The organism is Pseudomonas sp. QC2 (genome assembly GCF_002859085.1).
Classification (GTDB): domain Bacteria; phylum Pseudomonadota; class Gammaproteobacteria; order Pseudomonadales; family Pseudomonadaceae; genus Aquipseudomonas; species Aquipseudomonas petroselini.
The window spans coordinates 226,799-284,469 of the sequence record NZ_PKKS01000024.1 but is presented as its reverse complement, the minus strand read 5'-3'; the positions used below and the strand labels follow the sequence as shown (position 1 = coordinate 284,469).

Here is a 57,671-nt window from a genome sequence, read left to right as displayed (position 1 = left end):
CCGCCGCGTGGCCCTCGAACAGGAACTGCGCAGCAGCGAATACCACTACCGCGGCCTGGTGGAGAGCCTGTCCGCCATTGCCTGGGAAGCCAGCGTCACCGATTTCACCTACAGCTACGTGTCGCCGCACGCCGAGGAACTGCTCGGCTATCCGCGCGCCCACTGGCTGATCCCAGGGTTCTGGCGCAACATCATCCACCCCGCCGACCTGCTCCGCGCCGAAGCCTACTGCTACCGCGAAACCCGTGCTAACCGCGACCACAGCATTGATTACCGGGTGATCACCGCCGACGGCCGTTGCTTGTGGGTGCGTGACATAGTCAGCCTGATCGAGCACGGCCATGAGCCTGTGCTGCGCGGCTTGATGATCGACATCAGCGAAGCCAAACGCACCGAAGAGGCGCTGCAGCTTTCCGAACAGAAGTTTGCCTCGGTGTTCCAACAGTGCCCGGACATTCTGGTGATCGCGCGACTGTCCGATGGCTGCCTGCTGGAGGTCAACAAAGCGTTCGAGGATCAAGTAGGCCTGAAGGCCGAAGACGTGATCGGCAAAACGGCCACCGCGCTGAACATTTGGGGGATTCCAGGCATCGGCCCGGACCTGTTGAAACGGGTGCAGACCACCAGCATCCGCAACTTGGAAATGCCCTTTCTGCGCAACAACGGCCAGGCCTTTACCGGCCTTATCTCCGCCGAACCGTTTCAACTCGACACCACTGAGGCCATCGTGGTGGTGGTGCGCGACATCACCCAGCTCAAGGAAACCCAGCAACAACTGCAAACCTCCGAAGAGAAATTCGCCAAGGCCTTCCATGCCTCTCCCGACGGTTTGCTGTTGAGCCGACAGCGCGATGGCCTGCTGCTTGAAGTCAACGACGGTTTCAGTCGCATCACCGGTTTCAACAGCGCGGCCTCCTTGGACCAATCAACCTTGGACCTGGGCATCTGGGTCGACCTCAACGAGCGCAAACACATGCTGGAACTGATGGCGCGCGATGGCTTTGTGCGGGACTTCATCTGCCATATACGCCGCAACGATGGGCAGATTCGCCTGTGCGAGCTGTCCAGCCGCCCACTGCCCATCGGCGATGACGACTGCATGCTGACGATTGCGAGGGACATCACCGAACGCCAGCTGATGCAGGAAAAACTGCAACAGGCCGCCACCGTGTTCGAGAGCACGGCCGAAGGCGTATTGATCACCGACACCCGACAGAACATCAGCGCCGTCAACCGTGCCTTCAGCGAGATTACCGGCTACAGCGAGGCCGAAGCCCTCGGCCAGACCCCGCGCCTGCTCGCCTCTGGCCTGCATGACAGCGCCTTCTACGCCGCCATGTGGCACCAGTTGACCGCACAGGGTCACTGGCAGGGCGAGATTTCCAACCGACGCAAAAACGGCGAGCTGTACCCCAGCTGGCTGACGATCAGTGCGGTACGCAACCGCGAACAGCTGATCACGCACTTCGTTGCGGTATTTGCCGACATCTCCAGCCTCAAGCTGGCCCAGGCCCGCCTCGACTACCAGGCGCACCACGATCCATTGACCGGCCTGCCCAACCGTACGCTGTTCGAAAGCCGACTGCAGGCCGCCCTCAACGGGCATCAGGAAACCGGCAAACAGGGCGCCGTCCTGTTTCTCGACCTGGACCGCTTCAAACACATCAACGACAGCCTCGGCCACCCGATAGGCGACCTGCTGCTCAAAGACATTGCCGTGCGCCTCAAGGAACAATTGCGCGACATCGATACCGTCGCTCGCCTGGGCGGGGATGAATTCATCATCCTGCTCCCCGGCCTCCAGCACGCCAGCGACGCCCAGCACCTGGCCAATAAACTGCTGGCCTGCTTCACTCCCCCCTTCCAGGCGGGTGAGCACGAGTTCTTTATCAGCGCCAGTATCGGCACCAGCCTATACCCCGAGGACGGCACCGACGTCGCCACCCTGGTCAAAAATGCCGACGCCGCGATGTACCGTTCCAAGGCTAAGGGCCGCAACCGGGTCGAAAGCTACACCCGCGACCTCACCGCCCAAGCCAACGAGCGCGTGGCCCTGGAACATGAACTGCGCCGCGCCATAGAGCGCGACGAATTGAGCCTGTACTACCAGCCAAAACTGAGCCTGGCCACCCAGCAATTGATCGGCGCCGAAGCCCTGATCCGCTGGCACCATCCCACCTTCGGCGATGTCCCCCCCGAGCACTTCATCGCCTTGGCCGAAGAAAACGGCACAATCCTGCAGATTGGCGATTGGGTACTGGAACAGGCCTGCCGACAACTGCACGCCTGGCAAGGCACATTCGATGATTTCGGCCCACTGTCGGTCAACCTCGCCGGCGCGCAACTGCGCCATCCCGGCTTGCTGGGCCGCATCGAACAGCTGCTGCGCGACTACGGCCTTGACCCAGGCCGCCTGCAGCTGGAGATCACCGAAAACTTCATCATGAGCCAGGCCGAAGAAGCGCTGGAGGTCCTGCACCAACTCAAACACTTGGGCGTACAACTGGCGATTGATGATTTCGGCACCGGCTACTCATCCCTCAGCTACCTCAAGCGCCTGCCGCTGGATTTCCTCAAGATCGACCAATCTTTCGTACGCGGCTTACCCGACGATCCCCACGACGCCGCCATCGTGCGCGCCATCATCGCCCTGGGCCACAGCATGCAATTCACCATCATCGCCGAAGGCGTGGAGAACCCCGCACAGCAAGCCTTCCTGGCCGCCGAGGGCTGCGAACAGATGCAGGGCTACATCGTCAGCCTGCCGTTACCACCGGCGCTTTTTGCCACGACGTTTCTTCGTATGAGCATTGGGGATTTTTCGGATGGCACAGCGGGTAAACCATCGTTATAATCCGCGGCCTACTGAGGGCCTATAGCTCAGTTGGTTAGAGCAGGGGACTCATAATCCCTTGGTCGTAGGTTCGAGTCCTACTGGGCCCACCATCTTGAAAGCCGCGCATTGCGCGGCTTTTGTGTGTCTGGAAGCCTGTAATATGCTTCCCGCCACCGCCCACACTCTGGAGCCCACCTTGCCCGCCCTAGACGAAATCGATCGCCAACTCATAGCCGCCCTGCAGCTCAACGCCCGCGAAAGCGTGGCCATGCTCGCCCGGCAGTTGGGCATCGCGCGCACTACCGTGACGTCGCGCCTGGCACGCCTGGAGAAAACCCAGGTGATCACCGGTTATGGCGTGCGCCTCGGGCAACGTGTGGTCGACGGTGGCTTGCAGGCTTACGTCGGCATCACCGTGCAGGCGCGCTCGGGCAAGGACGTGCTGCGCAGGCTGAGTGCTATGGCCCAAGTGCAACAGTTATGCGCGGTGAGTGGCGAGTTCGATTACGTCGCGTGGCTGCGCACCGATTCGCCTGAACAGCTGGACCAATTGCTGGACCAGATCGGCAGCGTCGACGGGGTGGAGAAAACCACCACCTCAATCATCCTCAGTAACAAATTGGATCGCGGACAACCAATCTGATCACCACGCTCGTCATTCTGACTAAAAACAGATCAATTCGACGACACTTTGCGTCTTATTAACGAACGGTACACGCCCTAAACTGGCTGCCATCTTTTCCTATACTCAGCGGGTCACATCCGCCGATGTCGCCAGTAAGGTCAGCCATGAGCATTCCGTCCAGCACCCTCAGCAAGACCAATCGCCATCCCGCCGACGGCAAAAAACCCATCACCATCTTTGGTCCGGACTTTCCGTTTGCCTTCGATGACTGGATTGAACACCCAGCAGGCCTGGGCAGCATCCCCGTCGCCAATCATGGCGCCGAAGTGGCGATCGTCGGCGCCGGGATTGCCGGCCTGGTGGCTGCTTATGAGTTGATGAAACTGGGCCTCAAGCCAGTGGTGTACGAAGCCTCGAAAATGGGCGGTCGTTTGCGCTCCCAGGCTTTTGAGGGCGCCGAAGGCATCATCGCCGAGTTGGGTGGCATGCGCTTCCCGGTGTCGTCCACCGCCTTCTACCATTATGTGGACAAGCTCGGCCTGGAGACCAAACCCTTCCCCAACCCGCTGACCCCGGCGTCCGGCAGCACCGTGATCGACCTCGAAGGCCAGACTCACTACGCACAGAAACTCTCCGATTTGCCGGTCCTGTTCCAGGAAGTGGCTGACGCCTGGGCGGACGCCCTGGAAGCCGGCTCGCAGTTCGGCGATATCCAGCAAGCCATCCGCGACCGTAACGTACCGCGCCTCAAAGAACTGTGGAACACGTTGGTGCCGTTGTGGGACGACCGCACCTTCTACGACTTCGTCGCCACCTCCGAGGCATTTGCCAAATTGTCCTTCCATCACCGTGAAGTGTTTGGCCAGGTCGGGTTCGGCACGGGCGGCTGGGACTCGGATTTCCCCAACTCAATGCTGGAAATCTTCCGCGTGGTGATGACCAACTGCGACGACCACCAACACCTGGTGGTCGGCGGCGTTGCCCAAGTGCCGATGGGCATCTGGCGCCATGTACCGGAGCAGTGCGCCCACTGGCCGGCCGGCACCAGCCTCAGTTCGCTGCACCGTGGCGCACCGCGCGCCGGGGTCAAGCGCATTGCCCACGCGGCCGACGGCCGTTTCGCGGTGACCGACAACTACGGCGACACCCGCGAATATGCCGCCGTGCTCACCACCTGCCAGAGCTGGCTGCTGACCACCCAGATCGAGTGCGACGAAACCTTGTTCTCACAAAAGATGTGGATGGCCCTGGACCGCACGCGTTACATGCAGTCATCAAAAACCTTTGTGATGGTCGATCGCCCGTTCTGGAAGGACAAAGACCCGGAAACCGGCCGCGACCTGATGAGCATGACCCTGACCGATCGCCTCACCCGTGGCACTTACCTGTTCGACAATGGCGACGACAAGCCTGGCGTGATCTGTCTGTCGTACTCGTGGATGAGTGACGCGCTGAAAATGCTCCCGCAGCCCATCGACAAACGCGTGAAGCTGGCCCTCGACGCCCTGAACAAGATCTACCCGAAGGTCGATATCAAGGCGCGCATCATCGGTGACCCGATCACCGTGTCCTGGGAAGCCGACCCGCACTTCCTCGGGGCTTTCAAAGGCGCGTTGCCCGGCCACTATCGCTACAACCAGCGGATGTATGCGCACTTCATGCAGAAGGACATGCCCGCCGAACAACGTGGGATCTTTATCGCCGGTGATGATGTGTCCTGGACCCCAGCCTGGGTGGAAGGCGCGGTGCAAACCTCGCTGAACGCGGTGTGGGGCATCATGACTCACTTCGGCGGCAGCACCCACCCCGAGAACCCAGGGCCGGGTGATGTATTCGATGAAATCGGGCCAATCGCCCTGGCCGATTAAGGAGTTGAGCATGCGCGTCGCCCTGTACCAATGCCCACCGTTGCCGCTGGATGTGGCCGGCAACCTCAAGCGCCTGCACCAGTTGGCCCACGAGGCGTCCGACGCCGACGTGCTGGTGCTGCCGGAGATGTTTCTGAGCGGCTACAACATCGGCGCCGAGGCCGTTGGCGCCTTGGCCGAGGCACAGGACGGACCGTCGGCGCAGGCGATTGGCGAACTGGCCAAAAGCGCCGGGCTGGCGATTCTGTACGGTTACCCGGAGCGCGCCGAGGACGGCCAGATCTACAACGCCGTGCAGCTGATTGACGCCCACGGCCAGCGCCTGTGCAACTACCGTAAGACTCACCTGTTTGGTGACCTGGACCATTCGATGTTCAGCGCCGGCGACGATGATTTCCCGCTGGTGGAGCTCAACGGTTGGAAGCTTGGCTTCCTGATCTGCTATGACCTGGAGTTCCCGGAAAACACCCGACGCCTGGCCCTCGCAGGCGCCGAACTGATCCTGGTGCCCACCGCCAATATGGTGCCGTTCGACTTTGTCGCCGATGTCACGGTGCGGGCACGGGCCTTTGAAAACCAATGTTATGTGGCCTACGCCAACTACTGTGGGCACGAAGGCGAGATCCAGTACTGCGGGCAAAGCAGCATCGCCGCGCCGAATGGCCTGCGCATCGCCCAGGCGGGCCTGGATGAAGCGCTGATCGTCGGTGAGCTGGATCGCCAGTCGATCCTCGACGCCCGTGCTGCCAATCACTACCTGCAAGATCGTCGCCCCGAGTTATACGGTGCACTGCACAAGCCCTGATCCAGCCGGTTTGTGAGCGGTTTGTTAACATGGGCACATTCTACGTTTCGGAAGTGCCCATGCCTGCGCCGGCCCACCCTCATCACCTTCACCTGACCCTGGCCAACGGCTTGCGGGTAGCCTTGCAACATGCGCCGCGCTTGAAGCGTTGTGCCGCCGTTCTGCGGGTGGCGGCCGGCAGCCATGACGTGCCGCTGGCGTGGCCGGGGCTGGCACATTTCCTCGAACACCTGCTGTTCCTCGGTACCGAGCGTTTTCCCACGAGCGAAGGGTTGATGGCCTACGTGCAACGGCATGGCGGCCAGGTCAATGCCAGCACCCGCGAGCGCACCACGGAGTTCTTCTTTGAACTGCCGGTCGCGACGTTTTCCGGTGGGCTGGAGCGGTTGGTGGACATGCTGACCCACCCGCGCCTGACGCTGGAGGATCAACTGCGCGAGCGCGAAGTGCTGCACGCCGAGTTTGTCGCCTGGTCTCAGGATGCCAAGGCGCAGCAGCAGATCGCGTTACTGGAGGGGCTGGCGGCTGACCACCCGCTGCGGGGTTTTCATGCGGGCAATCGCGACAGCTTGCCGGTGGAACGTGAGGCGTTTCAGCAGGCATTGCGGGAATTCCACGCACAGTTCTATCAGAGCGGCCAGATGACCTTGAGCCTGGCAGGTCCACAACCGCTGGAAGCGCTGGAAGGCTTGGCACAGCAGTTCAGCGAGCAACTGACCTCAGGCCCTCTTCGCCCACACTCCGCGCCACCGGCATTGATGCAGGGGCAAGCGCAGCGCTATCAGCACATCGCCAATGATCACCTGCACCACGTCATCACCTGTAACGCTCCGCGTGAAGCACTGGAATTCCTCTGCACCTGGCTCAACGCCTCGGCACCCGGCGGGTTGCTGGCGCAACTGAAAACTCAAGGGCTGGCCAGCGCACTGCAGGCGTCGGTGCTGTATCACTTCGCCGGGCAAGCCGTGTTGGATATCGACGTTACGCTCAGTAGTCCTGTTGAATCGGCGACTCAAATCGAGGCGTTGCTGCACGACTGGTTGAGCTTTTTCGCACACAGCGACTGGACAGCCTTGCGGGAAGAGTTCGCCTTGCTGGCCGCTCGCCAACAACAGACCCAAGGCGCCCTGGCACTGGCGCGACACGACAGCGAGGCACTCTCGGAACAGGCTGTCATTGCCCTCAGGATCATGCTCGAGTCACTGCACCTGCCACCCGCCGCGCACACGTGGCAACTGCCGCCGAACAATCCGTTCCTGCGTCCACCGGTCAAGGAAGAACGCGCCGGCCTGATTCGCGGCCAGACCAGCGCCCACCGAGGGTTGCGCACCTTTGCCCAGGATCGCTCCCGAGGACGTCGTGATGTATCGGCGCTGGTCTTCAGCCAGGCACTGACGGGTGACAATGATGAAGGCGCTCTGTATCTGCAATGGCAGTCTGCCCCGTCTGGCTTGGAAAGCGCAGTACAGTCGTTGCGTGAAAATGCCGGGCAGGCGGGTGTCGACTTGTCGTTCGAAAGCCTGGGCAATGACGGGCTGGTGAAGATGGTCGGGCTGCAGGAGCCCATCCCAGCCGTGCTGGAGGTGTTGGCGCAACGCCTGGGCGAACCGCAGGCTGCCCCAACCGTCTCGCCGCCCATGATTGCCATCCGAGCCTTGCTAAAGGCGCTGCCCGCTTGCTGCAGCGCGAACACCTCCGACTCGACATCGTGGCAAGGCCTGGGGCTGGGCTTCTCCGCAGCGAATGAAGCCGCGATCAAAACAGCGGTGACCCGTTTGCCAGGGCAGCCGGCGAACCTCAACCCCGTACTCCCCTCCCTCAGCGGCCAACGTATCTGGCACGCGGTGGAAACCGACTCAACCGAAGCCGCCCTGCTGCTGTTTTGCCCGACACCGAGCGCGTCGCTGGAGGACGAAGCCGCATGGCGACTGCTCAGCCATCTGCTCCAGGCGCCGTTTTATCAGCGCCTGCGCGTAGAGCTGCAAATCGGCTACGCCGTATTCAGCGGCATCCGACAGATAAACGGCCAGACCGGCCTGCTATTCGGCGTGCAATCCCCCAGCGTCTCCCTGGAAGGCATCGCTGATCACCTGAACACCTTCCTGAAACAACTGCCGGCGCTGATCAACAGCAACGACGACCTGGGCAGCCTGGTCCTGGCGCAGCAGTTCTCAGCGCAGACGCTGCCCAACGCCCAAGCCGCCGAACTGCTGTGGCATGCGCATCTGGCGGGCCATCCACCGGGCTACCTGGAACACCTTCAGACCCACATCCAAACCTCTACCCGAGAAGCACTGCAGCGCGCCGCCCAGCAATTGAACGACGCTGCCGGCGGCTGGCACTGCGTGGCCAATGGCCCGCGCATCAGTGATGACTGGCAAGCGGCTGACTGATCATTGCCGCCCCTGCAAAAAGCTTTTTCCGCCAAGACAGCGCTAACTTGAAAAGAATTGAGTAACATTCCTACGCACAAAGCTGAACATCTCCGACTGGAGGTGGACTATATGTATTGCTTGGTAGTGAACGTCCCATCCCTTCGTAGGAGTAAGAATATGACCTGGTCCAAACCTGCTTACACTGATCTGCGCATCGGTTTCGAAGTCACCATGTACTTCGCCAGCCGTTAATCCGCTGGGTAATACAACGCCTCGGTTCGCCCGGGGCGTTTTTGTTTTGAGCTTGATGGAGCTGCCATGTTTGTCCAGATTCTAGGTTCCGCCGCCGGCGGTGGTTTCCCGCAGTGGAACTGCAACTGCGTGAACTGCGCAGGTTTTCGTGATGGCAGCCTGCGGGCCCAGGCGCGTACCCAGTCGTCCATCGCGATCTCCGACGATGGCGTGAACTGGGTGCTGTGCAACGCTTCGCCGGATATCCGCGCGCAACTGCAAGGTTTTGCACCGATGCAACCCGGTCGCGCCCTGCGTGATACCGGCATCAGCGCGATCATCCTGATGGACAGCCAGATCGACCACACCACCGGCCTGCTGAGCCTGCGCGAAGGCTGCCCACACCAGGTGTGGTGCACCGACATGGTCCATGAAGACCTGAGCACCGGCTTCCCGCTGTTCACCATGCTCACCCACTGGAACGGCGGCCTGGCCTGGAACCGCATCGAGCTGGACGCCAGCTTCACCATCCCGGCGTGCCCCAACCTGCGCTTCACCCCACTGCCACTGCGCAGCGCCGCGCCGCCTTACTCGCCACACCGCTTCGACCCGCACCCAGGCGATAACATCGGCCTGATCGTCGAAGACCTGCGCACCGGCGGCAAACTGTTCTACGCCCCGGGCCTGGGCAAGGTCGACGCGCCGTTGCTGGAAATCATGGCCGGCAGCGACTGCCTGCTGGTGGACGGCACGATGTGGGATGACGACGAAATGCAGCGCCGTGGCGTCGGCACTCGTACCGGCCGCGAAATGGGCCACCTGGCACAAAACGGCCCTGGCGGCATGCTCGACGTGTTGGAGCAGTTGCCTGAACAGCGCAAGGTACTTATCCACATCAACAACACCAACCCGATCCTCGATGAAGACTCCCCCGAGCGAGCGGAACTGGTGCGGCGCAATGTCGAAGTGGCTTACGACGGCATGAGCATTGAACTGTAGGAGCTGACGAGATGACTGACACGCCGATGACACCCGTCGAATTCGAAGCAGCCCTGCGGGCCAAGGGCGCCTTCTACCATATCCATCACCCGTACCATGTGGCGATGTACGAAGGCCGCGCGACCCGCGAGCAAATCCAGGGCTGGGTCGCCAACCGTTTTTACTATCAGGTGAACATCCCGCTGAAAGACGCGGCGATCCTGGCCAACTGCCCGGACCGTGAGATCCGTCGTGAGTGGATCCAGCGCCTGCTCGACCACGATGGCGCTCCCGGTGAGGACGGCGGTATCGAAGCCTGGCTACGCCTGGGCCAGGCGGTCGGCCTCGACCCGGACCAACTGCGCTCCCAGGAATTGGTCTTGCCCGGTGTGCGTTTTGCAGTGGATGCCTACGTCAACTTCGCCCGCCGCGCCAGTTGGCAAGAAGCCGCCAGCAGCTCGCTGACCGAGTTGTTCGCGCCGCAGATCCACCAGTCGCGCCTCGACAGCTGGCCGCAGCATTACCCCTGGATCGACCCAGCCGGCTACGAATACTTCCGCACTCGCCTCGGCCAAGCCCGGCGCGATGTGGAGCACGGGCTGACCATCACCCTGCAGCACTACACCACCCGCGAAGGCCAGGCGCGCATGCTGGAAATTCTCCAGTTCAAACTGGACATCCTGTGGAGCATGCTGGATGCCATGAGCATGGCCTACGAACTCAAACGCCCGCCGTATCACAGCGTGACCGAGCAGCGGGTGTGGCATAAAGGGATCCCCCTATGAGCTTTGATCGCAGCAGAATACCGACCTGGCGCCAGGGCTATCGCTACCAGTACGAACCGGCGCAAAAAGGCCATGTGTTGCTCTACCCTGAGGGCATGATCAAGCTCAATGACAGCGCCGCGCTGATCGGCGGCTTGATCGACGGCGAGCGTGACGTGGCGGCAATCATTGCCGAGCTGGATAAACAATTCCCCGGCGTGCCAGAGCTCGGCGAAGACATCGAGCAATTCATGGAGGTCGCCCGTGCTGAGCACTGGATCACCCTTGCCTGAAAAGCCAGCCATCGGGTTGCCACTGTGGCTATTGGCCGAGCTGACTTACCGTTGCCCGTTGCAGTGCCCGTACTGCTCCAACCCGCTGGATTTTGCCGAGCAGGGTAAGGAGCTGAGTACCGAGCAGTGGATCAAGGTGTTTCGCGAAGCCCGCGAAATGGGGGCTGCGCAATTGGGGTTTTCCGGCGGTGAACCCTTGGTGCGCCAGGACCTTGCCGAGCTGATCGCAGAGGCACGCAAGCTGGGGTTCTACACCAACCTGATCACTTCCGGCATCGGCTTGACCGAGCAGAAGATCAGCGACTTCAAGAAGGCGGGTCTCGACCATATCCAGATCAGTTTCCAGGCCAGCGACGAACAGGTGAACAACCTGCTGGCCGGCTCGAAAAAGGCCTTCGCGCAAAAGCTGGAAATGGCTCGCGCGGTGAAGGCGCACGGCTACCCGATGGTGCTGAACTTTGTCACCCATCGGCACAATATCGACAAGATCGACCGCATCATCGAGCTGTGTATTGCGCTTGAGGCGGACTTCGTAGAACTCGCCACTTGCCAGTTCTACGGCTGGGCGCAGCTCAATCGTGTGGGCTTGTTGCCGACACGGGAACAGCTGGTGCGCGCCGAACGCATCACCAACGAATACCGCGCCAAGCTGGAAGCCGAAGGCCACCCGTGCAAGCTGATTTTTGTCACGCCGGATTACTACGAAGAACGCCCGAAAGCCTGCATGAACGGCTGGGGGAGTATCTTTCTGACAGTAACGCCAGACGGCACCGCCCTGCCCTGTCACGGCGCCCGACAGATGCCGGTGCAATTTCCCAATGTACGTGACCACAGCATGCAGCACATCTGGTACGACTCATTTGGCTTCAACCGCTTTCGCGGCTACGACTGGATGCCCGAGCCGTGCCGTTCCTGCGACGAGAAGGAAAAGGACTTCGGCGGCTGCCGTTGCCAGGCCTTCATGCTCACGGGGGATGCGAGCAATGCCGACCCGGTGTGCAGCAAGTCCGAGCAGCACGGCATCATCCTTCAAGCACGGGAAGAAGCTGAACATGCTACCCAGACCATCGAACAGTTGGCCTTTCGCAATGAGCGCAATTCACGACTCATCGCAAAAGGCTGAGGGCCTCAGCGCTTGGCGATGATGTACACCGCGTGAATGATGCCCGGAAAGTAACCGCACAGGGTCAGCAGAATATTCAGCCAGAACGCGCCGGCGAAACCCACTTGCAGGAACACACCCAGTGGCGGCAGCAGAATGGCGATGATGATACGAATGATGTCCATGGGTCAGCTCCAAAAAATCGGCTCGTGTGAGCCGTGTAGCTAATCGACCTTGGCGGTTCGTGAGGGTTCAGTGGGATCTGGCGTTGGGCCATCCATCGTTGTTACACAGACAAAAAAACGCCCCCAGCCAAAAGAATCAGGCCGGAGGCGCCGCGTAGGCCGCGAGACGGTTCAGGAATAGGGAATTAAACAGCGATGCCCTTGCGGCATTGCAGCTGTGCGGTGCGCACGCGGGAGAAGGCGCGGGCCAGGCGCAGGAGCATTTCGTCGATGTTGCTTTTGCTGACTGTCAGGGCCGGGGTGAAGCGCAGGCAGTTCGGTTGCGGGGCGTTTAGGATCAGGCCTTCGTGCAGTGCAGCCTTTACGACAGCGTCCGCAGAATCATCCGACAGCGTCAGGCCCCACATCAGGCCATGGCCACGTAATTGACCGTGGTCATAGCGGTAGGCCAGGCGGGCCAGGCCTTCACCGAGGTAAAGCCCGGACTCACGCACCTGCTCCAGAAAGCCGTGCTCCAGCACCGTATCGAGTACGGCAACCCCGGCCGACGCCATCAGCGCATTGCCATGATGCGTGCCTTCCAGTTCGCCCACGTCGAAACAACAGGCTGTGCCGCGCGCCAGCAACGCTGCGAGGGGCACGCCGCCGCCCAGGCCTTTGCCGAGGGTGATGATGTCGGCACGTACGCCGTATTGCTGTTCGGCGAGCAAGTTGCCGCAGCGGCCTATGCCGGTTTGCACTTCGTCGAGGATCAGCAGGATCCCCAGTTCACGGCACAGGCGCTCGACGCCCTTGAGGTAGTGCTCCGTTGCGGGGATTACGCCGGCTTCGCCCTGGATCGGTTCGAGCATGATCGCGACGGTCTGTGCATCCACGGCGGCATGCAGCGCCGACAGATCGTTGAACGGCACGTGACTGAAGCCCGGCAATTGCGGCTCAAATCGGTTTTCAATGGCCCCAGCCGACGCCGACATCGCCGCGAAACTGCGACCATGGCAACCACTGCTCGCGCTGATGATGCGGTAAGCGCCGCCGCGATGCAGCTGGCCCCATTTGCGCGCCAGTTTGATCGCGGCTTCGCAGGCTTCCGCACCGCTGTTGAGCAGGTACGCCTGGTCGCTGCCGGTGCGATGGCAAAGGCGCTCGACGAGGTTGAGTTGTGTGCGGTTATGCAAGCTGTGGCCCGGATTGATCAGCGCCTGCGCCTGGTCGGCCAACGCCTTGATCAATACCTGCGGGCTGTGGCCGAGGCTGTTGGCGGCGCCGCCCTGGCTGAAGTCCAGGTACGCGCGGTCGTCGCTGTCCCACAGCCAGGAACCCTGGCCACGCACAAATACTTGAGCCGGCCGCGCCACCGTGGGCATCAGCGCTTCGCTGGAAGCGCTGTCGCCTGGCGTATCGAGGATCAGGTCGTCCAGGCTCGGCGCCGCGCGGCGCATATTGAACAGGTTCACACCTCACCCCTGCTGGCAACCGGACCTTGGTCGGTACGCGCGGTGTAACCTGGTTGAAGATTGTTTGCCTTGCCTATGTAAACGCTATCAACATAAACGCTGTTCATTGCCCGATCCGGCCCTGTAAGCCCTGCGAATAGGCGCTAGACTAGGCGCCTCAGGGGCCAACAGCCATTTCGTTTTTCCAGCTTTTTCGATAAGTAAGCCTTATGGATTTCAAGCAACTGCGTTATTTCGTCGCGGTGTATGAGGAAGGCCACGTAGGCCGTGCCGCGGAGCGCCTGTCGATCTCCCAGCCGGCGCTGTCGCAACAGATTCGCCAGCTGGAACAGAACTTGGATGTCAGCCTGTTCGAGCGCAGCAGCAAGCGCCTGCTCCCGACACTGGCGGCGCATACACTGTACAACCACGCCCTGCCGCTGATCGATGGCCTGCAACAGGCGGTGGAAGCGTTGCGCAACTTCAAGGGTCAGGCGATGCGCACGCTGGCCATCGGCGTGCTGCAAACCGTGCACACCAGCCTGGTGCCGCAGATGCTCGAGCGCGTGCGCAAGGCCCAGCCGCACCTGGTGGTGCAGATCTACGAATTGACCGGACTTGAGATTGAGCGGCGCTTACTGAACGGCTCGCTGGACATCGGCATCAGCTACCTGCCGCCACGCCAGCCAGGGCTGCACGGCGTGTTGTTGTATGAAGATGAGTTGAAGGTGGTGATCCCCGAGGACCATCCCTTGCGCGAATTCAAGAAAGTCTCGCTGAAGCAGGCAGCCGAGTTGCCGATGTTGCTGCTGGGCGAAGAGTTTCAGGTCCGGCAGATCTGGCAGGGCCAACTGGCCAACCTCGGACGCCGCCCGCAAGTGCAGGCGGAACTGAATACCATGGTGGGGATTCTCGACAGCTTGCCTCACACAAAACTGGCGACGGTGCTGCCGGGACGTTCCCAGGATGAACACAATAGCCAGTCGCTGCTGTGGAAACCCTTGAGTGAACCCAGGGTGCCGCTGAAAGTGGGCTTGGTGTGCCGCGATGTGCAGCGCCAGCAGGCGACGGTGGCGTTGCTGCGCACGTTGCTGGAAGACGTGATGAATGCCCCGCAGGTCATCGCCTGACTTTTTCGCGGGCAAAAGAAAACCCCGCCGAAGCGGGGCTTTGCAGACTGTTTCCCTGACATCCATTTCACTCCGCCATCCTGGCAGAATCCTACGTGTCCGTGTTGTTGCTTTGCGCTTCCTGCGCGACGTCCATGTGAAGTAGATTATCGGTGGATCCAATCTGGCGATAGAGGACGAATAGCAGCACGTCATGTAAGAGAATGCTTACACGCCCTCCAAGCCCTTAGAACAGGGCTTCATCCAGCAAAAATAATGATTCGCTACCGGCTTTTACCGACGCACTCAGCGAATGAATACGTGGCAATAGGCGGGCAAAGTAGAAACGCGCGGTGCCGAGCTTGCTGGCGTAGAAGTCTTCTTCCAACTCCTTGCCCAGCGCGGCCTTGGCCATGCGTGCCCACATATAGGCATACGCCATGTAGCCGAAGGCGTGCAGGTACTCCACCGACGCCGCGCCGACTTCATTCGGGTTGGTCTTGGCGCGGTCCAGCACCCAGGCGGTCAACTCATCCAGGTTATCCACCGCCACGCCCAGCGGTTTGGTGAACTCAGCCAGCTCGGGCCCCCCCGAGGCGATGAACGCGCGGATCTCATCGGCAAACAAGGTGTAGAACGCCCCGCCACTGCCAACGATCTTGCGCCCCATCAGGTCCAGCGCCTGGATACCGTTGGTGCCTTCGTAGATCTGGGTGATGCGCACATCCCGCACCAGCTGCTCCTGGCCCCACTCGCGAATGTAGCCATGGCCGCCAAACACTTGTTGGCCCAGCACGGTGGTTTCCAGGCCCAGGTCGCTCAAGAACGCCTTGGCCACCGGCGTCAGCAATGCCACCAGGTTATCCGCACGCTCGCGGGCAACAGCATCTTCACTGAACTTGGCGATGTCCAGTTGCGTCGCCACGTAGGTGGAGAACGCCCGGCCGCCTTCGTTCGAGGCCTTCATGGTCAGCAGCATGCGACGCACGTCCGGGTGCACGATGATCGGGTCGGCCACCTTGTCCTTGGCCTGGGCGCCGGTGGGTGCACGGCTTTGCACGCGGTCGCGCGCGTATTCAATCGCGTTCTGGTAGGAACGCTCGCCGGACGCCAGGCCCTGGATACCCACACCCAGACGCTCGTAGTTCATCATGGTAAACATCGCCGCCAGACCACGGTTCGGCTCGCCGACCAAGTAACCCACGGCTTCGTCGAAGTTCATCACACAGGTCGCCGACGCCTGGATCCCCATCTTGTGCTCGATGGAACCACAGCTCACCGTGTTACGTTCGCCCAGGCTGCCGTCGGCGTTCACCATGAACTTCGGCACCAGGAACAGCGAGATGCCCTTCGGACCCGCCGGCGCGTCCGGCAGCTTGGCCAGTACCAAGTGGATGATGTTTTCGGTGAGGTCATGTTCACCCCCGGTGATAAAGATCTTGGTGCCGCTGACTTTGTAGGAACCGTCCGCCTGTGGCTCGGCCTTGGTCCGAATAATCCCCAGATCCGTCCCGGCATGCGCCTCGGTCAGGCACATGGAACCGGCCCATTCACCGGAATACATCTTCGGCAGGTAGGTGGCCTTGAGGTCTTCGCTGGCGTGGGTGTTGATCGACACGCAGGCGCCGGACGTCAGCATCGGATACAGGCCAAACGCCAGGCTCGACGAGTTGATCATCTCTTCGACCTGGGCCGACACGGCCTTGGGCATGCCCATGCCGCCAAAGGCAGGATCACCGCCCACACCCACCCAGCCGCCTTCGGCGTAGGTTTTGTAGGCCTGTGGAAAACCGTCCGGGGTGAACACTGCCGTGTTGTCCCAACGGCAACCTTGTTCATCGCCACCGCGGCTGAGCGGGGCGATGGATTTGGCGGTGACCTTGCCGGCTTCTTCGAGGATGGCCTCTACGGTTTCGGCGTCAACGGTGTCTGCCAATGCCGGCAATTGGGCCCAAGTGGTGGCGACCTCAAAGACTTCGTTGAGGACGAAGCGCATATCACGCAGCGGCGCTTTGTAATCAGCCATGGCAAACCTCGTGAGAACGTGAAAAGTGATTCGGTGAGAGTCGGTTTTACAGGCTCAGAGTGTACCCGAACAACTTTTCAGACACATAGGGTCCACTTGTGACTGATTGGTATTTTTAAGTCATCACAGCGCAAAGGCCTCCGCAGGCAGACTCATCAGGCATTCGCTGCCCGCTTGCACTGCAACACGGTGGGAGGCGGTACGCGGCAGCAGACGTTTGAAGTAGAAGTCGCATGTCGCCAGCTTGGCCTTGGCGAAGTCGGTGTCCTGTTGCTCAAGGGCGGCGATTGCCATGCGCAGCCAAAGGTAGGCGAGAATGACGTAACCGCTGTACATCAAGTAATCCACAGCCGCCGCGCCCACTTCATCGGGGTTCTTCATCGCGGCCATGCCGACTTGGGTGGTCAGCTCGCCCCACTCCCCGTTCAGTTGATTAAGCTGCGCCACATAAGCCCTGAGCTGCGGGTGCTCGGCATTCGCCCCGCAGAACTTATGCACGATCCTGGTAAACCCACGCAGCAACTTGCCCTGGCTGCCCAAGACCTTGCGTCCGAGCAGGTCGAGGGCCTGGATGCCGTTGGTGCCTTCATAGATCGGCGCAATCCGCGCATCGCGTGCCAGTTGTTCCATACCCCATTCGCGGATGTAACCGTGGCCGCCGAAGACCTGCATGCCGTGGTTGGTCACCTCCAGCCCCGTGTCGGTCATAAAGGCTTTGCAGATGGGCGTGAGGAACGCCAGCAGGTCTTCGGCGTCCTGGCGTTGAGTGGCGTCGCTGCTCAGGTGCGCCGTATCGAGCAATTGCGCGGTGAAGTAGGTCAGCGCGCGGTTGCCTTCGTTGAAGGCTTTCATGGTCAGCAACATGCGGCGCACATCGGGGTGCACGATGATCGGGTCGGCGGCCTTTTCCGGGGCCTTGGCGCCGGTCAGCGAGCGCATTTGCAAGCGGTCGTTGGCGTATTTGATCGCGCCCTGGAAGCTTGCCTCGCCATTGCACAGGCCCTGCATACCGGTGCCCAGGCGCGCATGGTTCATCATGGTAAACATGCAGTTGAGGCCTTTGTTCGCCTCGCCGATCAGGAAGCCCTTGGCGCCATCGAAGTTCAGTACGCAAGTCGCCGACCCCTTGATGCCCATCTTGTGTTCGATGGAGCCGCAGTGCACCGCATTGCGCTCACCGGAATCGGCATGGAACTTGGGCACGATAAACAGCGAAATGCCCTTGGTGCCCGCCGGCGCATCCGGCAGTTTGGCCAGCACCAGGTGGATGATATTGGCGCTCATGTCGTGTTCGCCGGCCGAGATGAATATCTTGCTGCCGGTGACCGCGTAGCTGCCGTCCGCCTGGGGCACGGCGCGGGTCTTGATCAGGCCCAGGTCGGTGCCGCAGTGGGCTTCGGTGAGGCACATGGTGCCGGTCCACTCGCCCGCGGTGAGTTTGCTCAGGAAGGTGTCTTTTTGCTCGGCAGTGCCATGGGCATGGATCGCCGACATCGCGCCGTGGGTTAACCCTGGGTACATGCCCCAGGAGGTGTTGCTGGAGCCGATCATCTCGCTGAGCACCAGGCCCAATGACTGCGGCAGTCCCTGGCCACCGTAGGCCGGGTCCGCTGCCACGCCGTGCCAGCCGCCTTCAACGTATTGGGCGAAGGCTTCCTTGAAACCCTTGGGTGTGGTGACGACGCCATTGTCGAAATGGCAGCCCTCTTCATCGCCGCTGCGGTTGAGCGGCGCGAGCACGTTCTCGCAGAATTTCGCGCCTTCTTCGAGGATCGCGCCGACCATGTCCGGGCTGGCATCGGTCGCGCCCAATGCCGCGTAGTGGCCGTGGAAATCAAACACGTTGTCGATCAGAAAGCGCATGTCGCGAAGGGGAGCTTTGTACTCAGGCATGGCAATGTCTCCGTCAGCAGATGGTTTCAACCTACTGCCAGCCACTGCCGCGGACAATCACTGTAGAACCGCTGAATACACCGCCATCACTCAACCGGCAGCGCTCTCCATGCGCACCGCGCCACGCCGGGTTTGCCCGGCCGCCACCACGCAGTTACGCCCGGCGCCCTTGGCGGCGTACAGCGCCTGGTCGGCGGATTTGAGCACCTCCTCCGGCGTGCGCTGCTCGGCCTGACGTTCGGCCACGCCGATGCTGATGGTCACCGAAACACTCGAGGCGCCGCTGCCCGAGCGACGCTGGCGGCCCTGTTGGTCGTCGTTAGGACGGTCCGAGTTGCGCAGCTTGATGTCGTAATCGGCGATGATCTCGCGGATCTCTTCCAGGTGCGGCAAGCATTCTTCCACCGTCTTGCCGGCGAACACCACGGCAAACTCTTCACCGCCATAGCGGTAGGCGCGCCCGCCGCCGTTGACCTTGGACAGCTTGCTCGCCACCAGCCGCAGCACTTGGTCGCCAACGTCGTGGCCGTGGGTATCGTTGAAGCGCTTGAAGTGGTCGACGTCGCTCATTGCCAACACATAGTTGCGCCCCAGGCGCTGCATGCGCTCGTTCAGCGCGCGTCGCCCCGGCAAGCCGGTCAGCTCATCGCGGAAGGCCATTTGATAAGCCTCATGGGCCACACCGGCGGCGATCATCAGCATCACCTGGCTGCACATGATGTTCAGGGTAAACGGCAGGATGAATGTCTGCGGCAACATCCAGAACAGGCCCAGCAGCCCCACCAGTTGCGCCGCATGCAGCGGGCGCGGCTGATACCAGTACTGCGCCGCCAGGGTCAGGAAGCCGATCAGGAACATCGGGTACGACAGTTGGATCAGGCTCATCCAACTGCCATGCAGCGCCGGCCAGCGAATCTCCGCCAACCAGTTCAGCACCGCCTGGGGATAACTCTGCTCGAGCGCCAAGGCCACGCTGCCGATCGCCAGCAACACCGCGCCACGCGCGACGAAGTCACGGAACAGGTGCGTCTTCTCCTGCCACAGCGCGTAGATGCTGAACAACAACGGCAGCAGCAGGCAGCACAAGTGAAACACGACGGCCGCGTCTTCGCGCACGCGACCGTTGTCGCGATAGAAGTCAGTCTGGGTATCGAGCAGGAAGTAGGCGATGTACACCGTGATCATCAGGAACAGTTCACGCTGACGGCGGTACACCGCGCAGTACGAACCGCCGAGCAACAGCACCAAGGTCGGCAACACATTGAACAGCGAGGTGAAGAAGACGTTGAGGTCCTTGACGTACGCAGCCGAAAGCCCAGCCAGCAAGAGCAGCAACGAAGGTAAAAAGTGACTGAACCGTACAGCGGACACGCGCGACAAGGGTAAAACTCCGACCCGCAAAAAATGATGGCACTGTGCCTTTATGCAGACAGTTAAGCACAACCTGCCGAGCATGTATCACATTGCCATCACTGTAACGGCAGCGGGCGGCAATCCCTGAGCGCTGTACTGCGGTTTTTTATCGCCCACAAAAAAGCCGCCGTTCCGGGAAGGAGCGGCGGCTTAGGAAGTGAACCCGGTAAGGCTTAGTAAGCCAGGCCGAAGTCTTCTTCTTTCATGTCCATCAGGTTGTTGGCGCCCGACAGCATGGTGGCCACGTGAGTGCGGGTACGCGGCAGGATGCGCTGGAAGTAGAAGCGCGCGGTCTGCAGCTTGGCGGTGTAGAACGCCTCTTCGGTAGTGCCGGCCGCCAGTTTTTCGGCTGCCAGGCGCGCCATGTCGGCCCAGAAGTAAGCCAGGCAGGCGTAACCGGAGTACATCAGGTAGTCCACCGAAGCGGCACCGACTTCTTCGCGGTCTTTCATCGCGGCCATGCCGACCTTCATGGTCAACTCGCCCCACTCTTTGTTCAGTGCCGCCAGCGGTGTAACGAACTCTTTGACGGCTTCGTTACCTTCGTTGGCCTGGCAGAACTTGTGCACGATCTTGGTGAAGCCCTTGAGCGCTTCGCCTTGCGTCATCAGCACTTTACGGCCCAGCAGGTCCAGGGCCTGGATGCCGGTGGTGCCTTCGTACAGCATCGAAATGCGGCTGTCGCGAACGTTCTGCTCCATGCCCCACTCGGCGATAAAGCCGTGGCCGCCGTAGATCTGCACGCCGTGGTTGGCCGATTCAAAGCCGACTTCGGTCATGAACGCCTTGGCGATCGGGGTCATGAAGGCCAGCAGGCCATCGGCGTGTTTCTTGGCTTCGTCGTCGGTGCCGTATTTGACGATGTCCACTTGCTTGGCGGTGAAGTACACCATCGCACGGTTGCCTTCGGCGAAGGCTTTCATGGTCAGCAGCATGCGGCGCACGTCGGGGTGCACGATGATCGGGTCAGCGGCTTTGTCCGGTGCTTTCGGGCCGGTCAGGGAGCGCATTTGCAGGCGATCACGCGCATATTTCAGGCCGCCCTGGAAGCCGATCTCGGCGTGGGACAGGCCTTGCAGCGCGGTGCCCAGGCGAGCGGTGTTCATAAAGGTGAACATGCAGTTCAGGCCTTTGTTCGCCGGGCCGATCAGGAAACCGGTGGCCGCGTCGAAGTTCATCACGCAGGTGGCGTTACCGTGGATGCCCATCTTGTGTTCCAGGGAACCACAGGTCACCGCGTTGCGCTCACCGATCGAGCCATCGGCGTTCGGCAGGAACTTCGGCACGATAAACAGCGAAATGCCTTTGGTGCCGGCCGGTGCGTCCGGCAGGCGGGCCAGTACGATGTGGACGATGTTGTCGGCCATGTCGTGTTCACCGGCCGAGATGAAGATCTTGGTGCCGGAGACTTTGTAGGAACCGTCTGCCTGAGGCTCAGCCTTAGTGCGCAACATGCCCAGGTCGGTGCCGCAGTGTGGCTCGGTCAGGCACATGGTGCCGGTCCATTCACCCGACACCAGTTTGGTCAGGTAAGCGGTTTGCTGCTCAGGGGTACCGTGCTCGGAAATGGTGTTCATCGCACCGTGGGACAGGCCCGGGTACATGCCCCACGACCAGTTGGCGGCGCCGACCATTTCACTGACTGCCAGACCCAGGGATTCGGGCAGGCCTTGGCCGCCGTGCTCCACGTCGTGGGCCAGGCTTGGCCAGCCGCCTTCGACGAATTGTTTGTAGGCTTCTTTAAAACCCGTTGGGGTTTTAACGCCCGACTCACTCCAGGTACACCCTTCGATGTCGCCCACGCGGTTCAGCGGTGCCAGCACTTGCTCACAAAACTTGGCGCCTTCTTCAAGGATGGCGTCAACCATGTCCGGGGTAGCGTCCTGGCAAGCCGGCAGGCTCTGATAGTGCGCTTCATAGCCAAGCAGTTCGTCACGAACGAAGCGAATATCACGCAAGGGGGCCTTGTAGTCAGGCATAGCGATAAACCTCTGCTGATGTATCTGGAATGAACAACCGCTTGGAATTGTGCTGTGGCGGTCAAACAGGTGTTTGAAACATACGTTTACCACCTGGGGATGTCAAGCGTCGTCCGGACGCCGTTTGTCATGACGCGGATCAACGGCGCGCACGGCAACGCTTGCGGCAAGACGCCACAAGACTGCGGGAGTGTAGAAGTGCAGAAGTACGACACACATAAAAAATGTGGGAGGGGGCTTCCCCCGATAACGCTGTGTCAGCCATACACACGTTGGCTGATCCATCACTATCGGGGGCAAGCCCCCTCCCACATTTTTTAGCGCCAGCAGATCAGGCGTAGGTGTCGATCAACGTGCCGAGCATTTCATCCGAGGCCTTGGCGACTTTCACACCCAATTCCACCTGAAATTTGCCTTGGGCCATTTCGACCATGTTGCTGGCCGAGTTGGAAGGCTGTGCACGGTCGTTGGCGCGCAGACGGTCAACTTGCGCATCCGACGGCTGGGTAGTCGCGGCGCTGGCGATCTTGCCGGCGGCCTGGTCGACACGGCTCTGCCCGGTCTGAATGGTGCTCAGGCCCGAGTAAAACGCGCTGCTGCCAGAGATGTCCATGGCGTAAACCTGCCTTTAGAGAATCGTGAAGTTGAATTGAAGCAGATATCCCGGCAGAGGGCCCGTCAAAAACACTAATGGCATAATGCCTTTGCGATAGCCAAAATCAGTCAAGCAGGTCCAACTGCAAGTATTCAGCAACCGCTTCGGCCCCGGCGTGCTTGAGTTTGGGCACACGCCCCAGGCACGGCGCAGGCAGCCGCTCGGCCAGGGTGGCGAGGTTCTCTTCCAGACGAGAGGTCTTGGGGTCGATGATATTCGCCACCCAACCCGCCAGCGGCAAACCGTCCCGGGCGATGGCCTCGGCGGTGAGCAAGGCATGGCTGATGCACCCCAGGCGCACGCCCACCACCAGGATCACCGGCAATTTGAGCGCCATGGCCAGGTCCGACAGATTGTCCTGATCAGCCAACGGCACGCGCCAGCCGCCTGCGCCCTCGATCAAGGTGAAATCCGCTTGCCTTGCCAGAATCTGCTGCATCGGCTTGAGCAAGGATTGCACCGTGAGCGAGACACCCGCCTCCCGCGCTGCCAGATGAGGCGCGATGGCCGGCTCAAATGCCACCGGGTTGACCTCGGCATAGGTCAGCGGCAATGAGCACTCGGCCAGCAGCGCCAGGGCATCGGCGTTGCGCAAGCCTTTGGGCGTGACCTGGCAGCCGGACGCCACCGGTTTGCCGGCGGCGGTGCTTTTGCCGGCTTGCCGCGCCGCATGCAACAGCCCCGCGGCGATGGTGGTCTTGCCGACATCGGTGTCGGTACCGGTGATGAAGTAAGCGGCACTCATAGAGGTTTCTCCAGCACGGCATACACCACTTGGTAAGTCGCCGGCAGGCCTTGGGCCTGGCGGAACCGCTCATACGCTTGCACCAGTGCAACAATCCGCGCGCGCCCCGTCAACCCTCCCGGCCGGCCGGGGTTGAGGTTATGCGCGCCCAACGCCTTCAATTCGTGGGTCAGGCTGCGTACATCCGGGTAATGCAGCACATGGGGACGGCGCTCCAGGCTGACCAGTCGCAGGCCGCTGGCCGCGCACAGTTGCTGATAAGCCTCGAAGGTGCGAAAGCGATTGACGTGCACCAGGCCATCCGCTGCGCGCCAGCTTTCGCGCAGCTCTTCCAGGGTGCCCACGCACAGACTGGCGAACGCCAGTACACCGCCCGGCTGCAACACGCGATAGGCCTCGCTGAGTACCGCCTCGAAGTTCGCACACCATTGCACCGCGAGGCTGGAGAAGATCAGCCCCAGGCTTTCAGCCTTGAGCGGCAAGCGTTCGGCATCCCCCGCGATGAAGTGATGCGCGCCCCCCAACGGGCGGGCGTGGTTAAGCATGCCCTCAGCAATATCCAGCGCGATGCCTTGGCTGGCGGGTAACCGTTCGGCCAGCATGCGGCTGAAATACCCGGTGCCGCAGCCCATGTCCAGCCAGCGTTGTGGCGCGGTGCCCCCCGGCAAGCGCGCCAGCAACTGGCTGCCCACCGCCCGCTGCAACTCAGCAACGCTGTCGTAGCTGGCGGCTGCACGGGAAAAGGAGGCCGCCACCTGGCGCTTGTCCGGCAAGGCACCCGGCAGCGGGGCGTGGGATAAATCAGTCATCGACGTACTCATGCAAAAAAGCCTGGATCGCCCCCGCCACACCGTGGGGGTCTTCCAGAAGAAAAGCGTGACCGGCCTGTTCAATCAGGCCGATTTCAACATCGGGCAGCAGCGCCAACAGGTCGCTGGCGGCTTCGGCGGGCACCAACCCGTCCAGCCCGGCGAACAGGTGCAACTGCGGGCCGCGATAGGCCAGCAAGGCCTCGCGGGTGTCGAGTTGGGCGAGCAGTTCAAGCCCAGGCATCAATACGCTCGACGGCGTATTCGGTGCACCGCTGACCAGCAGCCGCGACAGCCCGCGTGGGTCCTCGGCGCCCTTGGCGCACAACAGGCCGAAACGTTTGAGGGTGACTTGGGAGTCGGCATGGCAGCCGGCGAGAAACGCGTCGAATGTCTCGGCGGGCATCGCGCTCGGCCAACCGTCGTGGGCGACAAAACACGGGTTGCTCGCCAAGGTCAGCAGCCCGCAGCAGCGTTCGCCGCGCCGCGCCGCCAGCTCCGACGCCAGCATGCCACCCAGGGACCAACCGCCCAGCCAGGCGTTATCCGGCAAGGTGGCGTCGAGTTCATCGAGCCACTCATTCAGGTCGCTGGAACCCAACGCCGGCAACGGCTCGATATGCACCTGCAGGTGCGCGTCCAGACCTTGCAAGGCGGCGGCCAACGGTTCCAGCGGCGATACGCCGAGGCCCCAGCCGGGCAGCAATACCAATCGATCACGCATGGTCGGGCTCCGAACTGCCTAACAGGCGAAAACACGCTTCCAACGCATTTAACAATAGCTGCACCTGCGCCGCGCTGTGGGCCGCCGTCAGTGTCACGCGTAAACGCGCGCTGCCGGCGGGCACGGTGGGTGGGCGGATCGCCGTCACCATCAGGCCGCGCTCGCGCAGCATCTGCGACAGGCGCACGGCCTTGGCGCTGTCGCCGATCAGGATCGGTTGGATCGGCGTGAAGCTGTCCATCAGGTCCAGGCCAAGCTGCTCGGCGCCCGAGCGAAACTGGCGGATCAACCCATTGAGGTGCTCGCGCCGCCAATGTTCGGTGCGCAACAGTTCCAGGCTTTTCAAGGTGGCGCACGCCAGGGCGGGCGGTTGGCTGGTGGTGTAGATGTACGGGCGGGCGAACTGGATCAGGCTTTCGATCAGGTCTTCACTGCCGGCTACAAAGGCCCCCGCCGTGCCGAACGCCTTGCCGAGGGTGCCGACCAGCACCGGCACGTCGTCCTGGCTCAGGCCGAAATGCTCGACGATCCCGCCGCCGTTGGCGCCCAACGGGCCGAAGCCGTGAGCGTCATCCACCATCAACCATGCACCTTTGGCCTTGGTTTCACGGGCGAGTGCGGGCAGGTCTGCCAGGTCGCCGTCCATGCTGAACACGCCATCGGTGACCACCAAGGTATTGCCGGTGGCTTTCTCCAGGCGCTTGGCCAGGCTGTCAGCATCGTTGTGCAAGTAACGGTTGAAACGCGCACCGGAGAGCAGGCCCGCATCCAGCAGCGAGGCATGGTTGAGACGGTCTTCCAGCACCGTATCGCCCTGCCCCACCAACGCCGTGACTGCGCCGAGGTTGGCCATGTAGCCGGTGGTAAACAGCAACGCGCGCGGGCGACCGGTAAGGTCCGCCAGGGCTTCTTCCAGCTCATGGTGCGGCGTGGCATGCCCGACCACCAAGTGCGAAGCGCCGCCGCCCACGCCCCAACGGGACGCACCGGCGCGCCAGGCTTCGATCACTTGCGGGTGATTGGCCAGGCCGAGGTAATCGTTGTTGCAGAACGCCAGCAATGGCTGGCCGTCCACCACCACTTCCGGGCCTTGGGGGCTGTCCAGCAGCGGGCGTTGGCGATAAAGGTGTTCGGCACGGCGGGCAGCGAGGCGCGCGGCGAGATCGAAAGACATGCAGGCCTCGGTTAAGCAGGATGTACGCGCTAAAGAATGGGGCAGGGAGCGGATGTGGGCGGGGGCTTGCCCCCGATTGCAATCTGTCAGTTGATGGAGGTGTCGACTGACCCATCGTCATCGGGGGCAAGCCCCCTCCCAAACACGTCATTTCCCACAGTGGGGTGGCATTTCAATCAAACGGCGGCGTTGTAAAACTGCTCGCTGCTCTTCTGCTCCACCAACGCCTGTTCGATCGCCGCCTGATGCACCTCATCGGCGTGCTCTTCGCGCGCTTCCGGCAGGATGCCCAGGCGCGAGAACAGTTGCATGTCCTTGTCGGCCTGCGGGTTGGCGGTCGTCAGCAACTTGTCGCCGTAGAAAATCGAGTTGGCACCGGCAAAAAACGCCAGGGCCTGCATCTGCTCGTTCATCGCTTCACGGCCAGCCGACAGCCGTACGTGGGACTGCGGCATCAGGATGCGCGCCACGGCGAGCATGCGGATGAAGTCGAACGGGTCGATGTCCTCGGCGTTTTCCAGCGGCGTACCGGCGACTTTCACCAGCATGTTGATCGGCACCGATTCCGGATGCTCCGGCAGGTTAGCCAGCTGGATCAGCAGGTTGGCGCGGTCGTCGAGGGACTCGCCCATGCCGAGGATGCCGCCGGAGCAGATCTTCATCCCCGAATCACGCACGTAGGCCAGGGTTTGCAAGCGCTCGCCGTAGGTGCGGGTGGTGATGATGCTGCCGTAGAACTCCGGCGAGGTATCGAGGTTGTGGTTGTAGTAGTCGAGGCCGGCCTGGGCCAGGGCTTCGGTCTGGTCCTGGTCGAGACGGCCGAGCGTCATGCAGGTTTCCAGGCCCATGGCTTTTACGCCTTTGACCATCTGCAGCACGTAGGGCATGTCTTTGGCCGACGGGTGCTTCCAGGCGGCGCCCATGCAGAAGCGGGTCGACCCGATGGCTTTGGCGCGGGCGGCCTCTTCGAGGACCTTCTGCACCTCCATCAGCTTCTCTTTTTCCAGACCGGTGTTGTAGTGGCCCGACTGCGGACAATATTTGCAATCTTCCGGACAGGCGCCGGTTTTGATCGAGAGCAGCGTCGACACTTGCACACGGTTGGCGTCGAAATGCGCGCGGTGCACGGTCTGCGCCTGGAACAGCAGGTCATTGAAGGGCTGCACGAACAGCGCTTTGACTTCGGCGAGGGACCAATCGTGACGCAAGGTGGCGGTGGTGCTGGCGCTCATGGGCGATTCCTTGATTATGCTTTGGCAAGCGCTGTGGGAAGGGCAATACCCACAGGCACGACACGGATGCTCGGCATATTTAAGGAAGATTCATGCACTGTCAACTCAAGCACAAACACCAGGTTTACATCTGGCTAAAAAACATACAATCCTGTTTGGTCTGTGATGAGGCGACGGAATCAGCCCATTGTGTGTGCAACGCCTGCGAAACAGAGCTGCCCTGGCTGATGGAGCACTGCGATGTGTGCGCCCTGCCCTTGCCAATGGAAGGTCTGATCTGCGGCCAATGCCAGAAACAACCACCCGCCTTTAAACAGGTGACCGCGCCCTGGACCTACTGCTTTCCCATCGACAGCTTGATCAGCCGCTTCAAGCACCAGGCGCGCTGGCCTCTCGGGCAGATGCTCGCCCGGCTTTTAGCGCAGCATCTGCAACACCGCCTCGACAACAGCGAACTGACGCGCCCCGACTGCCTGTTACCGGTGCCCATGGCCCGCAAGCGCCTGCGCGAACGCGGCTATAACCAGGCGTTGATGCTGGCGCGCTGGCTCAGCAGCGACTTGAACATTGCCTACGATGAACACCTGTTGTTACGTCCCCATGAAACCGTCGCCCAACAAGCCCTGGACGCCAAGACTCGCAAGCGCAACCTGCTCGGCGCCTTCGCCCTGGCGCCTGGCGCCCAGGTGCAGGGCCGGCACTTTGCCTTGGTCGACGATGTGCTCACCACCGGTGCCACCGCCCACAGCCTGGCGCGGTTATTGATCAATGCTGGCGCACGACAGGTCGATGTGTACTGCCTGGCCCGCACACCCAAACCGGGCAGCTGACTTGACTCCGGCGCACCTTGCCCGCAACGTTCGGCTCATCACATCGAAGCGCATCCACATGTCTCTGCCAGCGTCCCTCAGCCAACACATCATCCGTCGCCCCCAGCGCATTGCCTTGCTGGCGCATATCGCCGAGCAAGGTTCCATCACCCGCGCGGCGAAAAGTGCAGGCCTCAGTTACAAGGCGGCGTGGGATGCCATCGACGAGCTGAACAACCTGGCGCAAAAACCCTTGGTGGCGCGCAGCGTCGGCGGCAAAGGCGGTGGCGGCGCCAAGCTGACGGCCGAAGGTGAACGCGTGTTGCGTCTTTACCAGCGCCTGCAAGTGTTGCAGGCCGAAGTGCTGGGCTCGGACGAAGCCGCCAGCGACTTCAACCTGCTCGGTCGCTTGATGCTGCGCACCAGTGCGCGTAACCAACTGCACGGCCAAGTCATCGCCATCGAGCCGCATGGCCGTAACGACCTGATCCGCCTGCAGCTGGCGGGCGGGCTAACCCTGGAGGCGCAGATCACCCACGACAGCACGCAGCGGCTGGAACTGGAAACCGGCGTGGAAGTGGTCGCGCTGATCAAGGCCGGCTGGTTGGAATTGCTGGCTCCCAGCGACTCTGCAACACCTGGACACAATTGCATGAGCGGCAGCGTCGACGCCATTCTCGACGCCGACGACGGCCCCAGCGAAGTCCGCATCGCCCTGCCCAACGGCCAGGTTTTATGCGCCCTGGCGCAGCCCGGCGCGCTCATCGCCATCGGCGCCACCGAGGGCCAGGCAATCCACGTGCAATTCGCGCCGAACAATGTGCTGCTCGGCACGCCGGTTTAGCGGCTACCGGTATTCAAACTGCAACAATTTCGTCACGCCCGCTCCTTAAGGTGTCTGCAAAAACCGCAGGGAGCCTGAGATGAGCCTATTAGAAGAAAACCAAGCCACCGACCTTGAACAGATGGTCGGCCTGACCCGCCGCCGCTTCATCGGCGCCGGTGCCTTGTGCGGTGCCGCGATGTTCCTCGGTGGCAACCTGCTGACGCGCAGCGCCCTCGCCGTCAACGCCGCCAGCGCCAGCCCGTTGCTGGGCTTTACCAGCATCGCCGCCGCCACCCGCGACACCATCACCTTGCCGCCGGGCTACAGCGCGTCGGTGCTGATCAGCTGGGGCCAGCCACTGAGCAGGAGCGCGCCGGCCTTCGACCCGTCCGGTAACGGCACGGCCAAGGCCCAGGAACAGCAGTTCGGTGACAACAACGACGGCATGAGCCTGTTCGCCTTCCCCGGCGACGATAACCGCGCGCTGATGGCGATCAACAACGAATACACCAATTACCGTTACCTCTTCGCCCACGGCGGCGCGCCGCAATCGGCCGAAGACGTGCGCAAGGCCCAGGCCAGCGAGGGCGTCTCGGTGATCGAAGTACGGCGCAAGGGCGACACCTGGCAGTTCGTGCAGGACTCGCGCTATAACCGACGCATCCACGGCAACTCGCCGATCCGCCTCAGCGGCCCCGCCGCCGGCCACGCCTGGCTGAAGACCAGCGCCGACAAAACCGGCAAGAACGCCCTCGGCACCTTCCAGAACTGCGCCAACGGCAAGACGCCGTGGGGCACTTATCTGACCTGCGAAGAGAACTTCACCGACTGCTTCGGCAGCAGTAACCCACAACAGACGTTCGACGCCGGGCAGAAACGCTATGGCGTGGTGGCGGCCAGCAAAGACATCAACTGGCACCCGCACGACCCACGCTTCGACATCGCCAAGAACCCCAACGAACTGAATCGTCATGGCTGGGTGGTGGAAATCGACCCGTTCGATCCGCAATCCACCCCGGTCAAACGCACCGCCCTGGGCCGCTTCAAACACGAAAACGCTGCCCTGGCCGAAACCCGTGACGGCCGCGCCGTGGTGTACATGGGCGACGACGAACGCGGCGAGTTCATCTACAAGTTCGTCAGCCGCGACAAGATCAACCACAAGAACCCCAAAGCCAACAAAGACCTGCTCGACCACGGCACCTTGTACGTAGCGATCTTCGATGCGGGCGACGGCAACGCCGACCATCCCAAGGGCAAGGGCCAGTGGGTCGAGCTGACGCACGGCAAAAACGGCATCGACGCCAGCACCGGTTTCGCCAGCCAAGCCGAAGTGCTGATCCATGCGCGCCTGGCCGCCAGCGTGGTGAAAGCCACGCGCATGGACCGCCCGGAATGGATCGTGGTCAGCCCCACTGATGGTCAGGTCTATTGCACCCTCACCAACAACGCCAAGCGCGGTGAAGACGGCCAGCCGGTGGGCGGCCCCAACCCGCGTGAGAAAAACGTCTACGGCCAGATCCTGCGCTGGAAGGCCGACGCCGATAACCACGGCGCCAGCGAATTCAGCTGGGACCTGTTTGTGGTGGCCGGCAACCCTGGCGTTCACGCCGGCACGCCGAAGGGCGGTTCGTCGAACATCAACCCACAGAACATGTTCAACAGCCCCGATGGGTTGGGCTTCGATAAGGCCGGGCGCTTGTGGATTCTTACGGATGGCGACTACAGCAACGCCGGTGACTTCGCGGGGATGGGCAATAACCAGATGCTGTGTGCGGACCCCTCCACCGGGGAGATCCGCCGCTTCATGGTCGGGCCGGTGGCCTGTGAAGTGACAGGCATCAGCTTCTCGCCGGATCAGAAGACGCTGTTTGTGGGCATCCAGCACCCAGGCGAAACCGGTGGCTCGACCTGGCCGGAGCATCTGCCGAACGGCAAGCCGCGGTCGTCGGTGATCGCGATTCGCCGGGATGATGGTGGGATCGTCGGCGCCTGACAGGGCCTGATCGAGGGCAAGCCCCCTCCCACAGTACGCAGTCCACTGTGGGAGGGGGCTTGCTCCCGATAGCAATGGCACAGTCGCCCCCTATCTCGACCTCGGTGCGTTACCATACCCGGCCGGACGCGGCGCTCTGCTGCGCGCAGGAGTTCGCATGGCCCACCCGTTTGAAACACTCACCCCCGACCTGGTGCTCGACGCTGTCGAAAGCATCGGTTTCCTCAGCGATGCTCGCGTTCTGGCGCTGAACAGCTACGAAAACCGCGTCTATCAAGTGGGCATCGAAGATTCGGAACCGCTGATCGCCAAGTTCTACCGCCCGCAGCGCTGGACCAACGAAGCGATCCTTGAAGAGCATCGCTTCACCTTCGAGCTGGCCGAATGCGACGTGCCAGTGGTCGCCCCGATGATCCATAACGGCGAAAGCCTGTTCGAACATGCCGGTTTCCGTTTCACCCTGTTCCCACGCCGCGGCGGCCGTGCGCCGGAGCCGGGTAATCTCGATCAACTGTATCGCCTTGGCCAATTGCTCGGCCGTTTGCATGCGGTGGGTTCCACCCGCCCGTTTGAACACCGTGAAGCCTTGGGCGTTAAGAATTTCGGTCACGACTCCCTCAACACCCTGCTGGAAGGCAACTTCATCCCCAAGAGCCTGTTGCCGGCCTACGAGTCCGTGGCCCGCGACCTGCTCAAGCGTGTGGAAGAGGTGTACAAGGCCACGCCGCACAAGAACATCCGCATGCACGGCGATTGCCACCCCGGCAACATGATGTGCCGCGACGAGATGTTCCACATCGTCGACCTGGATGACTGCCGCATGGGCCCGGCGGTGCAGGACCTGTGGATGATGCTCGCCGGAGATCGTCAGGAATGCCTGGGCCAGCTGTCGGAATTGATGGACGGCTATCAGGAATTCCACGATTTCGACCCACGTGAACTGGCGTTGATCGAACCCCTGCGCGCCTTGCGGCTGATGCATTACAGCGCCTGGCTCGCACGACGCTGGGATGACCCGGCGTTCCCCCACAGCTTCCCGTGGTTCGGCAGCGAGCGCTATTGGGGTGACCAGGTGCTGGCGCTGCGCGAGCAACTCTCGGCGCTCAATGAAGAACCCCTGAAACTGTTCTGACAGCTTCTCTGTGGGAGCCGGGCTTGCCCGCGATGCAAGCGCCTCGGTTTTGCAGGAGTACCGAGGCGATGCTATCGCGGGCAAGCCCGGCTCCCACAGAAAGCACATCCCATCGCCGGACAAATATCCTTACAATCGCGCTTTGTTAGCTGCCTAAGCAAGGATTCTGCAATGCAAGCCGCCAACCCCCGCAAGGGCTACATCCTGGGCCTGAGCGCCTATGTCATCTGGGGTCTGTTCCCGCTCTACTTCAAAGCCATCGCCAGCGTACCCGCCGCCGAGATCATCGTGCATCGCGTGCTGTGGTCGGCACTGTTCGGCGCGTTGCTGTTGATGGTCTGGAAGCACCCAGGCTGGTTCCGCGAACTGCGCGACAACCCCAAACGCCTGGCGATCCTGGCACTCAGTGGTTCGTTGATCGCGGGTAACTGGCTGACCTATGTGTGGTCGGTCAACAGCGGGCGCATGCTGGAAGCCAGCCTGGGTTACTACATCAACCCCTTGGTGAATGTGGTGTTGGGCATGCTGATCCTGGGCGAACGCCTGCGTCGTCTGCAGTGGGTTGCCGTTGGGCTGGCCGCAGTGGGTGTGGCACAACAGGTGTGGCAAGTGGGCAGCCTGCCCTGGGTGTCGCTGGTGTTGGCGCTGACCTTTGGCTTCTACGGGCTGATTCGCAAGCAGGCACCGGTGAAAGCGCTGCCGGGGCTGGTGGTAGAAACCTGGATGCTGGTGCCGATTGCCGTGGCATGGTTGCTGTTCAACCCCTCGGCCCACAGTGCTCAGATGGTGTTCTGGAGTACGTCCGAGGCGTGGTGGCTGGTGGCCGCAGGCCCGGTGACGCTGATCCCGCTGGTATGTTTCAACGCCGCCGCACGGCACTTGCCCTACACCGCCCTGGGCTTCTTGCAATATGTGGCGCCGACCCTGGTGCTGCTGGAAGCCGTGCTGCTGTTCGGTGAACACCTGGCGCCGAGCACGTTGACCGCCTTCGCGTTCATTTGGGCGGGCCTGGTGGTGTACAGCGTGGATATCTGGTTGAGCGTGCGCAAACGCTGATCAAAAAACGCACAATTCTCTGCAAGCCACAGCGGTCATGGCTTGCAGACATCCACCCCAAGGTTATCCACAGCCTGATCCCCGCCATTTGTGCACAAGCCCTTGAAACTGCTCGTTTTTTGCTCAGCTGACGAAGAGGCCCGGCCGGCGTGGCCTGGCGCCGGGTCTCTACAGGTTATCCACAGGCCCATGCAAGATTTCCATGCATAACCCTGTGGGTAGATTATTCCTCGTGGTGCAGCTCCACCATCAAGTCATCGGCCAAGGTTTCAAGGGACAGTTGTAAGGTATCCAGGGATAACGCTGTCGGCACCTGCAGCAGCGCCTCGGCGGTAAACAGCGGATCACCGCTCATGGGCGCCGGGCGTACATCCGTGCTCAGGCTCTCAAGGTTCACGCCCTGCTTGCTCAGCAGCGCCGTGATCTCGCGAACGATGCCCGAACGGTCATTGCCGACCAGCGTCATCATGATCGATTTAGAGGCCGAGGCTTGCCCGCTACTGCCCTCGCCCACTAACACACGAATGCCATGTGTGGCTAAATCCTCCAGCGCGCCCACCAATGCCTGACGCTGCTCGGCAGGCACGCTGACCCGCAGGATCCCGGCAAACTGCCCGGCCATATGGGCCATGCGGCTTTCCAGCCAATTGCCACCGTGGGCGGCAATGTTCTGCGCAATACGTTCAACCAGGCCGGGTTTGTCGGCGGCGATAATTGTGAGTACAAGATGGTCCATGGCAAAGCCCTCTGGAATTCAACCTACAAGGTGGACCCGAAGGCCCTTGATAACAAATCGTGTACCATTTTTATATTTATCTGGAACAATCCAATAGTTTTTTGAGAACATCCGGTTCTCCGCTGTGACCGTACGACCAAAGTGGGTCGCTAATCGACGTATTTAGTCTAATTTTCACAACCGCAAGTCATCATGTAGTATGCCCAACCGTGCACTACATAATGAAATCTGAAAAAGCGCATAAGCTCCGCAGAGTGAGGCAAGCAATGACTGAACACGTTCAAGTCGGTGGCCTGCAGGTCGCCAAAGTCCTGTTCGACTTCGTGAACAACGAAGCCATTCCCGGTACCGGCATCACTGCCGACCAGTTCTGGGCCGGTGCCGACAAGGTCATCCACGACCTGGCACCGAAGAACAAAGCCCTACTCGCCAAGCGCGACGATTTCCAGGCGCGGATCGATACCTGGCACCAGACTCACGCCGGTAAAGCGCACGACCCGGTGGCCTACAAGGCCTTCCTGCAAGACATCGGATACCTGCTGCCAGAAGCCGCAGACTTCCAGGCCACGACCCAAAACGTCGATGACGAAATCGCCCGCATGGCCGGCCCTCAGCTGGTGGTGCCGGTGATGAACGCCCGCTTCGCCCTCAACGCCTCGAATGCGCGCTGGGGTTCACTGTATGACGCGCTGTATGGCACCGACGCCATCAGCGAAGCCGGCGGCGCCGAAAAGGGCAAGGGCTACAACAAGGTGCGGGGCGACAAGGTGATCGCCTTCGCCCGCGCCTTCCTCGATGAAGCCGCACCACTGAGCGCCGGCAGCCACGCTGAGTCGACCGGCTACAAGATCGTCGATGGCACGCTGATTGTCAGCCTCAAAGGCGGCAGTAACAGCGGCCTGCGCGACGATGCGCAATTGATCGGTTTCCAAGGCCCTGCGGCCGAGCCGATTGCAATCCTGTTGAAACACAACGGCCTGCACTTCGAAATCCAGATCGACGCCAGCACCCCGGTCGGCCAGACCGACGCAGCCGGCGTCAAAGACGTGCTGATGGAAGCCGCGCTGACCACCATCATGGACTGCGAAGACTCCGTCGCCGCCGTGGATGCCGATGACAAAGTGGTGATCTACCGCAATTGGCTCGGCCTGATGAAGGGCGACTTGGCCGAAGAAGTGGCCAAGGGTGGCAAGACCTTCACCCGCACCATGAACGCCGACCGCGTTTATACCGGCGTGGATGGCCAGGACGTGACGCTGCATGGCCGTTCGCTGCTGTTCGTGCGCAACGTGGGTCATCTGATGACCATTGACGCGATCCTCGACAAAGACGGCAACGAAGTCCCCGAAGGCATCCTCGACGGCCTGCTCACCAGCCTGGCCGCGATCCACAGCCTTAACGGCAACAGCAGCCGCAAGAACAGCCGCACCGGTTCTGTGTACATCGTTAAACCGAAGATGCACGGCCCGGAAGAAGCGGCGTTCACCAACGAGCTGTTCGGCCGTATCGAAGACGTGCTGAACCTGCCGCGCAACACCCTCAAAGTCGGGATCATGGACGAGGAGCGCCGCACCACGGTCAACCTCAAGGCCTGCATCAAGGCCGCCAGCGAGCGCGTGGTGTTTATCAACACCGGTTTCCTTGACCGTACGGGCGACGAGATCCACACCTCCATGGAAGCCGGCGCGATGGTGCGCAAGGCCGCCATGAAGGCGGAAAAATGGATCGGTGCGTATGAGAACTGGAACGTTGATATCGGCTTGAGCACCGGCCTGCAAGGTCGTGCGCAAATCGGTAAAGGCATGTGGGCCATGCCCGACCTGATGGCGGCGATGCTCGAGCAGAAAATCGCCCACCCATTGGCCGGTGCCAACACCGCCTGGGTACCGTCGCCAACCGCCGCCGCACTGCACGCGTTGCATTACCACAAGGTTGATGTATTCGCCCGCCAGGCCGAACTGGCCAAGCGCGAGCGCGCCTCGGTGGACGACATCCTGACCATTCCTCTGGCCAGCAACACCGATTGGTCCGACGAAGAGATCCGCAACGAGCTGGACAACAACGCCCAGGGCATCCTCGGCTATGTCGTACGCTGGATCGACCAGGGCGTCGGCTGTTCGAAAGTACCGGACATCAACGACGTCGGCCTGATGGAAGACCGCGCCACCCTGCGCATTTCCAGCCAGCACATCGCCAACTGGCTGCGCCACGGCATCGTCAACGAAGCCCAGGTCATGGAAAGCCTCAAGCGCATGGCGCCGGTGGTGGACCGTCAGAATGCCGGGGACCCGCTGTATCGCCCGCTGGCACCGGATTTTGACAGCAACATCGCGTTCCAGGCAGCGGTGGAGTTGGTGATTGAAGGTACCCAGCAGCCTAACGGGTATACCGAGCCGGTGTTGCACCGTCGGCGTCGGGAGTTCAAGGCTAAAAACGGCCTGTAAATGAAAAAGCCCTGATCGAGAGATCGGGGCTTTTTCTTTGGGGTTGTGGTGGCTGAACTGGCGCTATCGGGGGCAAGCCCCCTCCCACAACTAATAGGCGGCGCAGCAAACATGTGGGAGGGGGCTTGCCCCCGATGAGGCCGCTATATACACCGCAGAATCAGGACGCCATCCCCAACTCTCGCTTGACCATCTTCGCCAACTTCGCGCTATCAATCGGCTTGAGCAGAAAGTCCACCACGCTCAAATGCATCGCATCGATCACATCCGGCGCTTCCGCGTCCCCCGACATGATGATGATCGGCAACGCCGCACGCGGGGATTCACGCACCTGGCGGATCAGTTCCAAGCCATTGCTGGGCGCCATGCGCAGGTCGGTGATCAGCAAACCGATAGAGCTGCTGGACTTCAACAAATCCCACGCCGCCTCACCATTCTCAGCGGTCATGCAGCGAATACCGTCCAGCCCCAGGATCTCCGCCAGCAGTTCACGCGCATCCTTGTCGTCGTCAACAATCAATACGCGTTGTGGCGGTAAATCAGGCTCCAGCATCACGGCGCTCAGCGCCTCGCGCTCGGCATCGCTCAAAATATCGTGATCGGACATACGGTTCTCAGCAATTCTCATCAATCTCCCAGCACACTCGTCAGACATCTGCGGGAGGGCGATCAATGTGCACTTCGTCGGAAAGTTTGCCTAGTGGGTGTTCTACGGGGTTTGGACGATAGTCATGTAAGGTTTTTCCCTAGTTCTGCGGCATTTTCAGCGACCTAGACTTACGTCCAATGGGCACCCGCCGCGCAGGGGTCGACCATGAAGGACGATAACGACAAAAAAATTGCGGTCACTGTTATGAGTAAAGCTGATGCTTTCGCCCAAGCGGGGAAAACTGCTGTGTTGCAGAACATTCACGGCACCCTGCAGTTCCTGCAACGCTTCCCGCCCTTCAACCAGATGGAAAACGCCCACCTGGCATTTTTGGTGGAACAGTGCCAGTTACGATTCTATGGCCCCGGTGAGAGCATCCTCAAACCGTCGGGCGGGCCGGTTGAACACTTTTACATCGTCAAGCAGGGCCGGGTCGTCGGTGAGCGGCCCGTGGCCAATCAAGAAACCGCTGAAACCACCTTCGAAATCACCACCGGCGAATGCTTCCCGCTGGCCGCACTCCTGGGTGAGCGGGCGACCCGCACCGAGCACAAGGCCGCCGAAGACACCTTCTGCCTGCAGCTGAACAAACCGGCGTTTATCAAGCTGTTCGCGCTGTCCAGCCCGTTTCGCGACTTTGCCCTGCGTGGCGTCAGCAGCCTGTTGGACCAGGTCAATCAGCAGGTTCAGCAAAAAGCCGTGGAAACCCTCGGCACTCAATACTCCTTGAACACCCGCCTCGGCGAATTGGCCATGCGCCATCCGGTCACGTGCAGCCCAAGCACACCCCTGCGCGACGCGGTGACGCTGATGCATGAGCAGCAGGTGGGCAGCATCGTGATCGTCGATGAGCACAAAGCCCCCCTGGGAATTTTCACCCTGCGCGACCTGCGCCAGGTGGTGGCCGATGGCGCCAGCGACTTCAGCCAGGCCATCGACGGCCACATGACCCAGGCGCCCTTCTTCTTGACCCCGGACCACAGCGCCTTCGACGCCGCGATCGCCATGACCGAACGGCATATCGCCCATGTGTGCCTGGTCAAGGACCAGCGCCTGTGCGGCGTGGTGTCCGAGCGCGACCTGTTTTCCCTGCAACGCGTGGACCTGGTGCACCTGGCCCGTACTATCCGCAACGCGCCGCGTGTGGATAATTTGGTGGCGATTCGCGGTGAGATCGGCCAGTTGGTGGAGCGCATGCTGGCCCATGGCGCATCGTCCACCCAGATCACCCACATCATTACGCTGCTCAACGATCACACCGTGTGCCGGGTGATTGAGCTGACGCTCGCCGAAAAAGGCGACCCCGGCGTTCCATTCAGTTGGTTGTGTTTTGGCAGCGAAGGCCGTCGTGAACAGACGCTGTACACCGACCAGGACAACGGCATCCTGTTTGACGCCAGGGACGCCGCCGAAGCGGCCGAGATTCGTGGGCGTTTGCTGCCGCTCGCGCAGCAGATCAACCAGAGCCTGGCGCTGTGCGGGTTCAGCCTGTGCAAGGGCAACATCATGGCCGGCAACCCCGAGCTGTGTTTGTCGCGGGCCGAATGGGCGCGGCGTTTCGCGGCGTTTATCCGAGAGGCGACGCCGGAGAATCTGTTGGGCTCCAGCATCTATTTCGACCTGCGCGTGGTGTGGGGCGATGAACGTGGCTGCGAGCAACTGCGCCAAGGCATCCTGGATCAGGTCGCGGATAACCGATTGTTCCAACGCATGCTGGCCGAGAACGCGTTGCGCCAGCGGCCGCCCGTCGGACGTTTCCGCGAATTTGTGCTGACCCGTAAAGGCGGCGAGAAAGCCACCCTCGACCTCAAGGTGCAGGGCCTCACGCCCTTTGTCGACGGCGCGCGCTTGCTGGCCCTGGCTAACGGTATCCACGCCAACAACACCCTGGAACGCCTGCGCCAGCTGGTGGTCAAGGCAGTGATCGAGCCCCTGGACGGCGCGGCCTATGAAGAGGCTTACCACTTTATTCAGCAAACCCGCATGCAACAGCATCAGTTGCAGACTCGTGAGAACCAGCCCTACTCCAACCGTGTCGACCCGGAGAGCCTCAACCACCTGGATCGGCGCATCCTGCGCGAATCCCTGCGCCAGGCTCAGCGCCTGCAAAGCAGCCTGACATTGCGGTATCAGCTGTGAGTTTGTTCGGCTGGCTGCGTAAGAAAAAACCAGGGCTCGACGCGGCGCAACAACGACGACTGGAGCAATTGCCCAAGCCTGCAGCATTGGGCGACGGCTCATTGCGCAGCCAACGCTGGGTCGTGCTGGACCTGGAAACCAGCGGCCTGAACCTCAACCGTGACCAAGTGCTGTCCATCGGCGCGGTGGTGATCGAGGACGGCGCGGTGGACTTCTCCCAGCTGTTCGAACGCACACTGCAACGCGCCGAGACAAAACTCAGCCCCAGCGTATTAATCCACGGCCTCGGCCCCAGTGCGATCGCCGCCGGCAGCGATCCGGTTGAAGCCCTGCTGGACTTCATGGCGTTCGTCGGCGACAGCCCGTTGCTGGCCTTCCATGCGCCGTTCGATCAACACATGCTGTGCCGGGCGCTCAAGGACAGCCTGGGTTACCGCCTGGCCCATCCGTTTCTGGATGTGGCCGACATCGCCCCGCTGCTATGCCCGCAAGCCCATATCCGCGAAGCGGGGCTGGACGACTGGATCAACCACTTCAACCTGCACGTGGGCGAACGCCATCACGCCAGCGCCGATGCCCTGGCCACGGCCGAGCTGATGCTCATCCTGTTCAGCCGCGCGCGTGCGCAACACATCGACACGCCTCAGGCGTTGCAAGAGCGTTTGAGCCAATGGAAACGGCGCCAACACGCGCCCTCTTTCTAACGCCGCTGATCCTTGTAGTGAGCGGGCTTGCCCCGCGCTGGGTGGCGCAGCCACCCCAATAAAAACACCGCGTTCTGCCCGGCAAACCGTTAAATCAGGTTTTGGGGCCGCTACGCAGCCCAGCGCGGGGCAAGCCCGCTCACCACAAAAGCATCCCCCTTCAAACCGACAGACGCCAATTGCGCCCACCCCACGGCTCTGACACAATCGCGAATAATTCTCGTTAGTTTAAACATCGCGTTTGCCAGGTGCTGCCTTGTCGTCAATCCAGAACCCACACAGTGAGCTTGTTGGCGCGTTGTATCGCGACCATCGTGGCTGGCTGTTGGCGTGGCTGCGACGCAATGTGGCCTGTCCTAGTCGCGCCGAGGACCTGAGCCAGGACACCTTCATGCGCCTGCTTGGCCGTGACGAGTTACGCGAACCCCGCGAGCCCCGCGCGTTTCTGATCGCGATCGCCAAGGGCCTGCTGTTCGATTATTTCCGTCGCGCCGCCCTGGAACAGGCCTACCTCACCGAACTGATGCTGATCCCGGAAAGCGAACACCCTTCGCCGGAAGCCCAGCAACTGATCCTCGAAGACCTCAAGGCCATCGACCGCCTGCTCGGCAAATTGTCGAGCAAGGCCCGCGCAGCCTTTCTCTACAACCGCCTCGACGGCATGGGCCACGCAGACATCGCCCAACGCCTCGGCGTGTCAGTACCGCGCGTGCGCCAATACCTGGCTCAGGGCATTCGCCAGTGCTACATCGCGCTGTATGGCGAGCCGCAGTGACCGTGATCAGTTCCAAGCCGGTCTCGGCCCGTGTGCTGGATGCGGCGATTGCCTGGCAACTGTCCCTCGATTCGGGCGACGGCAGCGTGGTGGAGCGCGAAGAATTCGACAAATGGCTGGCCAGCGATGAAGAGCACGCCCGCGCCTGGCGGCAGTTGGGCATGCTCGACCAGCGTTTCAGTGCGGCCTCGGGCCCGGCGCGGGCGGCGTTGTTGCAATCGCGTGAGGGCATTCGCCAACGTGTGCGCAAGTTGGGCAGTGGTCTGGCGAGTATCGCCGTGGTAATTGGCCTGGCGTTGTTTGCCGGTGAGCGTTATGTGCCGGTCCACTATTGGCTGGCTGACCAACGTACCGCCACCGGCGAGCAGCGCACGCTGAAACTGGCGGACGGTACGCTGATCAACCTCAATACCCACAGCGCTATCGACGTGCGTTTTGATGAAAAACGCCGACTGATCGTGTTGCAGGAAGGCGAAATCCTGGTCGAGACCGGCCACCACGACGCACGCCCGTTCTATGTGCAAACTCGCGACGGCAGCCTGCGGGCACTGGGCACGAGGTTTATCGTCAAGCGCGAAGACGACGCCACGCGCTTGAGCGTGCTGCAGTCGGCGGTGGCCGCTCAGCCCGAAGCCCTGCACCGGGAACAGATTTTCAAGGAAGGCCAGCAAGTGCTGATGCGCAGCGACGGTCTCGGCCCTACGCTTGCCGTCACCCCGGCCACCGACGCCTGGACACGCGGCATGCTGGTGGTGGACAACGCTCGCCTGGGCGATGTGGTCGAGGAGCTGAGCCGCTACCGCACCGGTTACCTGGGCGTGGATAAAAACGTGGCCGACCTGCGCATCACCGGCAGCTTCCCGCTGCACGACACCACCTTGGCGCTCAACGCGCTGCTGCCGACGCTGCCGGTGCAGATCGAGCAGCACACACCGTGGTGGGTGACGGTTACCCGTAAACCTTAGGTTTGGCGGTGCCTTGGCTATCGCTTGCTCGCGAAGAGGCCCTGCCCCCCCCCCTCAAATACCCCAGACAAAAAATATTTCCATCCCCCCCTATCACTTTTCACTTCTCGTTCGGCACCTAGGCAATTGAGAAATATTTCCATTCAGGAGCCGCCGTATGTCCCGCACGCTAGACACCTTGTTGCGCCCCAGCCTGTTAGCCGTGGCCATTGCCCTCAGCGCCCCGCTGGCCAGCACCGTGCTGGTCGCCGCCGAACAGGCGTCCAGCGTGCGCGCCTACAACCTGCCGGCGGCGCCACTGGCCAGCACCCTGAACCAGATCGCCAGCCAGGGCGGCCTCGCGCTGACCCTCAGCCCGGCGCTGGCGTCGGGCAAGACCTCGGCGCCGGTCCAGGGCCAGTTCGATGCGCCGGGAGCACTGCGTGAGGCGTTGCGTGGGACGGGTTTGCAGTTGGAGCAAAGCAGTGCGGGGACTTATACGTTGGTACCGGTTCCGGAGGGGGTTGTAGCCCTGCCCGAGACAAACATCACCGGCCAGGGCAGCTATGAAAGCGCATGGGGCCCGGTAGACGGTTATGTTGCAACGCGCACCGCCGCCGGCACCAAAACTGATACGCCGATTGCCGAACTACCCCGTTCGGTCACCGTGATCACTCGCAAACAAATGGAAGACCGCTCCGTACTCAACCTTAATGACGCTTTGCGCTACACCGCTGGTGTGCAGAGTTCCGGCTACGGCTCCGACTCCCGTAGTGACTGGCTGTTGGTACGTGGTTTTGTGCCGACTCAATTCCTCGACGGCCTGCCATTGCCCAAAGGTAACTACGCCACGCCGAAAATCGACACCTGGAACTTGGAACGCATCGCTGTCCTACGCGGCCCGGCCTCGTCGGTTTACGGGCAAACCCCGCCAGGCGGTTTGCTGGACATGGTCAGCCGTCGCCCTCAGGCCGAAAGCTCGAATGAGATCGAAGTGCAGGCCGGCAGCAACAACCACAAACAGATCAACTTCGACATTACCGGCAAGATCGACGACGAGGGTCAGTTCCTCTATCGCGTCAGTGGCGTGGTGCGCGACAGCAACACCGCCGTGGATCACATCCCGGACAAGCGCTACAACATCGCTCCGAGCCTGACGTGGAACATCAACGACGACACTAAGTTCACGCTACTCACTCAGTTCACCCGCGACGACACAGGTATCACCGGGCAGTTCCTGCCGCTGCAAGGCACCAAACTGAGCTCCCCAGCGGGCAAGATTTCCCACCACAAGAACTTGGGTGATCCTGACTGGGAGTTTTATGACCGCACCTACTATGCGCTTGGCTACGCCTTTGAAACCCGCTTGAACGACACGTGGCAGTTCCACCAGAACCTGCGTTATACCAAGAACGACCTGTCGTTCCAGGGTATTACCGCGGGCGGTGCTTTCTTTCCGAATGGCCCTGAAGTCGCAGTGGACGCCAACGGTAACGTGAGTCGCTCTGCCGGCAAGGTTGACGAAAACATCGGCCAGTTCGCCGTCGATAACAACTTCCAGGCCGACTTCCAGACCGGCGCTGTCAGCCACACGCTGTTGCTGGGCCTCGACCATCAACGTTCCACCAGCGATGCGCGTTGGCTGTGGGGTTCTGCGGGGGTCCCCACCATCAACTTCAATCGTCCGGTGTACGGCCAGGACTTCTCCAACGTCCAATACTTCACCATGTACGATTACACCCAAAAGACCCAACAAACTGGCCTGTACGTCCAGGACCAGATGGCCCTCGACAACTGGCGCTTGACCCTCGGTGGCCGTGAAGACTGGGTACATACCGGCACCACTTTCCATAACCTCAATGACGCCACCAACACCCAGCGTGACAAACATTTCAGCGGCAACGCGGCACTGAGTTATGTCTTCGACAACGGTATCACTCCGTATCTGTCCTACGCCGAATCGTTCCAAGCCGGCTCAGGCACTCAAGTGGGCAGCACCGGCGCATTCAAACCCACCGAAGGCAAACAATACGAAGCCGGTATCAAGTACCAGCCTCCAGGCACCAAGGCGCTATTCACCGCCGCTGTGTTCGACCTGACCCAGCAAAACACCTCAGTCACCGAGGGGAGTATCACTCGCCAAGTGGGTGAAGTGCGGGTACGTGGCCTGGAACTGGAAGCCAGCGCTGACGTCACCGAAAGCCTAAAGCTGGTCGGTTCCTACACCTACAACGACAGCGAAATCATTCAAGGTACTGCGGCTGAAAAAGGCAATCGCCTGAACCAGTTGCCGCGTAACCAGGCGACAGGCTGGGCTGACTACACGTGGCGCAGCGGGACGCTGGATGGTTTTGGTGTCGGTGCAGGCGTGCGCTACGTCGGCGACACCTACGGCAACGCCGCCAATACCGACTTGGGCCACGTAGGCTCATACACCGTGTACGATGCCTCGGTGCACTACGACCTTGGCCGCTTGAACAGCACCATGACGGGTGTGACCGTGGCCGTCGACGCCAAGAACATCTTCAACAAGGACTACCTGTCCACCTGTGATGGTTTCTATTGCTACTACGGCGACCAGCGTAACGTGGTCGCCAGCGTGAACTACAAATTCTAAGACGGTAAAAACCGCCAACGAAGGGCCGCCTGAACCGCGGCCCTTTTGCCTTTGGAGCCGTGATGAAAAGCAAAACCATCCGCCGCTGGTCCTTCATCCACACCTGGACCAGCCTGATTTGCACGGTATTCCTGCTGCTGCTCGCCCTCACCGGCCTGCCGCTGGTGTTTCACCACGAGATCGACCACCTGCTGGGCAACGAGCCGGAACTGGCGCAGATGCCTGCCGACACGCCGCAGCTCAACCTGGAACAGCTGGTGGCCAAGGCGCAGGCGCATCGGCCCGGCGAAGCCATGCAGTACCTGGCCTGGGACGAAGATGACAAGAACGGCGTGATCGCGATCATGGCGGCCACCGCAGGCACTGAGCCCAACTCGTCGCACACCTTCATGCTGGATGCCCGCACCGGCGACGCGCTGGAAACCCCGGCGGCCAACGGCGGCTTCACCTTGTTCCTGCTGCGCCTGCATGTGGATATGTTCGCCGGTCTGCCGGGCAAGTGGTTGCTGGCGTTCATGGGGGTGCTGTTTGTCGTGGCGATCATCTCGGGCACGGTGCTTTACCTGCCGTTCATGCGTCGCTTGAAGTTCGCCACCGTGCGCCAGGGCAAATCCACCCGTCTGCGCTGGCTCGACCTGCATAACCTGATCGGCGTGGTCACCCTGACGTGGGCGCTGGTGGTGGGTGTGACCGGCGTGATCAGCGCCTGCGCCGACCTGATCATCGCCGCCTGGCGCCAGGACAGTCTAAGCGCAATGATCGAGCCCTATAAAAACGCCCCGCCACTGACCCAGCGCGCACCGGCCACCGAGCTGCTGAACATCGCCGCCAGAGCCGCGCCCGGCATGGAGCCGGACTTCATCGCCTTCCCCGGCACGCGCTTTTCCAGTGAGCACCATTACGCCGTGTTCATGAAGGGCAGCACCCACCTGACCTCGCACCTGCTCACACCGGTGCTGATCGACGCCAGCACTCTGGCCGTCACCGCCATTGCCGAACGGCCCTGGTACATGGACGCCATGGGCATGTCCCAGCCGCTGCATTTCGGTGACTACGGCGGCATGCCGATGAAGGTCCTCTGGGCGGTGCTGGATGTGCTGACCATTGTCGTGCTGGGCAGCGGCGTCTACCTGTGGGTTGTCCGGCGCAAGGCGGGCAAGCCATGAAGCCGCGCCAGTCGAACTTCTGGAAGGTGTTTGCCTTCCCGCTGGGGATAGGCCTGCTTACGGCGGCAGGGTTGTTCGCGGCGTTATTGGGGGATGGGCTGTGGGATTCGCTGAGTTGGCTGGGGCTGGGGGTTCCGGCAGTCATTGCGCTCTGGGGGGTGCTGCACCGTTGAGTCGGGGGCAATCAATAGATCGCTTCCCGGCAATAATTAGACATTAATAACAACTTATACAAAGCATCTAAATACGCTTAATCTCTGCCCCAGGTCACACATCCTGTGCCGACAGTTTGCGGGGCAATACGTAATGACGCTTCCCATCTATGACCTTGCCGACCTGCGCACTGTGCTGAAGCGCGACGACATGCTGCGCGTGGTGCGCGATGCCTGTATGCAACATGCCCAAAACAACGTCATCAGTGCCAAGTCCGGCGAGCTGCTGTTCCAGGAACCTCCTGGGGACTGTCATATCAGGCTCGGCTATTTGCGGGGCGGGGAAACCTTCGTCGTCAAACTGGCCATGGGGTTCTATGAGAACCCGTCCAAGGGGTTGGACACCAATAACGGGTTGATGCTGGTCTTCAGCTCACACACCGGCAAGATCATCGCCATCCTCAACGATGAAGGCTGGTTGACCAGTTGGCGGACAGCCGCCGCCGGGGCATTGGCGGCGAAGGCCGGCGCTCCGCCACAGGTCACCGCGCTGGGTATTCTCGGCACCGGGCATCAGACCGAACACCAGGCCCACTGGGCCGCACACCTCCTCGGGACCGACCGGGTGTTTATCTGGGGGCGGGACCCGGCCAAAGCCGCCCGGCTGGCAGAGAAACTGGGGCATCACGGTTTGTCGGTTCACGCGCTGGCCACGGTTGAGGAGGTGTTCGAGTACTGCAATGTCGTCATCACCTGCACGCCGTCAACCCAGGCAATTGTTCCGGTGTCCGTCGTAAAACCTGGCACCCACATCGTCGCCCTGGGCGCGGACAGCCAGGGCAAACAGGAACTTGACCCGCACATTCTGGCGATGGCCCAGGTCATCATGACCGACGACCACCGCCAATGCGCGGAGCGCGGTGAACTGGGGCATGCCCTTCGCGCCGGGCTGGTCACCAACACTGCCGACATCTCCCTGGGGCACGTGTTGGCAGGCAACCTCCCAGGGCGCATCAACGCTGACGACGTGACCGTCGCTGACCTGACCGGCCTTGCAGCCCAGGACATTGCCATCGCCACCCTGGCTGTCGGGTTGGTCCGGGCCTTGGCGCCTGGCGATGCGGACAACGTCACCCCCTCCTAGGTACCGAATCAACACCTGAATAAACAATAACAATAAGGTAGGTATTCAAATGAAAAAGCCGCTTAGTACGATTTCCACAGCATCCCTCTGGCTGCTCTGCACCGTCACGGGTGCGGCACACGCTGAAACACTGCGCATTGCCAGCGAAGGGGCTTATCCACCGTTCAATTACGTGGACTCCACCAACACACTGCACGGCTTCGATATCGACATTGCCAACGCCCTGTGTGAGCGAATGAAGGTCACGTGCACCTTTGTCACTCAGGACTGGGAGGGCATGATTCCCGCGCTGCTGGCGAAAAAATACGATGCCATCGTGGCCTCGATGAATGTCACCGAAGAGCGCAAAAAGAAAATCTCCTTCACTAACCGCTATTACCGCACACCGTTGTCGGTCGCCGTGGCCAACGACTCAGGCATCCGCGATGCCCAGACCGACTTTAAAGGCCTGACGGTGGGCGCCCAGTCTTATTCGACACAAGCCATCTACGCCGAAGAACGCTATGGCGCGGCCGGCGCCACGGTGAAGCTCTACCCCTCCCAGGACGAAGCCGCCAGCAACCTGGCGGCCGGGCGCCTGGACGGCGTCATCGCAGACAAATACCCACTGCTGGCATGGGTAGAAAGTGCCGGTAAAGACTGCTGCAAGATCCTCGGGGACATTGACGGCACCAACACCGATGCGGCCATTGCGGTACGCCAGGAAGACGTCGCGTTGCGCGAGCGGCTGAACCGGGCGCTGGACGAAATCGTCGCCGATGGCACTTACAAAAAGATCGCCAGCCGCTACTTCGCCTTCGATATCTATTGACCTTCGGGGCCCGGGCACTGGCCCGGGACGCTCCTCCGGTACTGCAGCGCCGTGCTGATCTTGAGCACCGCGCGCCCGTGCAGGTCAAATTTCGCGAGAGGGTTCTGGCATGCTCGAACAACTGTCATTGTTATCTTTTGCCAGCGATGGCTGGGGCTCGGCGCTGCTCGCAGGTGCGTTGGTCACGATCGCCCTGGCCCTCGCCTGCGTGCCGCTCGGTTTGCCGCTGGGCCTGGCAGTGGCGCTGGCGGCGCGGTCCAGACGGCGCTGGTTGCGGACTGGAGCCACGGCATTTTCCACGGTATTCCGTGGACTGCCCGAACTACTGACCCTGCTGATCATTTATTACGGCTGCCAGATCGCCGCACAAAAGCTATTCGCCGCCATGGGTTACCAGGGCGAGGTAACCATCAACACCTTCGTCGCGGCCATGATTGCCTTCAGCCTGGTGTTTGCCGCGTTTTCCAGCGAGATCTGGTTAAGCGCCCTCAAGACACTGCCCAAGGGTCAGCTGGAGGCGGCCGACATGCTGGGCTTGTCCAAGGGCACGACCTTTCGCAGGGTGGTCCTGCCACAACTGACACGCATCGCCTTGCCCGGCCTGTCGAACAACTGGTTGTCACTGCTCAAGGACACCTCGCTGGTTTCGACTATCTCCCTGGTCGACCTGATGCGCCAGACCAGCCTGGCGGTCAGCGTGACCAAAGAACCCATGCTGTTCTACACCGTGGCCTGCTTGGGCTATCTGTTTTTCTCGGCGCTGTCCGGCCGCGTGTTCCATGTGCTCGAACGCTGTTTCAGCCGCCACCAACAGAGTGCCAAGCCATGAACATCGAGAATCTGTGGAGCACGCTGCTCAACGTGGCGTTGCTTGAACGTTACGCCCCGCGCTTTATCGACGGCTTGCTGGTAACCGGCAAACTGGTGGCGATTTCTTTCAGCCTCGGGGCATTACTGGGTCTACTGATTGCCTTGGGCCGCTTGTCGACCTATCGCTGGGTGCGCGGCTTCACTGGCGTCTATGTGTACTTCTTTCGCGGTTCGCCGCTGCTGGTCCAGCTGTTCATGCTGTATTACGGCCTGGGGTCTTTCAAAGGCTTCTGGCAAGAGGTCGGTCTCTGGTGGTTCTTCCGGGATGCCTGGCTCTGCACCCTGCTGGCCTTCACGCTGAACACGGCGGCCTATCAAGCCGAGATCATGCGCGGTGCCCTGACCGCCATCGCACCGGGCCAGCGCGAAGCCTCGCAAACCCTGGGCCTGTCTCGCTGGACCACCTTGAGAAAAGTCATCCTGCCGCAATCGCTGCTGGTCGCCATCGGGCCGCTGGGTAACGAACTGGTCCTGATGATCAAGGCCAGTTCCATCGCCTCGCTGGTCACTATTTATGACCTGATGGGCGTTACCAAACTGGCCTTCTCACGCACCTTCGATTTCCAGATCTACCTCTGGGCGGCGGTGCTGTACCTGGTCATCGTCGAAGTCGTCAGACGCGCGCTCAAACGACTGGAACGGTCACTGAGCAAGCACATCGGGTAATCCGGTCTCCCCCCCACACTGCGGTCCAGAGGGCTAGTCATGAATTCGTACATCACCGCATCAGACGGTCGTTCCCTTTCTGCCCCGCCCACGCGAAAGTCCGTGGTGCAAATCAGTGGATTGAACAAATGGTATGGCAACTTCCAGGTCCTTCACGCCATCGACCTTAACGTCAGCCAAGGTGAGCGCATCGTTCTGTGCGGCCCTTCCGGCTCGGGAAAGTCGACCTTGATTCGCTGCATCAGCCGCCTTGAAATTGCCGAGAGCGGGGTCATCCGAGCGCTGGATACCGACCTCGGGAAACCTTCGCCGGCCAGGCATAAAGCGTTGCGCGAGATTGGCATGGTGTTCCAGAACTTCAACCTGTTCCCCCACATGACGGTCCTGCAAAACTGCACCCTGGCCCCGATATCGGTACGCGGCCTGTCACGCAGGCGCGCCGAAGAACACGCACGGCATTATCTGAGCAAGGTCGGTATCGAAAGCCAGGCTAACAAGTACCCCAGCCAACTTTCAGGCGGCCAGCAACAGCGGGTGGCGATCGCCCGGGCACTGTGCATGGAGCCGAAAATCATGCTGTTCGACGAACCCACCTCGGCACTCGACCCGGAAATGGTCAACGAAGTGCTGGACGTCATCGTCAAATTGGCCGACACCGGCATGACCATGCTGTGCGTCACCCACGAAATGGGCTTCGCTCGCCAGGTCGCCGAACGGGTGCTGTTCCTCGACGCGGGACGCATTGTGGAAGACCTGCCCCCAGAGCAGTTTTTTACCGAGCCCAAGAGCGACCGGGCTCAAGCCTTCCTGGCGCAGATCCACCGCTGAGCGCGCAGGTATCGCCAAGACCGGACAACCTGTCAAAGGCAGGGTCGACTCCGTACAATCAGTCCCTTCACATTCAAGTGCTTTATTTCCCCATGGCCAATATCGCGTTCATGAATGCAGCGGCAGACGGCATCGCTGCCTTGCTTTTTCCCGACCTGGAAGCGGTGGTTCACGATATCCGCAGCGGATTGATCGTGCACATCGCGAATGGTTTCTCCAAGCGCAAAGTCGGGGATGCCTCGCTGATTTGCAATCTGCCGGAGCTGGACCAGGGTCTGGATGTCATCGGTCCGTATGAAAAGGCCGGCCCCAATAACCGCACGCTGCGCTCAATCTCTATCGCGGCCCGCTCCGAAGAGGGCGACATCGTCGCCCTGCTGTGTCTGAACTTCGATATGACGGCGTTATCCCAGGTGCAAAAGCTACTCAGCGGCTTCGCCGTGGGCCTGCAACCTCAAGCGCGACCCGCGCCGTTGTTCAGCGCGGATTGGCGGGAAAAGCTCAACGACATCGTCGAGGCCATATCCGTCGAACACTGCGTGCGGCGAAGTGACTTTGGTCGCACCGAGATCATGTACGCCCTGGCCCAAGCCAGAGCCAATGGCCTGCTGGACATTCGCAACTTCGTCGATTATTTCGGCGAGTACTTCGATATTTCCCGGGCCACGGTTTACAACTACTTGAGAGCAATCCCGCCAGAAAAAAACTAACCACCGGCCTCATTGGGCACTGATTAAACTGGGTGCCCTGGCGTGCTCCGCCGATAAACCCGGCGCGGCTGAGGACGCCGTCGGTTACCCCACTGCTCTTTCCGAGGAATGCCCATGTCCACTCCCAGCCTGACCTTGTTCCACAACCCCGCTTCGCCGTTTGTGCGCAAAGTCCGCGTGCTGTTGATCGAAACCGGCCAGCAGGACCGCGTCGCCCTTCACGGCTGCATGCCGACCCCGGTCAACCCGGATGCGCAGCTGGTACAAGACAACCCCGTGGGCAAGATCCCAGCGCTGCGCCTGGCCGACGGCACGGTGCTGCACGACAGCCGGGTGATCCTCGATTACTTCGACCACCAGCACGTCGGCAACCCGCTGATCCCTCGTGACGGCTCGGCCCGCTGGCGCCGCCTGACCCTGGCCTCGATGGCCGATGGCATCATGGATGCCGCCGTGCTGGTGCGTTACGAAAGCGCCCTGCGCCCGGTGGAGAAGCATTGGGCGCCGTGGCTCGACGAGCAGCGCAACAAGATCCGTCGCACCCTGGCCGAGTTAGAGGCTGATGCGATTGCCGAACTGACCAGCCACTTCGACATCGCCGCCATCAGCGTGGCCTGCGCCTTGGGTTACCTCGATTTCCGTCACCCTGATATGCAATGGCGGTCGGATACCCCGCAGCTTGCCGCGTGGTACGCCGAGGTCAGCCAGCGGCCGTCGATGTTGGAGACGCAACCGCCCGTGTGACCTCAAGACTCCCCCCGCGCCGGGCCGACAGTCTTTCTGTAGTGAGCGGGCTTGCCCCGCGCTGGGCTGCGCAGCAGCCCTAATCAAGCAACCCAGGGTGTATCAGGCACGCCTCAGCGGCTGGTTTTGGGGCTGCTGCGCAGCCCAGCGCGGGGCAAGCCCGCTCACTACACGGGGTCCGCGTAGATCAGGAAATAGCTGATTTATCCTGGCCACCAACTGCGCCTTCATCTGCTGATCCTCCCGCAATCCGATCATTGCACTGCCTCCAGGTCAAACTCCAATGGGGCGGTCACCTTGCGCTTGCCCACGCCATACCAGTCCAGTTTGCGCGTCAGCACCATCACCGTGCCCAGCAGGCCGAACAGCAGCAGCGAGCCCATCAGCAACGCGTAATCCTCGGCACTCAGCAGCCCGTACAGCAAGCCATACAACGCCGCCAGCCCGGCCGAAAAGCCCAGGCCATGGGTCACACTGCGCAGTACGTGGCATACGTAGAAGCCAATCAACACCACACAGGCGCTCGCCGAGATCAGGTAGGCCAGAGCGAAGCCTATGTGCTCGGACAACGACAACAGCAGCAGGTAGAAAAACGCCAGCGCAACACCCACCAAGGCGTATTGGATCGGGTGCACCGCCAGGCTTTTGAGCACTTCGAACAGGAAGAAACCGGCAAACGTCAATGCGATGAACAGCAGCGCGTATTTGATCGCGCGGTCGCTCTTGAGGTACTGATCCACCGGGTCGATGAAGTTCACGCCGAAGCTGCGGTTGTTGAAGTCCTCACAGCCTTGCTTGTCCAGGCAGGTTTGCAGGGCTTGTTCGAGGTTGGTGGAGAAGAATGAGGTCTGCCAGTTGGCGGTAAAGCCGTTGTCGGTCACCTCGCGTTGTGCCGGGAGAAAGTTGCCGATGAAGCTGGGGTGCGGCCAGTTCGAGGCGAGTGACACCTGGCTGGTCTTACCCACCGGCACCACTTGCAGTTGTTCGGTGCCTTGCAGGCGCAGGTCAAAGGCAAAGTCCACCACATAGGGCTTTTTGCTGTCCTGCTCCGGCAGCGCCACGTGCACGCCCTCACCCAGCCAATCCACCTGGGAGCCCGGTTCGAACTCCAGGCGCTGGCTGCCCAGTTCCAGCTTCAGCGCGTTTTCGATGCCACGAATATCGCTGATACCCACCGCCAGAAACGCCGGGTCAAAGCGGTAATCGGCATAGTCTTCAGTGATGCCCAACTGCGCAGGCAACTCGAAACGCCCGCTGATGCGGTTGTCGGCATGGAACAGCCGCGCCTGGTAGATGCCCCGTGCGCGCAGCTCGGTTTGCACTTTACCGTCAAGCTCAAAACGGTCCGGCAGGAAATACAGACGACCGCGCTCTTCACGGGTGACTTCGTAGCGTTTGTTGAGTTTTTCATTGAGCTTCCACTCGCGCACGGTCTTGCGATACGGCACCACCATCACCGGGCCGGTGAGGCGCTGGGCGTAGCTGGAGCTGCGGGCAATGTCCATCAGGACGCCATCGCGCAGTTGCTGGCGGTCACTGATGATGCCGTTGATCATCAGCAATGGAATCAGCAACAGCAGGATCAGCAGCGCAATCGCGCCAAGTTTGAAAAGCAGGCTGCGGTTCATGGGTCTCTCCCTGTTTTGATGGGGAGAGTCTGGGCAGCCTGTGTGGGGGATTTATGTGGGCAATGTGGAGACTGTGTGGAGATGCAGTACCACCTGCACGCCGCCTTCGACATTGCCGATCTGCAGCGCGCCGCCGTGCAGCTTCATCACTTCCTCGACAAAGTTGAGGCCCAGGCCGGTGCTTTTGCGCCCGCTGGCCGGGCGTGGCAGTGAGTAGAAGCGCTCGCTCAGGCGTGGCAGGGCGTAGTCGGGAATCGGCGCGGCCTGGTTGAACAGGCTCACCTGCACGTCGTTGTGTCGTGTCTGTGCGCCGAACCTCAACAGGCCGCCGGGCGGTGTGAAGTCCAGCGCGTTCTCCAGCAAGTTGCCCAGTGCCTGACGCAATAAGAAGGGTTCGCCATAGACCTTCACATCCGCCGCAATCGCTTGTTCGACTTGCAGCCCAGCACCTTCAATTCGCGCACATTGGGCGTTGAGCACCTCATCGACCATGGCCGCCAACGGGATGCTGGCCTGCGCTTCCAGGCCCTGGCGTTGCTCGACCTGCGCCAGGTTCAGCAAGCGTTCGATCAACTGCTGCAGGCGCGCGCTTTCGCTGTCGATATTGCCGACGAAGCGCTGCTGTTGTTCGCGGGTCATATCGCCCTGCAACAGCTCGGCCGCACCGCGTATCGCGGCCAATGGGCTCTTCAATTCGTGGGTCAGGGTGTGTACGTAGTGTTCGACGTAGGCTTTGCCCTCCAACTGCGTGCGCATGTGTTCCACGGCGGTGGAGAGCTGCTTGAGCTCACCGCCACGGTAATGCGGCAACTCCGCGCGCCGGCCCTCGCTGACCGCCTCGGCGTAAGCCGTCAACCGACGTAGCGCAACGCTCAGCCACCACGACAACAGTGCACCCAGCAGCAGGCCCAGAATCACCAGGCCGGCGCCATACCACAGCAGGCGACGCTCGGTGCGGTCGACATAGGGCTGCAACGAGCTATTGGGCTTGGCCACGGTGACCACGCCGATGATCTGGCCGTTGTCACGAATCGGCGCACCGACGTGCATCACCGACGAGGTAGGGTCATCCAGTTCGCTGCGGGTGGAACGGGCGCCGTATTCGCCGCGCAGGGTCAGGTACACGTCGTTCCACTTGGAATAGTCCTGCCCCACCGCTTCACCCGAGGAGTCGAGCAGCACGGTGCCCTTGGCGTCGGTCACGTAGATACGGTGGTTGACCTGGTTCTTCGGCAGCCCCCAGATGGTCGCGCCCGGCTGGCGATTGCCATAGGCCTTGAGCAGTTCCGGCCAGTGGCTTTGGCCGAGGGTGCCGTTCTTCACGTCATCGCGCAGGATCTCGGCCAGCAGGTTGGCAGTGTCCACCAGGGTTTCTTCGGTGGATTGGCGCACACCGGGGCGAATTTCCTTCATCACGGTGCTGAGCACAAAATAGCCGGTCAGGCCGATAAACAGGGCATACACCAGGAAAATCCGTAGCCCCAGGCGCATCAGCTGTTGCTCGGGCTGTAGCTGTAGCCGAGGCCGCGATGGGTCTGTATCGGCTCGGCATCGGCGGCCACGCTGCGCAACTTGCTGCGCAGGCTTTTGATGTGGCTGTCGATATTGCGTTCGTAGCCCGCATCGGCCGCCACACCGACCGCATCCAGAAGTTGCTCGCGGCTGAAGACGCGCTCGGGCTGTTCCAGCAGGCTTTGCAGCAAGCGGAATTCATGGCGTGTGAGGCTCAAAGGCTGGCTGCGATAACTGATCTGCATGCGCTCCAGATCAACCTGGAACACCGCAGGCGCAGCACTTGGGCCGATCCGTTTAAGGATCGCCCTGACACGCGCCGTCACTTCCCGTGGGCTGAACGGCTTGACCACATAATCGTCGGCGCCGATCTCCAGCCCCACCACCCGGTCGATCTCGCCATCCCGGGCACTGAGGAACATCACCGGCACTTCGCTGAACCGGCGCAGTTGCTTGCAGGTTTCAAACCCGGTGATGTCCGGCAGGCCGATGTCGAGGATGACCAGGTCGGCCGGCGTCTGGCGCTGATAGGCCAGCGCCTCCTGGCCGAGGCTCAGCCAGGTGGTGGTGAAGCCCTCGCCTTGCAGGGCGAATATCAGTGTGTCGGCTATCGCCGCTTCGTCTTCGACAATCAGGATATGCGGCATGGTGGTCCGTCAGCAGTCCGGTTTGTCCGCAGTGTAACGACGCGCCGGGTTTACCGCAGCGCCGAATTCACGCAGGGCCTTGGCGCCGATCAGCAACGGGTAGTTGAAGCTGCTGCGGTCGGTGAGGTTGACCTCGACGGTGCGCTTGACGTTGCCCAGGCACATTTCGAGGTCGACCACCGGACGTTTGGCCACGGTCGGCTCGTCCTTGTCGTCGTCTTCGTCGGCGCGGCTCTTGATCTTGCTGATGCGCGAGACTTTGTGTTCGTAGACTTTATTGGACGCATCCTTGCCGCCGAGGCGGAAGCGCACCCAATCGTCGCCATCACGGGTGAAGGTCTCGATGTCGCGGGCCGACAGCGAGGCGGTCAGCGCGCCGGTGTCCATCTTGGCCTTGAAGGTTTCGCCGATCTCCGGCAACTGGATGTATTCGTAGCGACCGTAAAGGGTCGGTTCGGCGGCCATGACAGGCAGGGCAGCCAGGGCGAGGGAGGCAAGGAGCAGTTTCACGAAGTGATTTCCTCGGAAAGAAGTAGGCGGATTCTAGACCGCAAAGGCAGCACTTAGTTAGCTCACCCCAGCATAACCGGCACATTGTGAAACATTCGTCCGGCGAATTGGGATTTGGCCTCTAGACTCAAGCTGCTTATCATGACCCGCCCACAGGATTCCAAGAGTTACTTATGCGCCGCCTGCTCACCGGCTGTTTTGTCTCACTGCTGCTCTTGCTCAACACCCTGGTCCTGATCGGCCCGCTGATGGTGTTTGCCCTGCTTAAGCTAGTGGCCCCCGGCCGCTATCGTGATTACATGTCGTGGGCGGTGATGTGGATCGCCGAGACCTGGGCAGAGATCGACAAGCTGATTTTCGCGCTGTGCATCCCCACCCAATGGGACATTCGCGGCGGCGGCGATTTGCGCGGTGACACCAGCTACCTGGTGATCAGCAACCACCAATCCTGGGTCGACATCCCGGCGCTGATCCAGGCCCTGAACCGGCGCACGCCGTTCTTCAAATTCTTCCTGAAAAAAGAGCTGATCTGGGTGCCTTTCCTGGGCCTGGCCTGGTGGGCGTTGGACTACCCGTTCATGAAGCGCTACACCAAGGCGTTCCTGGCCAAGCACCCGGAACGCGCTGGGCAGGACTTGAAGATCACCCAGGAGGCTTGCGAGCTGTTCAAGCGCCAGCCGGTGACGGTGGTCAATTACCTGGAAGGCACGCGGTTCAGCGAGGCTAAGCGCAAGCAGCAGGCGTCGCCGTTTGCTCGCTTGCTCAAGCCCAAGGCGGGCGGCGTGGCGTTTGTGCTGGCGGCGCTGGGAGAACAGCTGGACGCCGTGCTGGACGTGACCGTGGTCTATCCGCAGCAAAAGATTCCGGGGTTCTGGGACTTGATCAGCGGCGCGGTGCCCAAGGTGATCATTGACATCCAGACCCGTGAGTTGGATCCGGCATTGTGGCAAGGGGATTACGAAAACGATCCGGCGTTTCGCCAGACCGTCCAGAACTGGGTCAACCAGCTCTGGACGGAGAAAGACGCACGCATCGAGCAACTGCGCGCGGAGCGTCTTTAACTGCCGGTGCCCCAGGCCTGGGCCAGCTTGCCCAGCAACGAGCTGTTGGCACCCTGCCCGCCCAGGTATTGCAGGATCACCGGGGCAAACTGGCCGACCATCCCACTGTCCATGCCCAGGGCGCTGAACGCGGTGTTCAGGTCGTTGGTGTTCTTCACGTTACCCAGCAAACCGTCCAGGCCGCTGGTCTTGCTGCCGCCGGCCTGGCCGAGCATCCCGCTCAACGCCCCGAGGCTACCCAACGCATTGTTGCCCGACAGTTGGTCGAGGCCCGGCACACTATTGCCCAGTTGCGAATAGTCGTTGCCGCTCAGTTTGTTCTTGGCCAGGCCCAGCATGGCGCCCGTACCGCCTACGGCTTGTTCAGGAGTGATGTTCAATTGCGAGGTCAGGGCGCTGAGCAGCCCAGCCGTCTCGGAAGACGGTGCCGCAGCAGCCGCCTTGTTGTTGCCACCCTGCATGCCGGAAATGGCATTGGCCGCGTCGCCAAGGCTGAACCCTGCCGCAAACACCGGGCCGGCCGCCAGGGTCATCAGGCAGGAAAGGGCGAAACCGCGTGAAATCTTCATCGAAACAACCTCTGGGTGTAGGGGCGAAAGCAGGCGTTTGACTGGGTATCCGGCACATTGTTCCGGGTCGGCCGAGGAACCCAATCGGCATACCAGAGTCCATGAAATGACTTCAAGACTTGCCAGGAACAGCCATATGAGCGCCAGCCGCCCCCAAGTAATTGAACAAAAAAAACCATTCTGGAGCCGCCCACGCGTGTTCATAGGCGTCTGCGTGGCCATCGTCGCCGGGCTCGGCGGCGCGCTCTACACCCAAGACAACGTCAAGTCTGCCGCCACCCTGGTGACCACTGCCCAGCAACCCGCGGCACAGATCATGGCGCACAAGGACTACCTCGAAGTAGAACCGATCGCCACGGCAGCGGCTGAGCCGGATCGCAGCCTGGAACTGTGGGCCATGCCCGAAGGCAGCGCACCGGTGTCGCTTGGGCTGCTGCCGGAAGATGGCAAAGGCATTATCGGACTTAACCCGCGTCAGCAGAAAAGCATCCGCAAGCCGGTGGAGTTGATGGTGAGTTCGGAGACCAAGGGTGGGTCGGTGAGCAAGCAGCCGACAGGGCCAACCGTCTACC

The 57,671-nt window shown here is 61.5% G+C and carries 52 protein-coding genes and 1 tRNA gene (2 of these 53 running past the window's edge); 34 read left to right on the top strand and 19 right to left on the bottom strand.

Features of this window, described 5'->3' with window-relative positions:
- From QCBJ_RS26380 to pqqE, 11 genes are all read left to right on the top strand, one after another.
- Positions 1 to 2,854 carry the 3' portion of an EAL domain-containing protein gene (locus QCBJ_RS26380; protein WP_015886189.1) on the top strand. The gene continues 890 nt to the left of window position 1, outside the view, so only the last 2,854 of its 3,744 coding nucleotides appear in the window; its start codon lies off the left edge, out of view; its stop codon occupies positions 2,852 to 2,854.
- Positions 2,855 to 2,869: 15 nt separating this feature from the next.
- Positions 2,870 to 2,946, top strand: a tRNA-Ile gene (locus tag QCBJ_RS26375).
- A gap of 50 nt (positions 2,947 to 2,996) precedes the next feature.
- Positions 2,997 to 3,479, top strand: a complete 483-nt coding sequence (locus QCBJ_RS26370) for an Lrp/AsnC family transcriptional regulator (RefSeq protein ID WP_102061908.1) — start codon at positions 2,997 to 2,999, stop codon at positions 3,477 to 3,479.
- 146 nt (positions 3,480 to 3,625) lie between these two features.
- Positions 3,626 to 5,329 (top strand): NAD(P)/FAD-dependent oxidoreductase, encoded by a 1,704-nt coding sequence (locus tag QCBJ_RS26365; protein WP_102061907.1) that lies wholly within the window; start codon positions 3,626 to 3,628, stop codon positions 5,327 to 5,329.
- Between the two features lie 10 nt (positions 5,330 to 5,339).
- Positions 5,340 to 6,134 (top strand): carbon-nitrogen hydrolase family protein, encoded by a 795-nt coding sequence (locus QCBJ_RS26360; RefSeq protein WP_015886192.1) that lies wholly within the window; start codon positions 5,340 to 5,342, stop codon positions 6,132 to 6,134.
- A gap of 59 nt (positions 6,135 to 6,193) precedes the next feature.
- Positions 6,194 to 8,527, top strand: a complete 2,334-nt coding sequence (gene pqqF, locus QCBJ_RS26355) for a pyrroloquinoline quinone biosynthesis protein PqqF (protein ID WP_102061906.1) — start codon at positions 6,194 to 6,196, stop codon at positions 8,525 to 8,527.
- Between the two features lie 159 nt (positions 8,528 to 8,686).
- Positions 8,687 to 8,761, top strand: coding sequence for a pyrroloquinoline quinone precursor peptide PqqA (gene pqqA / locus QCBJ_RS26350; RefSeq protein WP_003194766.1), 75 nt, complete (start codon positions 8,687 to 8,689; stop codon positions 8,759 to 8,761).
- Between the two features lie 66 nt (positions 8,762 to 8,827).
- A complete protein-coding gene (gene pqqB, locus QCBJ_RS26345) occupies positions 8,828 to 9,739 on the top strand; it encodes a pyrroloquinoline quinone biosynthesis protein PqqB (protein ID WP_015886194.1) in 912 nt (303 codons plus the stop codon).
- A gap of 11 nt (positions 9,740 to 9,750) precedes the next feature.
- A complete protein-coding gene (pqqC, locus tag QCBJ_RS26340; protein ID WP_015886195.1) occupies positions 9,751 to 10,503 on the top strand; it encodes a pyrroloquinoline-quinone synthase PqqC in 753 nt (250 codons plus the stop codon).
- The gene (gene pqqD, locus QCBJ_RS26335) at positions 10,500 to 10,775 is read left to right on the top strand and encodes a pyrroloquinoline quinone biosynthesis peptide chaperone PqqD (RefSeq protein WP_015886196.1); all 276 of its coding nucleotides are present in this window, start codon (positions 10,500 to 10,502) and stop codon (positions 10,773 to 10,775) included. The genes pqqC and pqqD overlap by 4 nt, the downstream gene beginning before the upstream one ends.
- Entirely contained in the window at positions 10,768 to 11,898 is a 1,131-nt protein-coding gene (gene pqqE / locus QCBJ_RS26330) for a pyrroloquinoline quinone biosynthesis protein PqqE (protein WP_015886197.1), read from the top strand. The genes pqqD and pqqE overlap by 8 nt, the downstream gene beginning before the upstream one ends.
- A 5-nt stretch (positions 11,899 to 11,903) precedes the next feature.
- On the opposite strand, the gene QCBJ_RS26325 is transcribed toward pqqE, so the two are convergent.
- Positions 11,904 to 12,062, bottom strand: a complete 159-nt coding sequence (locus tag QCBJ_RS26325) for a YqaE/Pmp3 family membrane protein (protein WP_010207008.1) — start codon at positions 12,060 to 12,062, stop codon at positions 11,904 to 11,906.
- Between the two features lie 185 nt (positions 12,063 to 12,247).
- A complete protein-coding gene (locus tag QCBJ_RS26320) occupies positions 12,248 to 13,516 on the bottom strand; it encodes an aspartate aminotransferase family protein (protein ID WP_102061905.1) in 1,269 nt (422 codons plus the stop codon).
- Between the two features lie 209 nt (positions 13,517 to 13,725).
- Here QCBJ_RS26320 and QCBJ_RS26315 point away from each other — a divergent pair, with 209 nt between their 5' ends.
- A complete protein-coding gene (locus QCBJ_RS26315; RefSeq protein WP_015886199.1) occupies positions 13,726 to 14,625 on the top strand; it encodes a LysR family transcriptional regulator in 900 nt (299 codons plus the stop codon).
- Positions 14,626 to 14,851: 226 nt separating this feature from the next.
- Here the strand turns inward: QCBJ_RS26315 and QCBJ_RS26310 are convergent, their stop codons facing one another.
- The 10 genes from QCBJ_RS26310 to bioB all read right to left on the bottom strand — a co-directional run bounded on the left by QCBJ_RS26310 (position 14,852) and on the right by bioB (position 27,254).
- Complete coding sequence (locus QCBJ_RS26310) at positions 14,852 to 16,630, bottom strand: acyl-CoA dehydrogenase C-terminal domain-containing protein (protein ID WP_102061904.1); 1,779 nt, start codon at positions 16,628 to 16,630, stop codon at positions 14,852 to 14,854.
- A gap of 123 nt (positions 16,631 to 16,753) precedes the next feature.
- Positions 16,754 to 18,523, bottom strand: coding sequence for an acyl-CoA dehydrogenase C-terminal domain-containing protein (locus QCBJ_RS26305; protein WP_102061903.1), 1,770 nt, complete (start codon positions 18,521 to 18,523; stop codon positions 16,754 to 16,756).
- 90 nt (positions 18,524 to 18,613) lie between these two features.
- Positions 18,614 to 19,903 (bottom strand): diguanylate cyclase, encoded by a 1,290-nt coding sequence (locus QCBJ_RS26300; RefSeq protein WP_043205994.1) that lies wholly within the window; start codon positions 19,901 to 19,903, stop codon positions 18,614 to 18,616.
- A 206-nt stretch (positions 19,904 to 20,109) separates the two neighbouring features.
- On the bottom strand, positions 20,110 to 21,915 hold the full coding sequence (locus QCBJ_RS26295) for a phenylacyl-CoA dehydrogenase (RefSeq protein WP_015886203.1): 1,806 nt from the start codon (positions 21,913 to 21,915) through the stop codon (positions 20,110 to 20,112).
- A gap of 331 nt (positions 21,916 to 22,246) precedes the next feature.
- Positions 22,247 to 22,528, bottom strand: a complete 282-nt coding sequence (locus QCBJ_RS26290) for a hypothetical protein (protein ID WP_015886204.1) — start codon at positions 22,526 to 22,528, stop codon at positions 22,247 to 22,249.
- A gap of 106 nt (positions 22,529 to 22,634) precedes the next feature.
- Positions 22,635 to 23,315 carry a dethiobiotin synthase gene (bioD, locus tag QCBJ_RS26285; RefSeq protein ID WP_015886205.1) on the bottom strand — a complete coding sequence of 227 codons (681 nt, stop codon included), beginning with the start codon at positions 23,313 to 23,315 and terminating at the stop codon, positions 22,635 to 22,637.
- A complete protein-coding gene (gene bioC / locus QCBJ_RS26280; protein ID WP_015886206.1) occupies positions 23,312 to 24,124 on the bottom strand; it encodes a malonyl-ACP O-methyltransferase BioC in 813 nt (270 codons plus the stop codon). Before bioC ends, bioD begins: the two co-directional genes overlap by 4 nt.
- On the bottom strand, positions 24,117 to 24,848 hold the full coding sequence (locus QCBJ_RS26275; protein WP_064054242.1) for an alpha/beta fold hydrolase: 732 nt from the start codon (positions 24,846 to 24,848) through the stop codon (positions 24,117 to 24,119). Before QCBJ_RS26275 ends, bioC begins: the two co-directional genes overlap by 8 nt.
- A complete protein-coding gene (gene bioF / locus QCBJ_RS26270; RefSeq protein ID WP_015886208.1) occupies positions 24,841 to 26,022 on the bottom strand; it encodes an 8-amino-7-oxononanoate synthase in 1,182 nt (393 codons plus the stop codon). Before bioF ends, QCBJ_RS26275 begins: the two co-directional genes overlap by 8 nt.
- Before the next feature lie 176 nt (positions 26,023 to 26,198).
- Positions 26,199 to 27,254 carry a biotin synthase BioB gene (bioB, locus tag QCBJ_RS26265; protein WP_046035002.1) on the bottom strand — a complete coding sequence of 352 codons (1,056 nt, stop codon included), beginning with the start codon at positions 27,252 to 27,254 and terminating at the stop codon, positions 26,199 to 26,201.
- A gap of 92 nt (positions 27,255 to 27,346) precedes the next feature.
- Here bioB and QCBJ_RS26260 point away from each other — a divergent pair, with 92 nt between their 5' ends.
- The 5 genes from QCBJ_RS26260 to rarD all read left to right on the top strand — a co-directional run bounded on the left by QCBJ_RS26260 (position 27,347) and on the right by rarD (position 33,073).
- Entirely contained in the window at positions 27,347 to 28,084 is a 738-nt protein-coding gene (locus QCBJ_RS26260) for a ComF family protein (protein WP_102061902.1), read from the top strand.
- A 58-nt stretch (positions 28,085 to 28,142) separates the two neighbouring features.
- Complete coding sequence (locus QCBJ_RS26255) at positions 28,143 to 28,907, top strand: TOBE domain-containing protein (protein WP_102061901.1); 765 nt, start codon at positions 28,143 to 28,145, stop codon at positions 28,905 to 28,907.
- Between the two features lie 79 nt (positions 28,908 to 28,986).
- Positions 28,987 to 30,885 (top strand): PhoX family phosphatase, encoded by a 1,899-nt coding sequence (locus QCBJ_RS26250; RefSeq protein ID WP_102061900.1) that lies wholly within the window; start codon positions 28,987 to 28,989, stop codon positions 30,883 to 30,885.
- A gap of 157 nt (positions 30,886 to 31,042) precedes the next feature.
- A complete protein-coding gene (locus QCBJ_RS26245) occupies positions 31,043 to 32,017 on the top strand; it encodes a serine/threonine protein kinase (protein ID WP_015886213.1) in 975 nt (324 codons plus the stop codon).
- A gap of 171 nt (positions 32,018 to 32,188) precedes the next feature.
- Complete coding sequence (rarD, locus tag QCBJ_RS26240; RefSeq protein ID WP_015886214.1) at positions 32,189 to 33,073, top strand: EamA family transporter RarD; 885 nt, start codon at positions 32,189 to 32,191, stop codon at positions 33,071 to 33,073.
- A 223-nt stretch (positions 33,074 to 33,296) separates the two neighbouring features.
- Here the strand turns inward: rarD and QCBJ_RS26235 are convergent, their stop codons facing one another.
- Positions 33,297 to 33,809 carry a glycine cleavage system protein R gene (locus QCBJ_RS26235; RefSeq protein WP_046034996.1) on the bottom strand — a complete coding sequence of 171 codons (513 nt, stop codon included), beginning with the start codon at positions 33,807 to 33,809 and terminating at the stop codon, positions 33,297 to 33,299.
- Positions 33,810 to 34,075: 266 nt separating this feature from the next.
- Between QCBJ_RS26235 and QCBJ_RS26230 the strand changes: the two genes are divergently transcribed.
- The gene (locus QCBJ_RS26230) at positions 34,076 to 36,253 is read left to right on the top strand and encodes a malate synthase G (protein WP_015886216.1); all 2,178 of its coding nucleotides are present in this window, start codon (positions 34,076 to 34,078) and stop codon (positions 36,251 to 36,253) included.
- 160 nt (positions 36,254 to 36,413) lie between these two features.
- Here QCBJ_RS26230 and QCBJ_RS26225 read toward each other — a convergent pair whose 3' ends face one another.
- The gene (locus QCBJ_RS26225) at positions 36,414 to 36,860 is read right to left on the bottom strand and encodes a response regulator (RefSeq protein WP_043205997.1); all 447 of its coding nucleotides are present in this window, start codon (positions 36,858 to 36,860) and stop codon (positions 36,414 to 36,416) included.
- 246 nt (positions 36,861 to 37,106) lie between these two features.
- Between QCBJ_RS26225 and QCBJ_RS26220 the strand changes: the two genes are divergently transcribed.
- The 14 genes from QCBJ_RS26220 (at position 37,107) to QCBJ_RS26155 (ending at position 51,172) form a co-directional block, all read left to right on the top strand.
- The gene (locus QCBJ_RS26220; protein WP_015886218.1) at positions 37,107 to 39,041 is read left to right on the top strand and encodes a putative nucleotidyltransferase substrate binding domain-containing protein; all 1,935 of its coding nucleotides are present in this window, start codon (positions 37,107 to 37,109) and stop codon (positions 39,039 to 39,041) included.
- Positions 39,038 to 39,745 (top strand): PolC-type DNA polymerase III, encoded by a 708-nt coding sequence (locus QCBJ_RS26215; RefSeq protein ID WP_015886219.1) that lies wholly within the window; start codon positions 39,038 to 39,040, stop codon positions 39,743 to 39,745. Before QCBJ_RS26220 ends, QCBJ_RS26215 begins: the two co-directional genes overlap by 4 nt.
- Positions 39,746 to 40,001: 256 nt before the next feature.
- On the top strand, positions 40,002 to 40,520 hold the full coding sequence (locus QCBJ_RS26205) for an RNA polymerase sigma factor (protein WP_015886220.1): 519 nt from the start codon (positions 40,002 to 40,004) through the stop codon (positions 40,518 to 40,520).
- The gene (locus QCBJ_RS26200; RefSeq protein WP_102061899.1) at positions 40,517 to 41,485 is read left to right on the top strand and encodes a FecR domain-containing protein; all 969 of its coding nucleotides are present in this window, start codon (positions 40,517 to 40,519) and stop codon (positions 41,483 to 41,485) included. The genes QCBJ_RS26205 and QCBJ_RS26200 overlap by 4 nt, the downstream gene beginning before the upstream one ends.
- Positions 41,486 to 41,642: 157 nt before the next feature.
- Positions 41,643 to 44,081 (top strand): TonB-dependent siderophore receptor, encoded by a 2,439-nt coding sequence (locus QCBJ_RS26195; RefSeq protein WP_102061898.1) that lies wholly within the window; start codon positions 41,643 to 41,645, stop codon positions 44,079 to 44,081.
- Between the two features lie 62 nt (positions 44,082 to 44,143).
- Positions 44,144 to 45,247, top strand: a complete 1,104-nt coding sequence (locus QCBJ_RS26190; RefSeq protein ID WP_102061897.1) for a PepSY domain-containing protein — start codon at positions 44,144 to 44,146, stop codon at positions 45,245 to 45,247.
- Positions 45,244 to 45,420: a hypothetical protein gene (locus tag QCBJ_RS30240; protein WP_015886224.1), complete on the top strand. Its 177-nt coding sequence runs from the start codon at positions 45,244 to 45,246 to the stop codon at positions 45,418 to 45,420. Before QCBJ_RS26190 ends, QCBJ_RS30240 begins: the two co-directional genes overlap by 4 nt.
- Before the next feature lie 133 nt (positions 45,421 to 45,553).
- On the top strand, positions 45,554 to 46,543 hold the full coding sequence (locus tag QCBJ_RS26185; protein WP_102061896.1) for an ornithine cyclodeaminase: 990 nt from the start codon (positions 45,554 to 45,556) through the stop codon (positions 46,541 to 46,543).
- A 49-nt stretch (positions 46,544 to 46,592) separates the two neighbouring features.
- A complete protein-coding gene (locus tag QCBJ_RS26180) occupies positions 46,593 to 47,354 on the top strand; it encodes a transporter substrate-binding domain-containing protein (protein ID WP_102061895.1) in 762 nt (253 codons plus the stop codon).
- Positions 47,355 to 47,463: 109 nt separating this feature from the next.
- A complete protein-coding gene (locus QCBJ_RS26175) occupies positions 47,464 to 48,183 on the top strand; it encodes an ABC transporter permease (RefSeq protein WP_102061894.1) in 720 nt (239 codons plus the stop codon).
- Complete coding sequence (locus QCBJ_RS26170; protein WP_093542465.1) at positions 48,180 to 48,890, top strand: ABC transporter permease; 711 nt, start codon at positions 48,180 to 48,182, stop codon at positions 48,888 to 48,890. Before QCBJ_RS26175 ends, QCBJ_RS26170 begins: the two co-directional genes overlap by 4 nt.
- A 39-nt stretch (positions 48,891 to 48,929) precedes the next feature.
- Entirely contained in the window at positions 48,930 to 49,718 is a 789-nt protein-coding gene (locus tag QCBJ_RS26165; RefSeq protein WP_046034987.1) for an amino acid ABC transporter ATP-binding protein, read from the top strand.
- 92 nt (positions 49,719 to 49,810) lie between these two features.
- The gene (locus tag QCBJ_RS26160; protein WP_046034986.1) at positions 49,811 to 50,428 is read left to right on the top strand and encodes a transcriptional regulator; all 618 of its coding nucleotides are present in this window, start codon (positions 49,811 to 49,813) and stop codon (positions 50,426 to 50,428) included.
- 114 nt (positions 50,429 to 50,542) lie between these two features.
- Entirely contained in the window at positions 50,543 to 51,172 is a 630-nt protein-coding gene (locus tag QCBJ_RS26155; protein WP_102061893.1) for a glutathione S-transferase family protein, read from the top strand.
- Positions 51,173 to 51,426: 254 nt separating this feature from the next.
- Here QCBJ_RS26155 and creD read toward each other — a convergent pair whose 3' ends face one another.
- From creD to QCBJ_RS26135, 4 genes are read right to left on the bottom strand one after another with little or no spacing between them, the layout of a single operon-like run.
- A complete protein-coding gene (gene creD / locus QCBJ_RS26150) occupies positions 51,427 to 52,800 on the bottom strand; it encodes a cell envelope integrity protein CreD (RefSeq protein ID WP_015886232.1) in 1,374 nt (457 codons plus the stop codon).
- A gap of 51 nt (positions 52,801 to 52,851) precedes the next feature.
- The gene (gene creC, locus QCBJ_RS26145; protein ID WP_046034985.1) at positions 52,852 to 54,291 is read right to left on the bottom strand and encodes a two-component system sensor histidine kinase CreC; all 1,440 of its coding nucleotides are present in this window, start codon (positions 54,289 to 54,291) and stop codon (positions 52,852 to 52,854) included.
- Positions 54,291 to 54,959 (bottom strand): two-component system response regulator CreB, encoded by a 669-nt coding sequence (gene creB, locus QCBJ_RS26140; protein WP_015886234.1) that lies wholly within the window; start codon positions 54,957 to 54,959, stop codon positions 54,291 to 54,293. Before creB ends, creC begins: the two co-directional genes overlap by 1 nt.
- A 9-nt stretch (positions 54,960 to 54,968) precedes the next feature.
- Complete coding sequence (locus tag QCBJ_RS26135; RefSeq protein WP_015886235.1) at positions 54,969 to 55,469, bottom strand: ATP-dependent zinc protease; 501 nt, start codon at positions 55,467 to 55,469, stop codon at positions 54,969 to 54,971.
- 173 nt (positions 55,470 to 55,642) lie between these two features.
- Here QCBJ_RS26135 and QCBJ_RS26130 point away from each other — a divergent pair, with 173 nt between their 5' ends.
- Entirely contained in the window at positions 55,643 to 56,530 is an 888-nt protein-coding gene (locus QCBJ_RS26130) for an acyltransferase (RefSeq protein WP_102061892.1), read from the top strand.
- Here the strand turns inward: QCBJ_RS26130 and QCBJ_RS26125 are convergent.
- Positions 56,527 to 57,099 (bottom strand): DUF2780 domain-containing protein, encoded by a 573-nt coding sequence (locus tag QCBJ_RS26125; protein WP_015886237.1) that lies wholly within the window; start codon positions 57,097 to 57,099, stop codon positions 56,527 to 56,529. The two genes, QCBJ_RS26130 and QCBJ_RS26125, sit on opposite strands and share 4 nt — an antisense overlap.
- Positions 57,100 to 57,235: 136 nt before the next feature.
- On the opposite strand from QCBJ_RS26125, the gene QCBJ_RS26120 reads away from it, so the two are divergent.
- Positions 57,236 to 57,671, top strand: the 5' portion of a protein-coding gene (locus QCBJ_RS26120; protein ID WP_043206004.1) for an anti-sigma factor domain-containing protein. Its footprint extends 23 nt past the window's final position; 436 of the gene's 459 nt are visible here — the first part of the coding sequence; it begins with the start codon at positions 57,236 to 57,238; its stop codon lies beyond the right edge, outside the window.

Bases quoted from the DNA above. Each gene is read 5' to 3' on its own strand.
- QCBJ_RS26305 (WP_102061903.1), bottom strand. From the start codon at position 18,523: ATGCCTGAGTACAAAGCTCCCCTTCGCGACATGCGCTTTCTGATCGAC.
- creB (WP_015886234.1), bottom strand. From the start codon at position 54,959: ATGCCGCATATCCTGATTGTCGAAGACGAAGCGGCGATAGCCGACACA.
- QCBJ_RS26190 (WP_102061897.1), top strand. From the start codon at position 44,144: ATGAAAAGCAAAACCATCCGCCGCTGGTCCTTCATCCACACCTGGACC.
- bioD (WP_015886205.1), bottom strand. From the start codon at position 23,315: ATGAGTGCCGCTTACTTCATCACCGGTACCGACACCGATGTCGGCAAG.
- QCBJ_RS26130 (WP_102061892.1), top strand. From the start codon at position 55,643: ATGCGCCGCCTGCTCACCGGCTGTTTTGTCTCACTGCTGCTCTTGCTC.
- QCBJ_RS26315 (WP_015886199.1), top strand. From the start codon at position 13,726: ATGGATTTCAAGCAACTGCGTTATTTCGTCGCGGTGTATGAGGAAGGC.
- creD (WP_015886232.1), bottom strand. From the start codon at position 52,800: ATGAACCGCAGCCTGCTTTTCAAACTTGGCGCGATTGCGCTGCTGATC.
- QCBJ_RS26230 (WP_015886216.1), top strand. From the start codon at position 34,076: ATGACTGAACACGTTCAAGTCGGTGGCCTGCAGGTCGCCAAAGTCCTG.
- QCBJ_RS26360 (WP_015886192.1), top strand. From the start codon at position 5,340: ATGCGCGTCGCCCTGTACCAATGCCCACCGTTGCCGCTGGATGTGGCC.
- creC (WP_046034985.1), bottom strand. From the start codon at position 54,291: ATGCGCCTGGGGCTACGGATTTTCCTGGTGTATGCCCTGTTTATCGGC.
- QCBJ_RS26195 (WP_102061898.1), top strand. From the start codon at position 41,643: ATGTCCCGCACGCTAGACACCTTGTTGCGCCCCAGCCTGTTAGCCGTG.
- QCBJ_RS26325 (WP_010207008.1), bottom strand. From the start codon at position 12,062: ATGGACATCATTCGTATCATCATCGCCATTCTGCTGCCGCCACTGGGT.
- rarD (WP_015886214.1), top strand. From the start codon at position 32,189: ATGCAAGCCGCCAACCCCCGCAAGGGCTACATCCTGGGCCTGAGCGCC.
- pqqF (WP_102061906.1), top strand. From the start codon at position 6,194: ATGCCTGCGCCGGCCCACCCTCATCACCTTCACCTGACCCTGGCCAAC.
- bioC (WP_015886206.1), bottom strand. From the start codon at position 24,124: ATGACTGATTTATCCCACGCCCCGCTGCCGGGTGCCTTGCCGGACAAG.
- QCBJ_RS26170 (WP_093542465.1), top strand. From the start codon at position 48,180: ATGAACATCGAGAATCTGTGGAGCACGCTGCTCAACGTGGCGTTGCTT.
- QCBJ_RS26235 (WP_046034996.1), bottom strand. From the start codon at position 33,809: ATGGACCATCTTGTACTCACAATTATCGCCGCCGACAAACCCGGCCTG.
- QCBJ_RS26155 (WP_102061893.1), top strand. From the start codon at position 50,543: ATGTCCACTCCCAGCCTGACCTTGTTCCACAACCCCGCTTCGCCGTTT.
- pqqB (WP_015886194.1), top strand. From the start codon at position 8,828: ATGTTTGTCCAGATTCTAGGTTCCGCCGCCGGCGGTGGTTTCCCGCAG.
- QCBJ_RS26365 (WP_102061907.1), top strand. From the start codon at position 3,626: ATGAGCATTCCGTCCAGCACCCTCAGCAAGACCAATCGCCATCCCGCC.
- QCBJ_RS26180 (WP_102061895.1), top strand. From the start codon at position 46,593: ATGAAAAAGCCGCTTAGTACGATTTCCACAGCATCCCTCTGGCTGCTC.
- QCBJ_RS26160 (WP_046034986.1), top strand. From the start codon at position 49,811: ATGGCCAATATCGCGTTCATGAATGCAGCGGCAGACGGCATCGCTGCC.
- QCBJ_RS26295 (WP_015886203.1), bottom strand. From the start codon at position 21,915: ATGCCTGACTACAAGGCCCCCTTGCGTGATATTCGCTTCGTTCGTGAC.
- QCBJ_RS26290 (WP_015886204.1), bottom strand. From the start codon at position 22,528: ATGGACATCTCTGGCAGCAGCGCGTTTTACTCGGGCCTGAGCACCATT.
- QCBJ_RS26245 (WP_015886213.1), top strand. From the start codon at position 31,043: ATGGCCCACCCGTTTGAAACACTCACCCCCGACCTGGTGCTCGACGCT.
- QCBJ_RS26260 (WP_102061902.1), top strand. From the start codon at position 27,347: ATGCACTGTCAACTCAAGCACAAACACCAGGTTTACATCTGGCTAAAA.
- QCBJ_RS26220 (WP_015886218.1), top strand. From the start codon at position 37,107: ATGAGTAAAGCTGATGCTTTCGCCCAAGCGGGGAAAACTGCTGTGTTG.
- QCBJ_RS26370 (WP_102061908.1), top strand. From the start codon at position 2,997: ATGCTTCCCGCCACCGCCCACACTCTGGAGCCCACCTTGCCCGCCCTA.
- QCBJ_RS26275 (WP_064054242.1), bottom strand. From the start codon at position 24,848: ATGCGTGATCGATTGGTATTGCTGCCCGGCTGGGGCCTCGGCGTATCG.
- bioB (WP_046035002.1), bottom strand. From the start codon at position 27,254: ATGAGCGCCAGCACCACCGCCACCTTGCGTCACGATTGGTCCCTCGCC.
- QCBJ_RS26225 (WP_043205997.1), bottom strand. From the start codon at position 36,860: ATGTCCGATCACGATATTTTGAGCGATGCCGAGCGCGAGGCGCTGAGC.
- QCBJ_RS26250 (WP_102061900.1), top strand. From the start codon at position 28,987: ATGAGCCTATTAGAAGAAAACCAAGCCACCGACCTTGAACAGATGGTC.
- QCBJ_RS26175 (WP_102061894.1), top strand. From the start codon at position 47,464: ATGCTCGAACAACTGTCATTGTTATCTTTTGCCAGCGATGGCTGGGGC.
- QCBJ_RS30240 (WP_015886224.1), top strand. From the start codon at position 45,244: ATGAAGCCGCGCCAGTCGAACTTCTGGAAGGTGTTTGCCTTCCCGCTG.
- QCBJ_RS26310 (WP_102061904.1), bottom strand. From the start codon at position 16,630: ATGGCTGATTACAAAGCGCCGCTGCGTGATATGCGCTTCGTCCTCAAC.
- QCBJ_RS26255 (WP_102061901.1), top strand. From the start codon at position 28,143: ATGTCTCTGCCAGCGTCCCTCAGCCAACACATCATCCGTCGCCCCCAG.
- pqqD (WP_015886196.1), top strand. From the start codon at position 10,500: ATGAGCTTTGATCGCAGCAGAATACCGACCTGGCGCCAGGGCTATCGC.
- pqqC (WP_015886195.1), top strand. From the start codon at position 9,751: ATGACTGACACGCCGATGACACCCGTCGAATTCGAAGCAGCCCTGCGG.
- QCBJ_RS26185 (WP_102061896.1), top strand. From the start codon at position 45,554: ATGACGCTTCCCATCTATGACCTTGCCGACCTGCGCACTGTGCTGAAG.
- QCBJ_RS26165 (WP_046034987.1), top strand. From the start codon at position 48,930: ATGAATTCGTACATCACCGCATCAGACGGTCGTTCCCTTTCTGCCCCG.
- bioF (WP_015886208.1), bottom strand. From the start codon at position 26,022: ATGTCTTTCGATCTCGCCGCGCGCCTCGCTGCCCGCCGTGCCGAACAC.
- QCBJ_RS26125 (WP_015886237.1), bottom strand. From the start codon at position 57,099: ATGAAGATTTCACGCGGTTTCGCCCTTTCCTGCCTGATGACCCTGGCG.